Source organism: Kitasatospora sp. NPDC127060 (genome assembly GCF_042724935.1).
Lineage (GTDB): Bacteria > Actinomycetota > Actinomycetes > Streptomycetales > Streptomycetaceae > Kitasatospora.
The window spans coordinates 1-56,073 of the sequence record NZ_JBHXEG010000055.1; the positions used below are offsets into that span (position 1 = coordinate 1).

The 56,073-nt window shown below is 72.7% G+C and carries 52 protein-coding genes; 20 read left to right on the forward strand and 32 right to left on the reverse strand.

Features of this window, described 5'->3' with window-relative positions; translation table 11 throughout:
- Positions 1-35 precede the first annotated feature (35 nt).
- From ACFWIS_RS26600 to mug, 6 genes are all read left to right on the forward strand, one after another.
- Entirely contained in the window at positions 36-1,460 is a 1,425-nt protein-coding gene (locus tag ACFWIS_RS26600; RefSeq protein WP_380524012.1) for an APC family permease, read from the forward strand.
- Complete coding sequence (locus ACFWIS_RS26605) at positions 1,460-1,912, forward strand: hypothetical protein (protein ID WP_380460383.1); 453 nt, start codon at positions 1,460-1,462, stop codon at positions 1,910-1,912. The genes ACFWIS_RS26600 and ACFWIS_RS26605 overlap by 1 nt, the downstream gene beginning before the upstream one ends.
- Positions 1,913-1,921: 9 nt before the next feature.
- Positions 1,922-3,268 (forward strand): dipeptidase, encoded by a 1,347-nt coding sequence (locus ACFWIS_RS26610; RefSeq protein WP_380460385.1) that lies wholly within the window; start codon positions 1,922-1,924, stop codon positions 3,266-3,268.
- 129 nt (positions 3,269-3,397) lie between these two features.
- Positions 3,398-4,477, forward strand: a complete 1,080-nt coding sequence (locus tag ACFWIS_RS26615; protein WP_380460448.1) for an aminopeptidase P family protein — start codon at positions 3,398-3,400, stop codon at positions 4,475-4,477.
- Between the two features lie 148 nt (positions 4,478-4,625).
- Complete coding sequence (locus ACFWIS_RS26620) at positions 4,626-5,624, forward strand: phosphatase PAP2 family protein (protein ID WP_380460387.1); 999 nt, start codon at positions 4,626-4,628, stop codon at positions 5,622-5,624.
- A gap of 23 nt (positions 5,625-5,647) precedes the next feature.
- Positions 5,648-6,247, forward strand: a complete 600-nt coding sequence (gene mug, locus ACFWIS_RS26625) for a G/U mismatch-specific DNA glycosylase (protein ID WP_380460389.1) — start codon at positions 5,648-5,650, stop codon at positions 6,245-6,247.
- On the opposite strand, the gene ACFWIS_RS26630 is transcribed toward mug, so the two are convergent.
- The 13 genes from ACFWIS_RS26630 to ACFWIS_RS26690 form a co-directional block, all read right to left on the reverse strand.
- Complete coding sequence (locus ACFWIS_RS26630; protein WP_380460391.1) at positions 6,244-7,203, reverse strand: M48 family metalloprotease; 960 nt, start codon at positions 7,201-7,203, stop codon at positions 6,244-6,246. The two genes, mug and ACFWIS_RS26630, sit on opposite strands and share 4 nt — an antisense overlap.
- Before the next feature lie 3 nt (positions 7,204-7,206).
- The gene (locus ACFWIS_RS26635) at positions 7,207-7,632 is read right to left on the reverse strand and encodes a BlaI/MecI/CopY family transcriptional regulator (RefSeq protein WP_380460393.1); all 426 of its coding nucleotides are present in this window, start codon (positions 7,630-7,632) and stop codon (positions 7,207-7,209) included.
- Positions 7,633-7,849: 217 nt separating this feature from the next.
- Positions 7,850-8,713, reverse strand: coding sequence for a zinc metalloprotease HtpX (gene htpX / locus ACFWIS_RS26640; protein ID WP_380460395.1), 864 nt, complete (start codon positions 8,711-8,713; stop codon positions 7,850-7,852).
- Between the two features lie 118 nt (positions 8,714-8,831).
- On the reverse strand, positions 8,832-10,388 hold the full coding sequence (locus tag ACFWIS_RS26645) for an NADH-quinone oxidoreductase subunit N (protein WP_380460397.1): 1,557 nt from the start codon (positions 10,386-10,388) through the stop codon (positions 8,832-8,834).
- Between the two features lie 56 nt (positions 10,389-10,444).
- On the reverse strand, positions 10,445-12,001 hold the full coding sequence (locus tag ACFWIS_RS26650; RefSeq protein ID WP_380460399.1) for a NuoM family protein: 1,557 nt from the start codon (positions 11,999-12,001) through the stop codon (positions 10,445-10,447).
- Positions 12,002-12,054: 53 nt separating this feature from the next.
- Positions 12,055-14,076 (reverse strand): NADH-quinone oxidoreductase subunit L, encoded by a 2,022-nt coding sequence (locus ACFWIS_RS26655; protein WP_380460401.1) that lies wholly within the window; start codon positions 14,074-14,076, stop codon positions 12,055-12,057.
- Complete coding sequence (nuoK, locus tag ACFWIS_RS26660) at positions 14,073-14,450, reverse strand: NADH-quinone oxidoreductase subunit NuoK (RefSeq protein ID WP_380460403.1); 378 nt, start codon at positions 14,448-14,450, stop codon at positions 14,073-14,075. The genes ACFWIS_RS26655 and nuoK overlap by 4 nt, the downstream gene beginning before the upstream one ends.
- The gene (locus ACFWIS_RS26665) at positions 14,450-15,190 is read right to left on the reverse strand and encodes an NADH-quinone oxidoreductase subunit J (protein ID WP_380460405.1); all 741 of its coding nucleotides are present in this window, start codon (positions 15,188-15,190) and stop codon (positions 14,450-14,452) included. The genes nuoK and ACFWIS_RS26665 overlap by 1 nt, the downstream gene beginning before the upstream one ends.
- Entirely contained in the window at positions 15,187-15,744 is a 558-nt protein-coding gene (locus ACFWIS_RS26670; protein ID WP_380460407.1) for a NuoI/complex I 23 kDa subunit family protein, read from the reverse strand. The genes ACFWIS_RS26665 and ACFWIS_RS26670 overlap by 4 nt, the downstream gene beginning before the upstream one ends.
- Positions 15,741-16,700 (reverse strand): NADH-quinone oxidoreductase subunit NuoH, encoded by a 960-nt coding sequence (gene nuoH, locus ACFWIS_RS26675; protein WP_380460408.1) that lies wholly within the window; start codon positions 16,698-16,700, stop codon positions 15,741-15,743. Before nuoH ends, ACFWIS_RS26670 begins: the two co-directional genes overlap by 4 nt.
- Complete coding sequence (locus ACFWIS_RS26680; RefSeq protein WP_380460410.1) at positions 16,697-17,767, reverse strand: NADH-quinone oxidoreductase subunit C; 1,071 nt, start codon at positions 17,765-17,767, stop codon at positions 16,697-16,699. Before ACFWIS_RS26680 ends, nuoH begins: the two co-directional genes overlap by 4 nt.
- The gene (locus ACFWIS_RS26685; RefSeq protein WP_380460412.1) at positions 17,764-18,399 is read right to left on the reverse strand and encodes an NADH-quinone oxidoreductase subunit B; all 636 of its coding nucleotides are present in this window, start codon (positions 18,397-18,399) and stop codon (positions 17,764-17,766) included. The genes ACFWIS_RS26680 and ACFWIS_RS26685 overlap by 4 nt, the downstream gene beginning before the upstream one ends.
- Complete coding sequence (locus ACFWIS_RS26690) at positions 18,390-18,806, reverse strand: NADH-quinone oxidoreductase subunit A (protein ID WP_380460414.1); 417 nt, start codon at positions 18,804-18,806, stop codon at positions 18,390-18,392. Before ACFWIS_RS26690 ends, ACFWIS_RS26685 begins: the two co-directional genes overlap by 10 nt.
- 337 nt (positions 18,807-19,143) lie before the next feature.
- Between ACFWIS_RS26690 and ACFWIS_RS26695 the strand changes: the two genes are divergently transcribed.
- A complete protein-coding gene (locus ACFWIS_RS26695; RefSeq protein WP_380460450.1) occupies positions 19,144-20,313 on the forward strand; it encodes a sensor histidine kinase in 1,170 nt (389 codons plus the stop codon).
- Between the two features lie 148 nt (positions 20,314-20,461).
- On the opposite strand, the gene ACFWIS_RS26700 is transcribed toward ACFWIS_RS26695, so the two are convergent.
- Positions 20,462-21,607: a S1C family serine protease gene (locus ACFWIS_RS26700; RefSeq protein WP_380460452.1), complete on the reverse strand. Its 1,146-nt coding sequence runs from the start codon at positions 21,605-21,607 to the stop codon at positions 20,462-20,464.
- Between the two features lie 173 nt (positions 21,608-21,780).
- Here ACFWIS_RS26700 and galE point away from each other — a divergent pair, with 173 nt between their 5' ends.
- The gene (galE, locus tag ACFWIS_RS26705; protein ID WP_380460416.1) at positions 21,781-22,767 is read left to right on the forward strand and encodes a UDP-glucose 4-epimerase GalE; all 987 of its coding nucleotides are present in this window, start codon (positions 21,781-21,783) and stop codon (positions 22,765-22,767) included.
- A gap of 30 nt (positions 22,768-22,797) precedes the next feature.
- Here the strand turns inward: galE and ACFWIS_RS26710 are convergent, their stop codons facing one another.
- The gene (locus ACFWIS_RS26710) at positions 22,798-25,200 is read right to left on the reverse strand and encodes a PQQ-binding-like beta-propeller repeat protein (protein WP_380460418.1); all 2,403 of its coding nucleotides are present in this window, start codon (positions 25,198-25,200) and stop codon (positions 22,798-22,800) included.
- Between the two features lie 424 nt (positions 25,201-25,624).
- On the opposite strand from ACFWIS_RS26710, the gene ACFWIS_RS26715 reads away from it, so the two are divergent.
- Positions 25,625-26,272, forward strand: a complete 648-nt coding sequence (locus ACFWIS_RS26715) for a TetR family transcriptional regulator (RefSeq protein ID WP_188307623.1) — start codon at positions 25,625-25,627, stop codon at positions 26,270-26,272.
- 289 nt (positions 26,273-26,561) lie between these two features.
- Here the strand turns inward: ACFWIS_RS26715 and ACFWIS_RS26720 are convergent, their stop codons facing one another.
- From ACFWIS_RS26720 to ACFWIS_RS26745, 6 genes are all read right to left on the reverse strand, one after another.
- Positions 26,562-27,506, reverse strand: a complete 945-nt coding sequence (locus ACFWIS_RS26720) for a beta-ketoacyl-ACP synthase III (protein ID WP_380460419.1) — start codon at positions 27,504-27,506, stop codon at positions 26,562-26,564.
- Positions 27,507-27,628: 122 nt separating this feature from the next.
- On the reverse strand, positions 27,629-28,942 hold the full coding sequence (locus ACFWIS_RS26725) for a L,D-transpeptidase family protein (protein ID WP_380460421.1): 1,314 nt from the start codon (positions 28,940-28,942) through the stop codon (positions 27,629-27,631).
- 115 nt (positions 28,943-29,057) lie between these two features.
- Positions 29,058-30,221 (reverse strand): aminofutalosine synthase MqnE, encoded by a 1,164-nt coding sequence (mqnE, locus tag ACFWIS_RS26730; protein WP_188305625.1) that lies wholly within the window; start codon positions 30,219-30,221, stop codon positions 29,058-29,060.
- 122 nt (positions 30,222-30,343) lie between these two features.
- Positions 30,344-31,351: a threonine/serine dehydratase gene (locus ACFWIS_RS26735; RefSeq protein WP_380460423.1), complete on the reverse strand. Its 1,008-nt coding sequence runs from the start codon at positions 31,349-31,351 to the stop codon at positions 30,344-30,346.
- Positions 31,352-31,355: 4 nt separating this feature from the next.
- A complete protein-coding gene (locus tag ACFWIS_RS26740; RefSeq protein WP_380460425.1) occupies positions 31,356-31,814 on the reverse strand; it encodes an Lrp/AsnC family transcriptional regulator in 459 nt (152 codons plus the stop codon).
- A gap of 119 nt (positions 31,815-31,933) precedes the next feature.
- Positions 31,934-32,608, reverse strand: a complete 675-nt coding sequence (locus ACFWIS_RS26745; RefSeq protein ID WP_380460427.1) for a UbiX family flavin prenyltransferase — start codon at positions 32,606-32,608, stop codon at positions 31,934-31,936.
- 91 nt (positions 32,609-32,699) lie between these two features.
- Here ACFWIS_RS26745 and ACFWIS_RS26750 point away from each other — a divergent pair, with 91 nt between their 5' ends.
- From ACFWIS_RS26750 to ACFWIS_RS26760, 3 genes are all read left to right on the forward strand, one after another.
- On the forward strand, positions 32,700-33,446 hold the full coding sequence (locus ACFWIS_RS26750; protein ID WP_380460429.1) for a cyclase family protein: 747 nt from the start codon (positions 32,700-32,702) through the stop codon (positions 33,444-33,446).
- 98 nt (positions 33,447-33,544) lie between these two features.
- Positions 33,545-34,261 (forward strand): MOSC domain-containing protein, encoded by a 717-nt coding sequence (locus tag ACFWIS_RS26755; protein ID WP_380460431.1) that lies wholly within the window; start codon positions 33,545-33,547, stop codon positions 34,259-34,261.
- 278 nt (positions 34,262-34,539) lie between these two features.
- Positions 34,540-36,567 carry a hypothetical protein gene (locus tag ACFWIS_RS26760; protein ID WP_380524011.1) on the forward strand — a complete coding sequence of 676 codons (2,028 nt, stop codon included), beginning with the start codon at positions 34,540-34,542 and terminating at the stop codon, positions 36,565-36,567.
- A 143-nt stretch (positions 36,568-36,710) separates the two neighbouring features.
- On the opposite strand, the gene ACFWIS_RS26765 is transcribed toward ACFWIS_RS26760, so the two are convergent.
- A complete protein-coding gene (locus ACFWIS_RS26765) occupies positions 36,711-37,517 on the reverse strand; it encodes a TetR/AcrR family transcriptional regulator (protein ID WP_380460435.1) in 807 nt (268 codons plus the stop codon).
- Positions 37,518-37,614: 97 nt separating this feature from the next.
- Between ACFWIS_RS26765 and ACFWIS_RS26770 the strand changes: the two genes are divergently transcribed.
- Together ACFWIS_RS26770 and ACFWIS_RS26775 are read left to right on the forward strand one after the other, a co-directional pair.
- Positions 37,615-38,841 (forward strand): FAD-dependent oxidoreductase, encoded by a 1,227-nt coding sequence (locus ACFWIS_RS26770; protein ID WP_380460436.1) that lies wholly within the window; start codon positions 37,615-37,617, stop codon positions 38,839-38,841.
- 102 nt (positions 38,842-38,943) lie between these two features.
- Positions 38,944-39,699 carry an alpha/beta fold hydrolase gene (locus ACFWIS_RS26775; RefSeq protein WP_380460438.1) on the forward strand — a complete coding sequence of 252 codons (756 nt, stop codon included), beginning with the start codon at positions 38,944-38,946 and terminating at the stop codon, positions 39,697-39,699.
- 73 nt (positions 39,700-39,772) lie between these two features.
- Here ACFWIS_RS26775 and mqnP read toward each other — a convergent pair whose 3' ends face one another.
- Entirely contained in the window at positions 39,773-40,678 is a 906-nt protein-coding gene (gene mqnP / locus ACFWIS_RS26780; RefSeq protein WP_380460454.1) for a menaquinone biosynthesis prenyltransferase MqnP, read from the reverse strand.
- Positions 40,666-42,123 (reverse strand): menaquinone biosynthesis decarboxylase, encoded by a 1,458-nt coding sequence (locus tag ACFWIS_RS26785; protein ID WP_380460440.1) that lies wholly within the window; start codon positions 42,121-42,123, stop codon positions 40,666-40,668. Before ACFWIS_RS26785 ends, mqnP begins: the two co-directional genes overlap by 13 nt.
- A 93-nt stretch (positions 42,124-42,216) precedes the next feature.
- Here ACFWIS_RS26785 and ACFWIS_RS26790 point away from each other — a divergent pair, with 93 nt between their 5' ends.
- From ACFWIS_RS26790 to ACFWIS_RS26805, 4 genes are all read left to right on the forward strand, one after another.
- Positions 42,217-42,717, forward strand: coding sequence for a PLD nuclease N-terminal domain-containing protein (locus tag ACFWIS_RS26790; RefSeq protein ID WP_380460442.1), 501 nt, complete (start codon positions 42,217-42,219; stop codon positions 42,715-42,717).
- A 451-nt stretch (positions 42,718-43,168) separates the two neighbouring features.
- A complete protein-coding gene (locus ACFWIS_RS26795) occupies positions 43,169-44,770 on the forward strand; it encodes an acyl-CoA carboxylase subunit beta (protein WP_380460444.1) in 1,602 nt (533 codons plus the stop codon).
- Positions 44,771-44,861: 91 nt separating this feature from the next.
- Entirely contained in the window at positions 44,862-45,071 is a 210-nt protein-coding gene (locus ACFWIS_RS26800) for an acyl-CoA carboxylase epsilon subunit (protein WP_380460446.1), read from the forward strand.
- A gap of 268 nt (positions 45,072-45,339) precedes the next feature.
- Entirely contained in the window at positions 45,340-45,951 is a 612-nt protein-coding gene (locus tag ACFWIS_RS26805) for a ScbR family autoregulator-binding transcription factor (RefSeq protein ID WP_380462929.1), read from the forward strand.
- 56 nt (positions 45,952-46,007) lie between these two features.
- On the opposite strand, the gene ACFWIS_RS26810 is transcribed toward ACFWIS_RS26805, so the two are convergent.
- Positions 46,008-46,625: a ScbR family autoregulator-binding transcription factor gene (locus ACFWIS_RS26810; protein ID WP_380462927.1), complete on the reverse strand. Its 618-nt coding sequence runs from the start codon at positions 46,623-46,625 to the stop codon at positions 46,008-46,010.
- Positions 46,626-46,974: 349 nt separating this feature from the next.
- Between ACFWIS_RS26810 and ACFWIS_RS26815 the strand changes: the two genes are divergently transcribed.
- Positions 46,975-48,027 carry a ScbA/BarX family gamma-butyrolactone biosynthesis protein gene (locus tag ACFWIS_RS26815; protein WP_380462926.1) on the forward strand — a complete coding sequence of 351 codons (1,053 nt, stop codon included), beginning with the start codon at positions 46,975-46,977 and terminating at the stop codon, positions 48,025-48,027.
- 15 nt (positions 48,028-48,042) lie between these two features.
- Here ACFWIS_RS26815 and ACFWIS_RS26820 read toward each other — a convergent pair whose 3' ends face one another.
- From ACFWIS_RS26820 to hemL, 7 genes are all read right to left on the reverse strand, one after another.
- Positions 48,043-48,429, reverse strand: a complete 387-nt coding sequence (locus ACFWIS_RS26820; protein ID WP_380462925.1) for a hypothetical protein — start codon at positions 48,427-48,429, stop codon at positions 48,043-48,045.
- Between the two features lie 148 nt (positions 48,430-48,577).
- Positions 48,578-49,708 (reverse strand): c-type cytochrome biogenesis protein CcsB, encoded by a 1,131-nt coding sequence (gene ccsB, locus ACFWIS_RS26825; protein ID WP_380462923.1) that lies wholly within the window; start codon positions 49,706-49,708, stop codon positions 48,578-48,580.
- A gap of 3 nt (positions 49,709-49,711) precedes the next feature.
- The gene (locus ACFWIS_RS26830) at positions 49,712-51,508 is read right to left on the reverse strand and encodes a cytochrome c biogenesis protein ResB (RefSeq protein WP_380462921.1); all 1,797 of its coding nucleotides are present in this window, start codon (positions 51,506-51,508) and stop codon (positions 49,712-49,714) included.
- A gap of 2 nt (positions 51,509-51,510) precedes the next feature.
- Entirely contained in the window at positions 51,511-52,299 is a 789-nt protein-coding gene (locus tag ACFWIS_RS26835; protein WP_380462919.1) for a cytochrome c biogenesis CcdA family protein, read from the reverse strand.
- Positions 52,296-52,910, reverse strand: a complete 615-nt coding sequence (locus tag ACFWIS_RS26840; RefSeq protein ID WP_380462917.1) for a TlpA family protein disulfide reductase — start codon at positions 52,908-52,910, stop codon at positions 52,296-52,298. Before ACFWIS_RS26840 ends, ACFWIS_RS26835 begins: the two co-directional genes overlap by 4 nt.
- Positions 52,911-53,052: 142 nt before the next feature.
- Complete coding sequence (locus ACFWIS_RS26845; RefSeq protein WP_380462931.1) at positions 53,053-53,703, reverse strand: histidine phosphatase family protein; 651 nt, start codon at positions 53,701-53,703, stop codon at positions 53,053-53,055.
- A 52-nt stretch (positions 53,704-53,755) separates the two neighbouring features.
- The gene (gene hemL / locus ACFWIS_RS26850; RefSeq protein WP_380462915.1) at positions 53,756-55,084 is read right to left on the reverse strand and encodes a glutamate-1-semialdehyde 2,1-aminomutase; all 1,329 of its coding nucleotides are present in this window, start codon (positions 55,082-55,084) and stop codon (positions 53,756-53,758) included.
- 463 nt (positions 55,085-55,547) lie between these two features.
- Here hemL and ACFWIS_RS26855 point away from each other — a divergent pair, with 463 nt between their 5' ends.
- A complete protein-coding gene (locus ACFWIS_RS26855; protein ID WP_350507657.1) occupies positions 55,548-56,030 on the forward strand; it encodes a hypothetical protein in 483 nt (160 codons plus the stop codon).
- The last annotated feature ends 43 nt before the right edge of the window (positions 56,031-56,073 follow it).

Consider the following 56,073-nt stretch of genomic DNA (forward strand, 5'->3'; position numbering starts at 1 on the left):
GGGCGGTGGCCAGCCGGCTGGCCACCGCCCCGCGGATGTCCTGGGTCACGCTGGCCCTGATGACCACCAGCTCGGTGGCCAGCCTGCGCTCCGCCCCGACCATGGCGGTCTACGGGCTGGCCTGCGTCTTCCTCTACCTCGTCCCGGCGGTCGTGTTCCTGCTGCCGACCGCGCTGGTCTCCGCCGAGCTGGCCTCCGGCTGGGAGGGCGGCGTCTACCGCTGGGTCTCGGAGGGGCTGTCGAAGCCGATGGGCTTCCTGGCGGTCTGGTGCCAGTTCGCGATGACGATCTTCTACTACCCGTCGCTGCTGGCGTACGTGGCCTCGACCGTCGCGTACGTGGTGAACCCGCGGCTGGCCAGCAACGGCCCGTACACCGCGGTCGTGATCATGGTGCTGTACTGGACCGGCGTCTGGGTCTCCGCACGCGGCACGAAGGCGGTGGCCGGGCTCTCCTCGATGGGCCTGGTGATCGGCACCCTGATCCCCGGCACCCTGCTGGTGGTGCTCGGCTTCGTCTTCCTCGGCGAGGGCAACGCCTCCGCCGCGCCGATGGACGCCGCGCACCTGTTCCCGCAGTGGACCGGCCTGGCCAGCCTGGTGCTGATCGTCAACAACTTCCTCAGCTACTCCGGCATGGAGATGAACGCGGTCCACGTCTCCTCGCTGCGCGACCCGGCCCGGGAGTTCCCGCGGTCGATGTTCACCGCCTCCGCGATGGTGCTGGCGATCTTCATCCTGCCGGCGCTGGCGATCAGCTGGGTGGTGCCGTCCAGCGAACTGAGCCTCACCGCCGGGGTGATGCAGGCCTTCGACGCCTTCTTCCAGTACTTCGACATCGGCTGGCTCACCCCGGTCATCGCGGTGGCGCTGATCGCCGCCTCGCTCGGCGGCATGCTGACCTGGCTGGCCGGGCCCTCCAAGGGCCTGCTGATGATCTCCCGCCAGGAGGGCTACCTGCCGCCGTTCCTGCAGAAGCTCAACCGGGAGGGCGTCCAGCAGAACCTGCTGGTCACCCAGGGCGTGATCACCACCGCGATCGCCCTGCTGTACGCGCTGATCCCGAACGTCTCCAGCGCCTACTGGATCTTCTCGGTGATCACCACCCAGGTGTACCTGATCGTCTACCTGCTGATGTTCACCGCCGCGATCCGGCTGCGTCGCACCCAGCCGGACCACCCGCGCGGCTACCGGGCCCCGGCCCTGGTGCCGATCTGCGTGATCGGCCTGCTCGCCTCGGCCGCCGCGATGGGGATCGGCTTCGTGCCGTCCTCGCAGTTCGGCAGCGGCAGCGTCTGGACGTACATCGGGATCGTCGGCGGCGGCCTGCTGCTGCTCGGCCTGGTCATCCCCTACCTCTTCCTGCGGCTGCGCAAGCCGGGCTGGCGCTCGCCCGGGGCCGCGGCCGAGCTGGCCGCCCAGGAGGCCCAGGAGCTGCGCGGAACGGACGGAGGCACGTGATGACCAGGAGCGTGATGACCAGGAGTGTGATGGCCTCCCGGCACCGCTGGATCTACCTCGGCTCGATCGCCCTGCTGGTCGCGATGCTGATCACCGGCCTGCTGTCGTTCACCCAGCTGCACGCCACCGACCTGGCCGCCCGGAAGGCGGAGCAGCTCTCCGACCGGCTGAGTTCGGCCGGCTATCCGGTGCCCACCCGGGACCAGATCGTCCGCACCCTGGGCGAGGACGGCGGCGCGGTCTGCGCCGACCCGGCGAACGCGCTCAGCCAGGCGCAGTGGTCGTACGGGATGTCCAACGGCGCCGGCGGGCCCGGCCAGCGCCCGGTGCTGTCCGACCGCGAGACGGTGCGGGCCGAGGCGATCGTGCTCTCGGTGTACTGCCCGGACCGCCTCGCCGCCGTCCAGGACCGGATCGACGACCTCGACCTGCGCGACACCGTCCGCAAGTAGGAGCTTCAGATGACCGACGAACTCGCCCGCCGGATCGATGAGTTGATGCCCCGGGCGCAGGCCGACCTGGCCGAGCTGGTGGCCATCCCGTCCGTCGCCGACCCCCGGCAGTACCCGCCGGCGAAGTGCCGGGAGGCCGCCGAGTGGGTCGCCGCCGCCTTCACCGAGGCCGGTCTGCGCGACGTCCACCTGGAGGAGACCCCGGACGGCAGCCACGCCGTGGTCGGCCACCGCCCGCCGCCGCCCGGTGCCCCGACCGTGCTGCTGTACAGCCACTACGACGTCCAGCCCCCGCTCGACGACGCCGCCTGGACGTCCCCGCCGTTCCGGCTCACCGAGCGCGACGGCCGCTGGTACGGGCGCGGCGCCGCCGACTGCAAGGGCAACATCGTCATGCACCTCACCGCGCTGCGGGCGCTCGGCGAGGCCGTCCCGGTCGGCCTCAAGCTGGTGGTCGAGGGCTCCGAGGAGCAGGGCACCGGCGGCCTGGAGCGGTACGTGCCCCCGCACGCCGGGGAGTTGCACGCGGACGCCCTGCTGATCTGCGACACCGGCAACGCCGCCGTCGGCGTCCCCACCGCCACCACCTCGCTGCGCGGAGTGGTCACCGTGGTGGTCGGCGTCCGGGCCCTCACCGGCGACGTGCACTCCGGCATGTTCGGCGGCCCCGCCCCGGACGCCCTCGCCGCGCTGATCCGGATGCTGGACTCGCTGCGCGGGGCCGACGGCGGCACCCTGATCGACGGTCTCGACTGCCAGGGCAGTTGGAGCGGCGCCGGGTACGACGAGAGCCGGTTCCGCACCGACGCCGGCGTGCCGGACGGCGTCCGGCTGACCGGTTCCGGCACCGTCGCCGACCGGCTCTGGGCCCGCCCCGCGGTCACCGTCCTCGGTATCGACTGCCCGCCCGTGGTCGGCTCCGCCGCCGCCGTCCCGGCCACCGCCCGGGCCCGGGTGAGCCTGCGGGTGCCGCCCGGCACCGACGCCCGAGCGGCCCAGGACGCCCTGGTCGCCCACCTGGAGGCCGCCGCGCCCTGGGGCGTACGGGTCGAGGTGGAACGGGAGAGCGCCGGCGCGCCGTTCCGGGCCGACACCGGCGGGCCCGCGTACGCCGCGCTCGACAAGGCGATGCAGGAGGTCTACGGCAAGCCGATGTCCTTCCTCGGCCAGGGCGGCTCGATCCCGCTCTGCAACGTCCTGGCCACCACCTTCCCCGAGGCGGAGATCGTGCTGATGGGCGTCGAGGAGCCGCGCTGCCTGATCCACGCGCCGAACGAGAGCGTCGACCCGGAGGAGATCCGGCGGATGGCCCACGTGGAGGCGCTGTTCCTCCGGCACTTCGCCAACAGCCGCTGACCGTGGCGTGGTTGCGAGAAGTCGGCGACCATCGAAGAACCGCAGTCCGTCCGGCCCAGTCCGGTGAAGCCGGCCCCAGGAGGAGCGACCGTGCCCCGTCCGTTCACCACCGAGGACCACACCGCCCGGATGGCCCGGGCCACCGCCGAGGCGACCGCGGCCGGGCTGGCCGGCCTGGTGGTCGCCCCCGGCCCCGACCTGACCTACCTGTGCGGCTACCAGCCCACCGCGATCACCGAGCGGCTCACCGCCCTCGTCCTCACCGCCGGGCGCCGGCCCGCGCTGGTCGTCCCCAAGCTGGAGCGCCCGGACGCCGAGAAGGCGCTCGGCGCCCCGGCCGTCGACCTGCTCGACTGGTCCGACGGCGAGGACCCGTACGCCACCGCCGGTCCGCTGTTCGAGCCGGCCGGCCGGTACGGCGTCTCCGACAACGCCTGGGCGATGCACCTGCTCGGCTTCCAGTCCGCACTGCCCGGCACCGCCTTCACCTCGCTCACCGAGACCCTGCCGATGCTGCGGGCGGTCAAGGACCCGGAGGAGCTGGAGCGGCTGGCCGCGGCCGGCGGCGCCGCGGACGCCGCCTACCGGGGCATCCTGGAGGTCCCCTTCGCCGGCCGCCGGGAGACCGACGTGGCGGCCGACCTCGGCGCACTGCTCATCCAGTACGGGCACAGCCAGGTCGACTTCACCGTCGTCGGCTCCGGCCCCAACGGCGCCAACCCGCACCACGAGGCCGGGGACCGGACCATCCGCAGCGGCGACACCGTGGTGCTGGACTTCGGCGGCCTCAAGGACGGCTACGGCTCCGACACCACCCGCACCGTGCACGTCGGCCCGGACGTCCCGGACGAGGTGCGGAGGGTGCACGACCTGGTCCGGCTCGCCCAGCAGACCGCCTTCGAGGCGGTCCGGCCCGGGGTGAGCTGCCAGGAGATCGATCGGATCGCCCGACGGGTGATCACGGACGGCGGCTACGGCGAGTACTTCATCCACCGCACCGGCCACGGCATCGGGATCACCACCCACGAGCCGCCGTACCTGGTCGAGGGCGAGGAGCGGCCGCTGGTGCCCGGGATGTGCTTCTCGATCGAGCCCGGTGTCTACCTGCCCGGCCGGTTCGGGGTGCGGATCGAGGACATCGTCACGGTGACGGCGAACGGCGGACGGCGCTTCAACAACACTCCGCATGAGCTCGGCACCGTGTCCTGAACCGGCCGACGAGGCCGACTCGACGAACCGTTCGTCCGAGTTTCGGGACCTTCGTCCGCCGAGATTTGACCCGCAAGTGCGATTTTCTTACGAGCCGGTCATAGTTCACCCAGAGTCCTCCAAGCTTGCGTTGCTAGTTTCGGTGAGCATGACGAAGCTGCTGAGCCCGGCCCCGCCGCCCCCGGTGCGGGCCGGACGACTGCGTCCCGTGACCGACCGCGACCGCCGAACCGGCCTGTCGAGACTGCGGCTGCTGGCCTGGCCGGCCTACCTCACCGCCTTCGTCTGGTTCCTGGCCACCCAGGGCATGGCCTTCGCCAACGACGTGGTGTTCCTCTGGCTGATCGGCGCCCTGCTCACCGCCGCCGTCCACAGCGGCCACGGCTCCCGCGGCTTCCTGCTGGTGCTGCGCGACTGGATCCCGGTGATGGCCGTGGTCTGGGCCTACTCCCTGCTGCGCGGCTACGGCGCCCACACCCCCTGGGCCCCGCACTGGCTGCCCCAACTGCGCTTCGACGAGGTGCTCGGCTTCGGCGAGACCTGGACCGTACGGATCCAGCACGCCCTCTACACCCCCGGCTCACCGCACTGGTACGACTACGCCGCGACGGCCGTCTACCTCTCCCACTTCCTGGTCGTCTTCGTCCTGCTCGCCGTCCTCTGGCGGCGCGCCCACCAGCGCTTCCGGCAACTGCTCGCCTGCTACTTCACGCTGACCTTCGCCGGCTTCGCCACCTACCTCCTCTACCCGGCCGACCCGCCGTGGCTGGTCGCCCAGCAGGGCAACCTGCCGCAGCTGCACCGGGTGGTCTGGGAGACCATCTCCACCATGGGGCTGCCGCAGGCCGACTCGCTGCTGGAGAACGGCAGCCAGTTCGCCAACGACGTCGCCGCGATGCCCTCGCTGCACTCCGCCTACCCGGCGATGCTGCTGTTCCTCTTCTGGCCCACCGCCCGGCCCTGGCTGCGCGCCCTGCTGGTCGCCTATCCGCTCGCGATGGCGTTCACCCTGGTCTACGGCGCCGAGCACTTCATCGTGGACGTCTTCGTCGGCTGGACGTACGCCGCCGTGGTCGTCTTCGGCCTGCGTTGGCTGCGCGACCGCCGCACGGCGCCGATCGCGGCCACGGCAGACTTGGCCCGGTGAAGCCGACGCCGACACCGCCACCGATGACACAGCCGAAGCCGACCAAGCCGACCAAGCCGGTGAAACCCACCCCCGAGCAGCTCCGGGCCGCCCAGGACACCACCATCCCGGACATCACCGGGCCCGGACTGCGGGTGCTGTTCTGCGGCATCAACCCGGGCCTGTGGTCCGGCGCCACCGGGCACCACTTCGCCCGCCCCGGCAACCGCTTCTGGCCCGCCCTGCACCGCTCAGGGTTCACCGAACGCCAGTACCGCCCCGACGAACAGGGCGAACTGCCCGCCCTCGGCCTCGGCATCACCAACGTCGCCCCGCGCACCACCGCCAAGGCGGACGAACTCACCGCCGAGGAGTTGCGCGCGGGCGGCGCGGCGCTGCGCGAGCGGGTGCTGCGGCTGCGGCCCCGGGTGCTCGCGGTGCTCGGCATCGGCGCCTACCGGACGGCCTTCGGCCGGCGGCAGGCCGCGATCGGGCGCCAGCCGGAGGGGATCGGCGACACCGAGGTGTGGGTCCTGCCCAACCCGAGCGGCCTCAACGCCCACTACACCCTGGACGCGCTGGCCGCGGAGTTCCGCCGGCTCCGGGAGAGCCTCGACGGCCACGACGGCCAGGGCCAGCCCTAGAGCGGCGTGACGGCCTTGAGCACCACCAGCAGCGCCACCGCCGCGTTCAGCGCGCACAGCGCCGAGGCCGCCGTGCCGACCGCGGCGACCATCGCCGCCAGGCCCGCCGGGGTCTTGGCCGGCGGCCAGTTGCGGGCCGTCGGCACCGGGCCGAGCAGCGCGGCCACCCGGCGCGGCACCGGGCCGGGCTGGGCGGCGGCCGGGGCCGCGAAGGCCGCGAAACCGGGCGCCGGGGCGGCGTGCGAGACCAGGGCCGCCCGGGCCACCGCCCGGGCGGTGATCCGCCGGTCCCCCACCGCCTGGGCCGACTCCTCGTCCGCCCACCGCTCCGCGCTGAACGCCACCGCCGCCTGCAGCGGCCGCAGGAACGGGTTGACGCAGGCGGCGAGCTGAGTGGTCAGCAGGTAGCGGTGGTGGCGGTGGCGCAGGTGCGCGCGCTCGTGCGCGAGCAGCGCCTCCCGCTCGTCCTCGGCCAGCCCGGCCAGCATCCCGGTGGAGACCACCACCCGCCCGGGCGAGCCGGGCAGCGCGTAGGCGTACGGGCTGCGGTCCGGCAGTACCGCGAGGTCACCGGCCTCGGCCGGCCCTTCGGGCAGCCCGACCAGCGCCCGCCGGGCCCGGGAGCGGACCCGAAGGTGCCGCACGACCGTCCGGGAGCAGGCGAAGCCGACCAGCACCAGGAGCCACATCGCGGCCGTGCCGACCGTCTCGTGGTACGGCAGCGCGTGCCGCACCTCCGGGTCGGACCAGCTGTCCGGCAGCGGGTTGCCGGGGATCTGCGCGGTGCCCACCACGCCGATCAGCCCGAGGCAGAGCACACTGCACACCGCCATCACGGCGCTGATCACGGTCATCAGCCGGGCGGCGCCGCGCGGGTGCAGGTGCTGCTCGGTCAGCCGGGCGATCGGCACCGCGGTCAGCGGCAGGATGAGCGGGAGGAAGACGAAGAAGCCCACGGGTCAGCTCTCACGGTCGTCCGCTGCCGGATCCGCGGACGCGGCGTCCAACAGCGCCCGCAGCAGTTCCTCGTCGTGCGGCAGCAGCGCGGTGACGAAGCTGGCGAGTACGGCGTCCCGGTCCGCCTCGCCGTCGAGCATCCGTCGCATCCGCAGCGCGGCCAGCCCGGCGGCGTCGGCCGAGGCCTGCCACAGGTAGGAGCGGCCGGCGCGGCTCCGGGAGACGGCGTTCTTGGCGTGCAGCCGGGACAGGATGGTCATCACCGTGGTGTACGCCAGATCGCCCTCCAGGCGTTCCTGGACCCACCCCGCGCTCGCCGGGCCGGGCGCCAGCTGGAGCACCGCCAGCACCTGTGCCTCCAGCTCGCCCTGGCCGCGCCGCCGGGTCGGCGCGTCCCCGGACGCCGGGGCGTGCCTCTCGTCTGCCATGACGGCCCACTCCCTCCGGATGCCGCACCCCGGACCGACGCGGGGCGCGGGGTCATCCTAACGAGCGGAGGGCTCCTCCGGACGGCTCAACGCGGGGGTTCGGGCCCGCACTACGCGCGGGCCCGCCGGGTGACCGCGATGCAGCCCAGCACCACCGCCGCCGTCAGCGGTGCGACCACCGGCGGGCCCTCGCCCAGCAGCAGCACCGACCGGTCCGCTACTGCCGGTACCCGGCCATTCGCTCCAGCCGGGCGATCCGCTCCGCCATCGGCGGGTGGGTGGAGAACAGCCGCGCGCCCGCCTCGCCCGGGCGGAACGGGCTGGCGATCATCAGGTGGCTGGCCGTCTGCAGCTGGGGCTCCGGCGGGAGCGGCAGCTGGCGGGTGCCGGCGTCGAGCTTGCGCAGGGCGCCGGCGAGGGCGAGCGGGTCGCCGGTGATCCGGGCGCCGTCGGCGTCGGCCTGGTACTCGCGGGAGCGGCTGACCGCCAGCTGGATCAGCCCGGCGGCGATCGGCCCGAGGATCATGATCGCGAGCATTCCGAACAGCCCCGGGCCGTCGTCGTCCTCGTTGCGGCCGAACGGGACCAGCCAGGCGAAGTTCACCAGGAACATCACCACCGAGGCCAGCGCCCCGGCGACGGAGGAGATCAGGATGTCCCGGTTGTAGACGTGGCTGAGCTCGTGCCCGAGCACGCCGCGCAACTCGCGCTCGTCCAGGATCCGCAGGATGCCCTCGGTGCAGCAGACCGCCGCGTTGCGCGGGTTGCGGCCGGTGGCGAAGGCGTTCGGGGCCGGGGTCGGGGAGATGTAGAGCCGGGGCATCGGCTGGCGGGCCGAGGTGGAGAGCTCGCGCACGATCCGGTACAGCCCCGGCGCCTCGAACTCGCTGACCGGCCGGGCCCGCATGGCCCGCAGCGCGATCTTGTCGCTGTTCCAGTAGGCGTAGGCGTTCGTCCCGAGGGCGACCAGCAGGGCGATCACGAAGCCGGTCCGGCCGAAGAAACCGCCGATCACCAGGATCAGCGCCGAGAGGCCACCGAGCAGGACGGCGGTCCTCAGTCCGTTGTGCCGGCTGTGCACGTCAGGCCCTCCAGTGGTGCGGTGGGGAAGCCCTTTCTGCCTCGTCCCTCTTGCCCGCTCAACGGGCGGGGCCCGGGACCTTGTTCCCTTGTGACCGACGCGACACCCGGTCGGCGGCTCAGAACAGCGAGCCGCCGGCCACCTGGAGGACCAGCTGCGGGGCGACCGAGAGCACCACCGCGACCGAGGCGGTGAGCCCCAGCGTGGCGGTCAGGCCGACCGGCAGCCGCCGGTCGGCGCCGCCCTCGGCCCCCTCCTCGGCCTCGGCGTCGGCCGGGGCCGGGGCGAACAGCCGCGCCGTCCACAGCAGGTAGTAGGAGAGGGCGACGACCACGTTGACGGCCATCACCACGGCCAGCCAGCCCAGCCCGGCGTCCACCGCCGCGCGGAACACCACGACCTTGCCGAACAGGCCGATCACGCCCGGCGGCAGCCCGGCCAGGCAGAGCAGGAAGAAGGCCAGCGCGAGCGCCGTCCAGCGGTTGCGGGCGAACAGGCCGCGGAAGTCGTCCACCCTGGTCCCGGCCCGGCGGCCGACGGCGGCGACCACCCCGAAGGCGCCTAGGTTGACCACCCCGTAGATCAGCGCGTACGCGGCGGTCGCGCCGAGCGGGTCGGCGCCGGTGGGCGCGTAGCCGGCCGCGGCCAGCGGCACCAGCAGGTACCCGGCCTGGCCGACCGAGGACCAGGCCAGCAGCCGCACCGCGCTGTACCGGGTGTCGAAGCGCTGCCGCAGCGCGCCGACGTTGCCGACGGTCATGGTGACGGCGGCCAGCACGGCCAGCACCAGGCCCCAGGTGTGGGCGTAGGGGCGGAACGCGATGGTGGTGGCCAGCGCGAGCCCGGACAGGCCGGCCGCCTTGCCGACCACCGAGAGGTAGCCGGCCACCGGCAGCGGGGCGCCGGTGTAGGTGTCGGGCACCCAGAAGTGGAACGGGACGGCGGCGACCTTGAAGGCGAAGCCGACCAGGGTCAGCACGGCCCCGGCCTCGGCCAGCGGCTTCAGCTGGCCGGGCGCGTGCTCCAGGCCCTGGGCGACGGCGCCGAGGTGCAGGCTGCCGCTGGCCGCGTAGACGAAGCCGATGCCCAGCAGCATCACGGCGGTCGCGGTCACCGAGGAGACGAAGAACTTGAGCGCGGCCTCCGCGCCCCGCCCGTCCCGGCGCAGCGCGACCAGGGCGAAGGCGGGCAGCGAGGCGACCTCCAGGGCGATCACCATGGTGGCGAGGTCGCGGGAGGCGGGCAGCAGGGCGGCGCCGGTGGCGCTGGAGAGCAGCAGGAACCAGTACTCGCCGCGGGGCAGCTTCTGGTCCTCGACGGTGTGCATCGACAGCAGTGCCGCGATCAGCGCGCCGCCGAGGGCGAGCAGCTGGAACACCAGGGCGAAGTGGTCGGCGACGTACGAACAGCCTCCGCTGTCAGTGGCCCCTGCTACGTTCCGGAGGCAGAAGGTCGCCCGGGGTGATCCCCCGGTGAGGGGGAGGAGTGCGATGAGGGCGAGGGCGAGTCCGGCCACGGCGAGGCGGCCGAGCCACCGCTTGTGCCGCTCGGGCAGGAACAGGTCGGTGACCAGCACGGCGAGGGCGGCCACCGCGACGATCAGCGGGGGCGCGATCGCCACCCAGTCCACGGACTGGATCAGGCTGCCCGGGTTGGCTACGGCGAGGGAGGTCACAGTGTGCTGCCCCGTGGAGTGAGGTCCGAGTGCGGCGGTGTGGGCTGCGAGCACGGTCAGCCACCCCCGAGGAGGTGCTTGACGGCGGGGTCGGAGAGCCCGAGCAGGAGGGCCGGCCAGAGGCCGGCCACCAGCGTGAGCGCGGCCAGGGGCGTCCAGCTGACGGCCTCGTACGGGCGCAGGTCGGGCACCTCGCCCACCGGCGCGGGCTGCGCGGGGTCACCCATGCAGACGCGCTTGACCACGATCAGCAGGTAGCCGGCGGTGAGGAGGGTGCCGAGGCCGGCCAGGACCATGTAGGTGACGAAGGCGGGGCGCGACAGGCCGGCGGCCGGGTCGAAGGCGCCGAACATGGCGAGCAGCTCACCCCAGAAGCCGGCCAGCCCGGGCAGCCCGAGGCTGGCGACGGCGGCGAAGGCGAGCAGCGCGCCGATCCGGGGCGCCCGGCCGTACAGGGCCGCGCCGGTGGCACCGGAGAGGGTGTCGAGGTCCGCCGTGCCGTAGCGGTCCTTGACGGCCCCGACCAGGAAGAACAGCAGGCCGGTGATCAGACCGTGGGCGATGTTGGCGAACAACGCGCCGTTGACGCCCACCGGGGTGAGGGAGGCGATGCCGAGCAGCACGAAGCCCATGTGGCCGACGGAGGAGTACGCGATCAGGCGCTTGAGGTCGCCCTTGGATCCGGGGCGGGCCAGCGCCAGACAGGCCAGCGAGCCGTAGACGATGCCGACGGCGGCGAAGGCGCCCAGGTAGGGGGCGAGCGTCGCGGTGCCGTCCGGCACGACCGGCAGGAGGACGCGGACCAGACCGTAGGTGCCCATCTTCAGCAGCACACCGGCGAGCAGCACCGAGCCGACCGTCGGAGCGGCGGTGTGCGCGTCGGGGAGCCAGCTGTGCAGCGGCCAGGCGGGGGCCTTGACCGCGAGCCCGACCATGATCGCCAGCGCGGCGATCACCTGGGTGGTGTGGCTCAGGCCGTGACCGTGCCCGGCGGCCAGCGCCTGCATGTCGAAGGTGCCGGCCTTGCTGCCGATCAGCAGGAAGCCGAGCAGCATCACGGCCGAGCCGAGCAGCGTGTAGAGGATGAACCGGTTGGCGGCCGGGGTCTTCGCGCCGCTCCCCCAGCGGGCGATCAGGAAGTACATCGGGATCAGCACGATCTCGAAGGCCAGGAAGAAGAGCAGGAGGTCCAGCACCGCGAAGGTGGCGAGCATGCCGACTTCGAGGAGGAGGAACAGCCCGACGAAGGCCTGCGGCGAGGGGACGTGCTCCCCGTCCGGCAGCCGTTTCTCCGAGTACAGCGCGCAGAGGAAGGTGAGCAGCGCGGTCAGCACGATCAGCGGCAGCGAGACGCCGTCCACGCCGAGGTGGAGGCGCACGTGCAGGGCCGGGATCCAGTCCGCGTCGGTGGTGGCCTGCATCCGGGCCGGCGAGCCGTGGTCGAAGCCGGCCGCGAGGGCGACGGAGAGCAGCAGCACCGCGCCGGTGACCACGGAGTTCAGCCGCAGCGCCCGCCGGCCGGCGGCGGCCCGGTCCGGGCCGAACACCGGCGCCAGGGTGAGCGCGGCGCCGAGCAGTGGCAGCACCAGGAGGGCGATGAGGACCGCATTCATCGGGGGCTCCTAGCGGCGGTGGAGAGGACGGGGGCGGAGGAGAACGGCACCGGCTACACCGCCACCAGGACGGCCAGCAGGACGACGCCGGCGAGCAGCGCGCTGAGGTAGGTCTGCACGTTGCCGGTCTGCGCGAGCCGGACGGCCCGGCCGAGCAGGTTGGCGCCGATCCCGCTGCCCTGGACGTAGCCCTCGACGACCTCGCGGTCGAGGAAGCGGACCAGCCGGGCGGCGGCGGTCACCGGGCGGACGAACAGCACGTGGTACAGCCGGTCGACGCCGAAGCCGTGCCGGGCCGGGCCGAACAGCGGGCCCAGCAGGGTGCGCCCGGGGTCGGCGACGATCACCTCGGCGGCCGGGGCGGGGTGGCCGGTGGTCACCCGCGCGGTGGCCGAGCGCCAGGCGCCGTACGCGGCGAGCACACCGACCACGGCGAGCCCGGTGCCGGTGACAGCGGTGACGCCGGTGGGGCGCAGCGAGCCGCCGTCCAGCAGGGCGGGCAGCCAGTCCGAGCGCAGCCCGGCGACGCCGAAGCCCATGGTCGGGACGGCGAGCAGCCAGAGCGGCCAGCGCATCGCGGGCGGCTCGGCGGTGGCCGGGTCGGCCTCGTCCGGCTCCGGCGAGTACGGCGCGTCGGCCTCGTGGTCGGCGGCCACCACGCCCCGGTCGGTGGCGGGCAGCACCGCGGGTGCCGCCGCTGCCGCCCCGGGCGGGCTGTGGAAGGCCACCAGGAACAACCGGGTCGCGTACGCGCCGGTGAGCAGCGCGGTGAGCGCGGCCGAGATCAGCACGATCCAGCCGGCCGCCTGCGGCACCGCCGAGGCGGGGCCGAGGCCGTTGGTCAGTGCCTCGCCCTTGGCGGCGTGCTCGGCGGCGGTCAGCACCGCCTCCTTGCTGAAGAAGCCGGAGAACGGCGGCAGCCCGGTCAGCGCGACCAGCGCGATGCCCATCGTCCAGTAGGCGTCCGGCACCCGCTTGCGCAGCCCCGGGATCCGGGACATCGCGGAGATCGAGTTGGTGTGCGCGGCGTGGATCACCACGCCGGCGGCCAGGAACAGCAGCGCCTTGAACGCGCCGTGGCTGACCAGGTGGAACACCGAGGCCTCGCGGTCGCCGCTGGCCAGCGCGCCGGCCATGTAGCCGAGCTGGCCGACGGTGGAGTAGGCGAGCACCCGTTTGAGGTCGTCCTGGGCGAGCGCGCAGAGCGCCGAGCCGATCATCGTCACGGCGGCCATCACCGCGAGCACCACCAGCGCCGCGCCCGACTGGAGGAACACCGGCATCAGCCGGGCCACCAGGTAGATGCCGGCAGCGACCATGGTGGCCGCGTGGATCAGCGCGGAGACCGGCGTCGGACCGGCCATCGCGTCCGGGAGCCAGGTGTGCAGCGGGAACTGCGCGCTCTTGCCGGCCACTCCGGCGAGCAGCAGCAGCGCGATCAGCGTCGGGTGGCCGAGCTTTCCGTCCCCCGCGGCCGCCAGGACGTCCGGGATCCGGAAGCTGCCGGCGTCCGCGCCGAGCAGGAAGATCCCGAACAGGAACGGCACGTCACCGAGCTTGGTGACCAGGAAGGCCTTGAGCGAGGCCGAGCGGGCGTCGGCGGTCTCCCAGTGGTGGCCGATCAGGAAGTACGAGCAGACGCCCATGACCTCCCAGCCGACCAGCAGCACGATCAGGTCGCCCGAGTAGACGACCAGGAACATCGCCGCGGTGAACAGCGAGACCAGCGCCGCGTACGAGGGGTAGCGCGGATCCGTCCTCAGGTAGGCGGTCGAGTAGACCTGGACGCAGGTGGCGACCAGGCCGACCAGCACGGAGATCAGTGAGGTGAAGCCGTCCAGGTGGACGGCCAGCGCGATGTCCGGGCCGCCGGTCGGGGTGAGCCTGGTGGCGGCGTCCAGGGTCTGGCCGGTGCCGAGCTGGAGGGCGACCACCAGGGCGAGCACGGCCGAGACGGCGACCGGGACGATCGCCAGCGGCCGGGCCAGTCCGGGCGCCTTCTTGCCGACGGCCAGGGTCGCGGCGGCACCGAGCGCGGGCAGCGCGGGGACGAGGGCGGGCAGGGCGAGGTTCATGCGGTGGCCCGGCCCTTCAGTGCCTCGGCTGCGACCGGCTGCTCCTCGGCGGGGGTGTACGGCTCCGCCGGGTCGCCGAGCGCGGTGGCCCGGTCGATGTCCGCGGTGCCCCGGGCCCGGAACAGCAGCAGGACGATGGCGAGCCCCAGCCCGATCTCGGCGGCGGCGACGGTGATGGTGAACAGGGTGAGCGCCTGCCCGGCGTGCAGCGAGTCGCGCAGCCAGGCGTCGAAGGCGACCAGGTTGAGGTTGACGGCGTTGAGCATCAGCTCGACGGACATCAGCACCAGGACGGCGTTGCGCCGGGCGAGCACGCCGTACACGCCGACGCTGAACAGCAGCGCGGCGAGGACGACGGGGTAGGCGAGGTGCATCAGCTCTCCTCCTCGGGCGCGGACGCCTCAAGCGCGGACGCCTCAGGCACGGACGCCTCCGCGACGGCCGCTGCGGGCGCGGTCGCGGCGCGCGGCGCGGTCGCGGCCACGGTCCCGTTCGACCCGACCGGCCGGCCGGCCCGCACCTTGCCCGCCCGGGGCCTCGGCACCCGGCGCCCGGACCCGCGCGACAGCACGATCGCGCCGACCAGCGCCGCCAGCAGCAGCACGGACAGCGCCTCGAAGGGCAGCACCCAGTGCCGGAACAGGCTGGCCCCGGTGACGGCGGCCGAGCCGCCGCCCGCCCCGAGGTCGATCCAGGAGGTCCGGAAGGCGTCGACCACCAGCGTCACCAGCGTCCCGGCCGCGGCCAGCGCCACGACCAGGGCCACCCAGCGGTTCTTGGAGTCGGCGTCCGGCGAGCGCCCGATCGGCGCCTTGGTGAGCATCAGCCCGAACAGCACCAGGACGACCACCGAGCCCAGGTAGATCAGCACCTGCACCCAGGCGATGAACTCGGCCGTGAGCAGCAGGAACTCCACCGCCAGGCCGCCGAGCGCGACCACCAGCCAGAGCGCCGCGTGCACCAGCTGCTTGGTGGTCACCGAGACGACCGCCGAGCCGAGCACCGCGACGCCGACCAGCAGGAAGACGATCTCCTGGCCGGTCGGGGACAGGAACGAACGGGCGGCCGGCTCCAGGGAACCGGTCGCCGCGAGAAGTGTGGCGCCACCGATCACGCGTCGTCACCCTTCTCCTCGGAAGCCGCCGCGGCGGTCGCGGCCAGCTTGTCCGCGGCCTTGCGCGCGGTGGCGATCTCCTTGGGCTCCTCGGCCGCCGGATCCAGCGCCGGGGGCGCCGGGACGGTCCACATCCACTCGCGGAGCTTCTCCCGCTCGTGGGTCAGCTCGTGGATGTCGGTCTCCGCGTACTCGAACTCCGGCGACCAGAACAGCGCGTCGAAGGGGCACACCTCGATGCAGATCCCGCAGTACATGCAGAGCGAGAAGTCGATGGCGAACCGGTCCAGCACGTTGCGGGTGCGGGCCCGGGCGTTCGGGTCGGCGGCCGGCAGCGTCTCCTTGTGGGAGTCGATGTAGATGCACCAGTCCGGGCACTCGCGCGCGCAGAGCATGCAGACCGTGCAGTTCTCCTCCAGCAGCGCGATGACGCCGCGCGAACGCGGCGGCAGCACCGGCTGCACGTCGGGGTACTGCGCGGTGACGCTCTTCTTCGTCATCGTCCGCAGCGTCACGGCCAGGCCCTTGGCGAGGCCGGCTCCGGGAAAACTCATGCGATCGCCACCTTGATGATGCCGGTCAGGGCCAGCTGGACGAGCGCGAGCGGGATCAGCACGATCCACGCGAAGCGCATCAGCTGGTCCTCGCGCAGGCGCGGGTAGGTGACCCGCAGCCAGATGACCACGAAGGCCAGTGCGAAGGTCTTGAGGATCATCCACAGCCAGCCGAGCTGGTCGGACATCGGTCCGTGCCAGCCGCCGAGGAACAGCACCGCCGTCAGCGCCGACACCACCAGGATGCCCACGTACTCGGACAGCAGGAACAGCGCGAAGCGCAGACCGGTGTACTCGGTGTACGCGCCGAAGATGATCTCCGAGTCGGCGACCGGCATGTCGAACGGCGGCCGCTGGAGCTCGGCCAGACCGGCCGTGAAGAACACGAAGGCGCCGATGATCTGCCAGGGCAGCCAGTACCACTGCCAGGCGTCCACGATCCCGGGCAGCGACAGGGTGCCGGCGGCCATCGCCACCGAGGCCGCCGCGAGCACCATCGGCAACTCGTACGACATCAGCTGCGCGGCCGTGCGCAGCCCGCCGAGCAGCGAGAACTTGTTCGCCGAGGCCCAGCCGGCCATCAGCTTGCCGATCACCCCGACGCCCATCACGGCCAGCACGAAGAACAGCCCGGCGTCGATCGCCTGGCCGACGAAGCCGTCCGGGCCGACCGGGATCGCCAGCAGCACGAACAGGTACGGCAGCAGCGAGACGGCGGGCGCCAGCTGGAAGACCCGGCGGTCCGCCCCGGCCGGGACGATGTCCTCCTTCTGCGCGAACTTCACGCCGTCGGCGACGAGCTGCGCCCAGCCGTGGAAGCCGCCCGCGTACATCGGGCCGAGCCGGCCCTGCATGTGCGCCATGACCTTGTGCTCGGTCTGGCCGATGACCAGCGGGAAGACCAGGAAGACGACCAGGGTGGCGACGCAGCGGAGCACCGTGTCGAGCAGGTTCACGCGCCGTCTCCGTCCTGGTCGGCCGCTCCGGCCGACTTCTCGTCCTTCTTCTCACCCGGCTCGTGCTCACCCGGCTCGCCCGACGGCTTCCCGTCGTGGGCGGGCACCGGGTTGTGCCAGGGCGCGTCGGAGGACCGGGGCCGGGCCGGAGCCGCGGGTTCGGCCGTCGCCTCGGTGGCGCCGGCGCCGGCGTCCGCGTCGGCCGTCTGGCTGACCGACCCGTCGGACACCGAGCGGGTCCGCCGCGGCCGGTCAGCCCGCACCGGCGGAGCACCCTCGGCACCCGGAGCCTCAGAAGCGGCAGGAGCCTCGGCCGGAGCCTGGCTCGCCGACCCCTCGGCCACCGAGCGGGTCCGCCGCGGCCGGTCAGCCCGCACCGGCGGAGCACCCTCGGCAGCCGGAGCACCTGCGGCAGCGGCCGCGGCGGCGCCCGCCGCCCGGGGCGTACGCGCCGCACCGGCCGCCCGCGCACCGCGCGCGGGCCGCTCGGCGACCGGCGGCAGGGTGCCCTTGAGCGGGCCCCACTCGTTCGGGTCCGGCACACCGGGCGGCTGCATCTTGCGCCGGGCGGGCCCGTCGCCGTGGTCCGACTCGCCCGGCTCCTTGGCGCCCGGCCAGGCCTTGGCGACCCGCGCCGCGAGCACGAACTCCTTGCGCAGCGGGTGCCCCTCGAAGCCGTCCGGCAGCAGCAGGGTGGCCAGGTACGGGTGCCCGGGGAAGTCGATGCCGAACATCTCGTGGGTCTCGCGCTCGTGCCAGGCGGCCCCGGCGTACACCGTGACGGCGCTCGGCAGCGCGGCCTTCTCGCGCGGCACCCGGGTGCGCACGGCGAGGTGCCGTACGCCCGGCGCCTCGGCGGCGGCCAGGTGGGCGACCACGGAGAAGCCCTCGGCGAGCTCGTCGACGGCGCTCAGCCAGTCGAAGAAGCCCAGGCCAAGGACGTCCCGGGCGTTGGTGAGGGCCTCGATCCAGTTCTCGGCTGGCACGTCGACGGTGATCAGCCCGTACGCCTCGGCGCCGGTCGCCCACTCCCCGACCGACGCCGCGTACTGCTCCGCCGTGGTCACGACACTCCTCCATCGGTGGAAGGCCCCGCCACCAGCGGCCGGCGCAGCGCCGCCGCGGGCGCGGCGTAGCGGCCGGGCAGCGACTCGGCGGCGATCTTCTCCTGCAGCTTGAGGATGCCCTGGAGCAGCGCCTCCGGCCGCGGCGGGCAGCCGGGCACGTAGACGTCGACCGGGATGATCTGGTCCACGCCCTTGGTCACGGAGTAGGAGTCCCAGTACGGGCCGCCGGAGTTGGAGCAGGCGCCGAAGGAGATGACGTACTTCGGCTCGGGCATCTGCTCGTAGAGGCGCTTGACGGCGGGCGCCATCTTGTCGGTGACCGTCCCGGAGACGATCATCAGGTCCGCCTGGCGGGGGCCGGGCGCGAACGGGATGACGCCCATCCGGATGAAGTCGTGCTTGGCCATGGACGCGGCGATGAACTCGATCGCGCAGCAGGCCAGGCCGAAGTTGAAGCACCAGAGGCTGTAGCGGCGGCCCCAGTTGAGCACGACCTTGACCGGGTCGGGCGCGAGCCGGGCCAGCGGGCCGAGGCCGCGGTGCTCGACGGCGCCGGGGTGGGCGGGGTCGGGCAGGCCGAGCGGGACGGGGCCGCCCTGGGGGCCGTGCGAGTGGGTGGGTGTCACGTCCATTCCAGAACGCCCTTCTTCCAGGCGTAGAGCAGTCCGACCGCGAGGAAGCCGATGAAGAGGAACATCTCGACCAGCGTTCCGGCGCCGTACCCGGCGGTGGCGAAGACCGTCGCCCACGGGAACAGGTAGATCGCGTCGACCGCGAAGATCACGTACAGGAAGGCGTACACGTAGTAGCGGACCTGGGTGTGCGCCCAGTCCTCGCCCACCGGATCGACCCCGCACTCGTAGGTCAGGAGCTTCTCCGGCGAAAACACCACCGGCCGCAGCAGGCGGTTGGCGGTGAACGCCACGGTCACGAAGAGCACCCCGATGACGGCCAGCAGGCCCATCGCGGCGTACGCGTCGAAGTAGCCGCTGCCGACCGCCGGGTCGGCAGCGACGGCAGCCGCCTGCTGCCCCTCCATGCCTTCGCCTCCACCTCGGCCGCGGCCCCGCCCTCGGGTCGGTTCCACGGCGTTCGCTCACACGGTCTTAACCATGGCCAATGCGTGAGTCTAAGGGGACGGCCCGACTCCCCCCGAAACCCGCCCGCTCCGCAAGACGTCCGGTGGACACTCGAACGAACCCCGCGGGCCCGGCCGGGGGTGGGGATAACCCCCGGTTGGGAAGATGTATCACCCCCATGGCACATCGCCGCCCCGGTTCGGGATGCTGGGTCCCGCCAGCTCGAACGAGGGGACCGATGATCCGATGAAGCTGCACCGCCGCGCCGTCGACGCCATCAAGGAGCAGGACGCTCGGATGGAGCGCCCGCCGCTGTACGGCGCGCGGATGTGGCGCCAGGTCGGACACCTGATGCTGAACCTCCCGCTGGGCATCGCCGGCTTCGTGCTGTCGGTCACCGCGCTGTCGGTCGGCCTCGGCCTGTCGGTGACGGTGATCGGCCTGCCGGTGCTGGCCGCCGGCCTGTCCGGCTCCCGCGCCCTGGGCGCGCTGGGCCGCAGCCGGGCCCGCACGGCGTACGGCTCCCGGATCCACGAGCCGGAGCCGGTGACGCCGCGCCGCCCGGGCATGGTCGGGTACACCATCGCCCACCTCACCGACCTGCTGAACTGGCGCTCGGCGCTCTACAACGTGCTGATGCTGCCCTGGGGCATCCTGAGCTTCACCCTCGCCCTGGTCTCGGTGATCGTGCTGTGGCCGGTGCTGCCCGTGGTGGTGAGGGCGATGGCGGCGGTCGACCGGATCCTGATCGAGTCGCTGCTCTTCCCCGGCGCGCTGGCCGAACGGGTGCGCGAGCTGGAGGACGACCGCGGCACCGTGGTCGACACCGCCGCCGCCGACCTGCGCCGGATCGAGCGCGACCTGCACGACGGCGCCCAGGCCCGGCTGGTCGCGCTGGCGATGGACCTCGGCATGGCCAAGGAGCGGCTGCGCGAGGTGGAGAGCCAGGAGGACATGGCGGCCGCCACCCGGATGGTCGACAACGCGCACGGCGAGGTGAAGCTGGCCCTCCAGGAGCTGCGCGACCTGGCCCGCGGCATCCACCCGGCGGTGCTCACCGACCGCGGCCTGGACGCGGCGCTGTCCGCGGTCGCGGCCCGCTGCACCGTCCCGGGCGGGGTCAAGGTGAACGTCGACCTGGCCGGGCCGGACGGCGAACCGGAGCGCCCGGACTCGGCGGTCGAGGGCATCGCCTACTTCACCGTCAGCGAGCTGCTGACCAACGTCTCCAAGCACGCGGGCGCCGGCACCGCCTCGGTCGACGTCTGGCGCTCGGACAACCAGCTGATGGTGCTGGTCCAGGACGACGGCAAGGGCGGGGCCGCCCCCTACCCGGGCAGCGGGCTGGGCGGACTGGCCGAGCGGATCCGGGCGGTGGACGGGGTGTTCCTGGTGGAGAGCCCGGCGGGCGGCCCGACCACCGTCACCGTCGAGCTGCCCTGGCGCACCCGCGCCGCCCGGCGCTGACGCCGGCCTCCCCCGCGAACGCGAAAGGGCGCCGGGTCCTCGTCGAGGCAGCGAACGAGGACCCGGCGCCGGTCCGGTGCGGCGGCCGCCCCGCGGAACCCTTGCGCGGTGTACGGGCCGGCCGGCGCACCGGGGCTCCCGGGAGGGGCTAGGAGCTGCTCTCCAGCGTGCCGAGGGTGACGTCGGCGGTCTTGCTGGTGCCGTCCCTGGTGTAGGTGACGGTGACCTTGCTGCCCGGGGTGAGCGAGGCGAGCGCGGTGGTCAGAGCGTTCAGCGAGTCGACCGCGGTGTCGCCGATCTTGGTGATGACGTCACCGGCCTGGAGCCCCGCCGAGGCGGCCGGGCCGCCCTGGCTGACCGCCACGATGACCGCGCCGGCCGGCTGGAACTGCTGGTTGAAGCTGGTCCGGGCGGTGATGCCGAGCGCGGCCCGGCCGGAGTTGGTGACCTTGCCCTGCTTGATCAACTGGTCGGTGATGCTGGTGATGGTGGACGCCGGGATCGCGAAGCCGATGCCGGGGGCGGCCGCACCGTTGGTCTGCGGCTCGGTCGCGGCGAGGGTGTTGATGCCGATCACCTGGCTGTCCAGGTTGACCAGCGCGCCGCCGCTGTTGCCCGGGTTGATCGCGGCCGAGGTCTGCACCATGTTGCCGATGGTGGCGCCCGGCGAGCCGCCGCCGCGGGGCTCGGAGACGGTCCGCCCGGTCGCCGAGACGATGCCCTGGGTGACGCTGCTGGAGAGCCCGAGAGGACTGCCCATGGCGAGGGTGATCTGACCGAGCTGCACCTTGCCGGAGTCGCCGAAGGAGGCCGGCTTGAGGCCGCTCGGCGGGCTGCCGAGCTTGATCACCGCGAGGTCGGAGTCCGGGTAGCTGGCGACCAGGGCGGCGTCCAGCGACTTGGTGGAGTTGGCCAGCGTGACGGCGAAGGTGGTCGCGGTGCCGACCACGTGGGCGTTGGTGACGATGTCGCCCTTGTCGTCGTAGACGATCCCGGAGCCGAGGCTGTCGCTGGTGGTGATCTGGACCACCGAGGGCAGCACGTCGGCGATCACCTTCTGGTAGGCGTCCTGGAGCTGGTTCGCCCCGTCCGGCTGGGCGCCGGGGGCGGCGGAGGCCTGCTTGGTGCCGGCGGAGGAGCCGGACGGCGAGGAGGCCGCGGCGGAGGAAGAGGAGGACGAGCTGCTGCATCCGGCCAGCGCCAGCGCGAGCGCCGTCGCCGCCGCGACCGCGCCCGGCACGAAGAACCGCCGCTGCGCCGCCTTGGGGCCGGTCGGCCCTGGGCCGGCCGGCAGCGGGCGGCTGTGTTCCTTCGTTCGGCTCACCAGGCTGCCTCCGATTCGTCACCACGCCGAAGGCGCGGGCATGAGAGCACGGGAATCTTTGTCAGCATTTCACCGATTTGTCCGTTTTGCTGGCGCGACTCGCCCGCGGCCGGCGACCGAAACCGAACGCCTAGGATTGCCGCATGACTTGGTTGATCACCGGCGGTGCCGGATACATCGGCGGGCACGTCGTCCGCCAGCTGCTCGACGCCGGTGAGCGCGTCGCCATCCTCGACGACCTCAGCACCGGCGACGCCTCCCGGGTGCCGGCCGGCGTCCCGCTGATCGAGGGCTCCACCCTGGACCGCGCCGTCCTGGACGCCGCGATCCGCGAGCACGGCATCGAGGGCATCCTGCACTTCGCCGCCAAGAAGCAGGTCGGCGAGTCGGTCGAGCAGCCGTTCCTGTACTACCGGGAGAACGTGATCGGCCTGCAGACGGTCCTGGAGGCCGCGGCCGAGGGCGGCGTCAAGCGCTTCCTGTTCTCGTCCTCCGCCGCCGTCTACGGCATGCCGGACGTCGACCTGGTCACCGAGTCCACCCCCTGCGCCCCGATGAGCCCGTACGGCGAGACCAAGCTGGCCGGCGAGTGGCTGGTCGCCGCGGCCGGCAAGGCCCACGGGATGTCCACGGTCGCCCTGCGCTACTTCAACGTGGCCGGCGCCGCCTCGCCCGAGCTCTCCGACACCGGGGTGTTCAACCTGATCCCGATGGTCTTCGAGCGGCTGACCGCCGGCGAGGCCCCGCGGGTCTTCGGCGACGACTACGCGACCCCGGACGGCAGCTGCGTCCGCGACTACATCCACGTCTCCGACATCGCCTCGGCCCACGTGGCCGCCGCCAAGCGGCTGGCCGCCGACCCGGCCGGCGAGACCTCGCTGGTGCTCAACATCGGCCGCGGCGAGGGCGTCAGCGTCAAGGAGATGATCGACGTCATCGGCAAGGTCACCGGCTACGACACGACCGCCGACGTGACCGCCCGCCGCCCCGGCGACCCGGCCCGGGTGGTGGCCGCCGCCGACCTGATCCACCGCGAGCTGGGCTGGAGCGCCTCCCACGACGTGGCGGACATGGTCTCCTCCGCGTGGGAGGGCTGGTGCAGCCGCCACCCCGGGGCCCGCAAGGCCTGAGCTGACGCCTCCCGGCGGTGTCCGCCCCGCTCAGCGGGCGGGCACCGCCGTGCCGTAGTAGGCGTCCAGCGCGTACACGCAGCGGTCCTTGGAGCCGACGAAGACCCGTCCGCCGACCGCCACCGGGGAGCCGGTGAGCTCGCCCTTGGTGCCGAGCTCCCAGCGCAGCTGACCGGTCGCCAGGTCCAGGGTGTGCAGCGAGTGGTCCCGACTGCCCAGGTGCACCAGGCCGTCGGCCACCGCCGGGGAGCCGACGATCTCGCCGCGCGCCGGGTAGCGCCAGCGCTCCCGGCCGGTCGCCGCCTCGAAGGCGTACAGCACCTCGCCGCTGCCCACCAGCACCATGCCGTCCCCGACCACCACCGGCTCGGCGCCCTGGCGGCCGCCGGTGACCCCGCGCCAGCGGTCCAGGCCGGTGGCCGCGTCCAGCGCGTAGACGGTGCCCAGGTAGTCGGCCACGTAGACCGCGTCGCCGTCCAGCGCCGGCGGGGTGAACAGCACCACCGGGGCGTCGAAGCGCCAGCGCTCCGCCCCGCTGGCCGCGTCCAGCGCGTACACCCGGGTGCCGGCCGTCACGTACAGCACGCCGCCGCGCTCGACCGGGTGTGAGGGGACGTCCTCGCCGACCTGGAAGGACCAGCGCAGGCCGGCGCCGCGCGGGTCCACGCAGCGCAGCCGTCCGGCGCCGTAGTAGTAGGCCGAGCCACCGACCAGGACCGGGCCGGACTGGGGGTTCTCGTAGTCCTGCTGGGCGTCGTCGGCGCGCCACAGCTCGGCGCCGGTGGCGGCCGCGCGCAGCTGGACGCCGCCGCCGCGCACACCGCAGCAGAGCACGCCGTCGGCGGCGGAGAGCGAGTACACCCAGCCGTCCAGCGAGGTGCGCCAGCGCTCGGTGCCGTCCGCGACGTCCACGGTGTAGAGGTGGGGGCCGTCCGCGGCGTGCATCCGGCCGGCGTCCACGGCGAGCGCCCAGGCGACGTCCCGGGTCTTGTAACGGCGCTCGCCGGAGGCGACGTCCAGCGCGTGCACCTCGAAGCTGGAGACGAAGAGCGTTCCGTCGGCGACCACCGGGGTGCCCCAGACGTCGTTGGACATCCGGAACCGCCAGGGGCGCCAGCGGGCGGCCGGGGCCGGGGAGGACGTCGGGGCCGGGTTCGGCGGCGGGGTCGGGGCCGCCCGGCGGACCCAGTCGGTGGTGGCCGGGGCGGTGCCCGGGCCGGGCTGCTCGTGCTCGGCCCGGGGCCCCGGGCCTATCCGCACCGAGGCACCGGAGAGCTGCACCTCGACGGCCACCGCACCGGTGGGCGCGCGGTGCTTGTTCTTGGAGGGGATCTTCGCCGTCGGGATCCCGTCGTCCGGGCCCCCGGGGCGCGAGCCGGCGTGCACCGGCCCGGTGGGCGGCGCGTGCCCGGCCCCCGGGTAGGTGCGCGGGTCGTCCGCGCCGGGGGGCTGCGGCAGCACCTGCGGCTGCGGCGGCGGGCCCTGGGGCCGTGCCGGCTGCGGCGGCTCGACCGGGCCGGCGTACGGGCGGGGCGCGCTCGGACGGCGGCCGCGCTTGCGCTCGATCAGCTCCAGCGCGTGGCCGGGCAGCCAGTCACCGACCTCGCCGCCGGCGTCGTCCCGGGAGAACAGGTGCGGGGCCAGCTCGGCCTGGATCTGCGCGGGAGTGGGCCGACGCTCGGGCGCCTGCTGCATGCAGGCCCGGACCAGGTCCATCAGCTCGGGCGCCATGCCGGTGAGGTCCGGCTCCTCGCGCAGCAGCTGGAACACCGTCTCCACCGGGTTGGAGCCGCGGAACGGCGGGTGCCCGGTGGCACAGAAGACCATCAGCGAGCCGAGCGAGAAGACGTCGCTGGCGCCCCGGACGGTACGGCTGTCCCGGGCCTGCTCCGGGGACATGTAGGCGGGGGTGCCGACCGCGACGTTGGTCATGGTCAGCCGGGTGCTGGAGACCCCGGCCGCGATGCCGAAGTCGATCACCTTGGGGCCGTCCTCGACCACCAGGACGTTGGAGGGCTTGAGGTCGCGGTGGACCAGCCCCGCCGCGTGGATGGACTGCAGCGCCTCGGCGATGCCGGCCACCAGCCAGCGGGTGGCGTCCACCGGCAGCGGGCCGCACTCCTCGACCAGGTCCTCCAGCGAGGGCGCCGGGATGTACGCGGTGGCCAGCCAGGGCACCCGGGCGTCGGCGTCGGCGTCCACCACGGCTGCGGTGTAGAAGCCGCCGACCGTCTTGGCCGCCGCGATCTCACGGGCGAACCGGACCCGGAACAGCTCGTCCTCGGCCAGCTCCCCCCGGACGGTCTTGATGGCCACCCGGCGCCCGGAGGCGGAGCGCGCCAAGTAGACCAGCCCCATCCCACCCGCGCCGAGCCGCCCCAGCACCTCGAAGGGCCCGATCCGCCTCGGATCGTGCGCCGTCAGCTGGTCCACTCCGCAGCCACCTCCCCGTTGTCCGGCACCCGCCGCGTGGTGCCGGACCCGATTCTCCAATGCCGCCCGGCGCATCTCCAACCTCCCCCACCGGGAGACGCCACCGCCCCGGGCCGCCGGTCCGTCGGTCAGCCATGACGGAACGGCCGGATTCTGACGTCCGCTCCGGCTGCGGCTTGCGTTCCGGCCCCAGACCGTCGACGTGACGGCCGGTACATCCGGTCACACTCTGTCACTCGATCACCCTTCAGCGGACTCGCCGTCACGCTCTGGGGTCAAAAGCACACGGGGGGGCTTCAACAGCGCCTTCGAGGCCCGGTGAATATCCGTCCGAAGTGGTTCGGACCGCTATACCAACCCCCCGTGCGGAGTAATAGTCGCATCACCGAATCGCGCCAAGATCGTGCCACGGTAAGCTGACGGCATGACAGGACAAGTTCGCACCGTCGACGGTCGCGTCGCCGGGCGACGCGGACAGGAGACGCGGCAGAAGCTGCTCGACTGCCTCCGCGAGATGCTCAGCACGTCGCCCTATCGGGACGTCAAGGTCATCGACGTCGCCCGTATGGCGGGTACCTCCCCCGCGACCTTCTACCAGTACTTCCCGGATGTCGAGGGCGCAGTCCTCGAAATCGCCGAGGAAATGGCCAAGGACTCCGACACCCTCAAAGAGCTGGTGGCCGGAAAGTCCTGGGCAGGGAAGTCCGGACCGACCACTTCGGAAGAACTGGTCGACGGATTCCTCGCCTTCTGGCGCAAGAACGACGCCATTCTCCGAGTGGTCACGCTCGGTGCCGCGGAAGGGGACAAGCGGTTCTTCAAGATCCGCATGACCGTCCTCAACTCGGTCGCCAAGCCACTCGCGGAGGCCGTCAAGGAACTCCAGGCGAAGGGTCAGGCCGACAAGTCGCTCGACCCGAACGCCGTCGCCGGGGCCCTGGTCTCGCTGCTCGCCTCGGCGGCCGAGCACCAGAAGGCCTTCACCTCCTGGGGCGTCAAGGTCAAGGACCTCAAGCCCAACCTCGCTCCCCTGGTGTACCTGGGCGTCACCGGCAAGAAGGCGCCCAAGTAGGACCATCCGTACGATCCACCATCCGCTCCGCGCGCAGCCCCGGCCTCCTGTCCGGGGAACGACGGACGGCGGCCGTGTCCTCGGGGGAGGTCCGCCGACGTACCGCACGCGCGCCAGACATGCCGGTGGGCGGGCACCCCTCACACAGGGTGCCCGCCCACCGGCATGTGCTGCTATTCGCCCGCTCGCCTCCGGAGCGTTCGGACCCGGTGCCGACGGTCGGCGCTCCCCTTGGCGCGGGGCGGCCCCTTCGGCTCGGGGCTGGCTGCTTCGGCGAGGGGCGGGCGGATCAGGGGCAGCGGACGACCTGGCCGGCGTAGGCCAGGCCGCCGCCGAAGCCGAAGAGCAGGACCGGGTCGCCCGGGGCGAGCTGGCCGCGCTCGACCAGCTTGGAGAAGGCGAGCGGGATCGAGGCGGCCGAGGTGTTGCCGGAGTCGACCACGTCCCGGGCCACCACCGCGTCGCCGAGACCCAGCTTGGCGGCGATCGCGTCGATGATCCGCAGATTGGCCTGGTGCGGGACGAAGCCCTTCAGCTCGGCCGGGTCGATCCCGGCGCGCTCGCAGGCCTGCCGCGCCAGCGGGGCGAGCTGGGTGGTGGCCCAGCGGAACACCGACTGGCCCTGCTGGCTGATCACCGGGTCCCAGCCGGTGATCACCACGGCGTCGCCCCGTTCCGGCTCGGAGCCCCAGACCACCGGGCCGATGCCCGGTTCGGCACCCTCCTCCTGGGCCTCGACCACCGCGGCGCCCGCGCCGTCGCCGAAGATCACGCAGGTGGAGCGGTCGGTCCAGTCGAGGGTGTCGGACATCCGCTCGGCGCCGATCACCAGGGCACGCCGCGCCGCGCCGGCCCGGATCGCGTGGTCGGCGGTGGCCAGCGCGTACGAGAAGCCGGAGCAGACCGTGTTGATGTCGTACGCGGCGGGCGAGGGGACGCCCAGCCGGGCGGCCACCGCGGCGGCGGTGTTGGGGCTGCGCTCGATCGCGGTGCAGGTGGCGACCACGACCAGGTCGATCTCCGCCGCCGTCCGGCCGCTGTTGGCCAGGGCCTTCTGGGCGGCCTCGGTGGCGAGGTCGACCAGGGTCTCGCCCTCGGCGATGTGCCGGGTGCGGATGCCCACCCGACTGCGGATCCACTCGTCATCGGTGTCGACGAGTGCCGCCAGGTCGTCGTTCGAGAGGACCTTGGGGGGCTGGTAGTGCCCGAGTGCCACAATGCGCGAACCGCTCATGCTGCCATGGAACCGGGTTACCCGCTGGTCAGTCGGGCATGACCGGCTACAGGATCCGCACCGGTGATCTGTAGGGGCTCCACAAGGCCCTTGGGGCGCCTGGGGCCGGGCGTACGTCGAGGTCAGGCTGCCAGCGAGGCGGCGTCGCCCATCACGATCACCGGGTGGGCCGCCGGGTCCAGGGTGCGGATCAGCTGGGCCATCTTGTCCTCGGGTATCGACACGCAGCCGTGGGTCGGGCCGTCGTGGTCGACGTGCAGCCAGATGCCGCCGCCCTTCTTGCTGCCCATCGGACGGCGCATGTCGAGCGGGGAGCTGCCGGCGACCCGGTTGTAGTTGATCGCGACCACGTAGTCGAAGGAGCCGGCCAGCTGGTCGCCGAAGAAGCCCGTCCCGGAGACCACGAAGCTCGCGTCCTTGTCGTACGGGAGCTTGCTGCCGGGGTTGGCGTTGCGGCCGCCCGCGTCGGTGAGGTCGAAGACGCCGATCGGGCTGCGCAGGTCGCCCTCGTTGTGGTCGGTGGTCCAGCCGTTCTTGCCGTTGTGGCCCTGCCAGGTCTCACCGGCCAGCCAGCGGCCCTCGGGGGTGCGGGTCCACAGGGTGACGCTGTTCTTGTCGGTGTCCTTGCCCTGGCCGGTGGCGACCACGACCTGGTTGGTGTTGGCGGGGATCTTCGCGGTGAAGGCGGCGCCGAGGCCGGGTATCGCGGCCAGCGAGCCGTCCGGGCGGGTCTCGCCGCGGCCGGCCGCCGGGGCCGCTGACTGCCGGTCGGCGGCGGCCTGGACGGCGGCGGGGGCGGGCGGCGCGGGGTGGTCGGGCTTGCTGACGCCGTCCGGCCCGGGGCCGTCGGCGGCGGCCGCGACGGACTTGGCGCCGTCCTGGCCGACGGTGTACCAGCCGGCGGCGGCCGCGACCAGCAGCGCGGTGCCGGCCATCACGGCCTTGCCGTGGCGCTTCTGCTTCGCCTTGCGCCGGTGCCCCCGGGCGGCGGCCCGACCGCCCGGCGCGGGGGCCGCGGCGGGGGTCACCGAGGCGAGCGGGACGACCGGGGCGAGCTCCTCGTACCCCGGCTGCTCACACCCCGGCTGCTCGTACACGGGCTGCTCGTACGCGGGCTGCTCGTACACCGGCTCCTCGTACGCGGGCTGCCCGTACACCGGCTGCTGCGTCGGCTGCTCGTACACCGGCTGCTGGTGGGTCCGGTCCTGGTAGGCCTGGGCCGGCTCGGCCCCGTACGGCTGGAACGGCTGGTGGTACGCCTCGTAGTAGCCGTCGGCCGGCTGCCGGTACTCGCCGTAGCCGTCCTGCGGGACGGGCTGCGGGTAGGGCTCGTAGGCGTTGTACGGCGCCTCGTGCGACTGCTGCGGCACCCCGTACACCGGCTCCTGCATCGGCTCGTACGGCGGGTACTCGGTGGCGCGATGAGAACCGGACATGCCGTCGATCCTGCCAAACGCCCTACCCGTTGGTAAACCCGGGTCACGTGCGGGAGCCGTGAAGACGCCGCCGCCCGGATCGCGGGGGCGGTCCGGGCGGCGGGAAGTTCGCAGGTCAGAGGCGCATCGCCTGCGGGGTCTCGCGGCGCGTCAGGTCCGGGCCGTCGTACTCGCGGATGACCTCGTAGCGGGTGTTGCGCTCCATCGGGCGGAAGCCGGCGTCCCGGATCAGGCCGAGCAGGTCCTCGCGGCCCAGCTTGTTCGGGGTCCCGAAGTTGTCCGCGTCGTGGGTGATCTTGTACTCGACCACCGAGCCGTCCATGTCGTCCGCGCCGTGGCTGAGCGCCAGCTGGGCGGTGGTGACGCCGTGCATCACCCAGAAGACCTTGACGTGCGGGACGTTGTCGAAGAGCAGCCGGGAGACCGCGAAGGTCTTCAGCGCCTCGGCGCCGGTGGCCATCTCGGTACGGGCCATGAGCTTGTTGCGCACGACGCCGTCCTTGGAGTCGTGGAAGTCGTGCTGGTAGCGCAGCGGGATGAAGACCTGGAAGCCACCGGTCTCGTCCTGCAGCTCGCGCAGCCGCAGCACGTGGTCGACCCGGTGGCGGGGCTCCTCGATGTGGCCGTACAGCATGGTGCAGGGCGTCTTGAGGCCCTTGGCGTGCGCCAGGCGGTGGATCCTCGACCAGTCCTCCCAGTGGGTGTCGTGGTCGACGATGTGCTGGCGGACCTCCCAGTCGAAGATCTCCGCGCCGCCGCCGGTCAGCGACTCCAGGCCGGCGTCGATCAGCTCGTCCAGGATCTCGTCGGCGGACAGGCCGCTGATCTTCTCGAACCAGTGGATCTCGGTGGCGGTGAAGGCCTTCAGCGAGACGTTCGGCAGCGCGGCCTTCAGCTCCCGCAGCGAGCGCGGGTAGTAGCGCCACGGCAGGGTGGGGTGCAGGCCGTTGACGATGTGCAGCTCGGTGAGGGACTCGCTCTCCATCGCCTTGGCGAGGCGGACGGCCTCCTCGATGCGCATCGTGTAGGCGTCCTTCTCGCCCGGCTTGCGCTGGAACGAGCAGTACGCGCAGGACGCGCTGCACACATTGGTCATGTTGAGGTGGCGGTTGACGTTGAAGTGGACGACGTCGCCGTTCTTCCGCGTCCGCACGTGGTGGGCCAGCCCGCCCAGCCAGGCCAGGTCGTCGCTCTCGTAGAGCGCGATCCCGTCCTCGCGGGTCAGCCGCTCACCCGCGTAGACCTTCGCCTCCAGCTCGCGCTTGAGCCCTGCGTCCATGCGGTGACCCGCCTCCTCCGACATTCGAATCCTTGCCGGAAGGAGCCTACGTCACCCGCCCACTCGCCTCCGGACCGCTCTGACCCGGTGCCGACGCTCCTCGCTCCGGCGCTCCTCCGTCGCTAGTCGCTAGTCGCTTTCGGCGCCGGCGCGGCCTTCGGCCCGGGGCGGGCGGACAGCAGCTCCGCGAGCAGGACCGGGTCGATGTTGCCGCCGCTGACCACGGCGGCCACCGTGCGGCCACCGGTCTCGGCGGCGCGGTGGAAGTAGGCGGCCGGGGCGACCGCGCCGGAGGGCTCGGCGACCAGCCGCCCGCGGCGGGCCAGCAGGGCGACGGTGGCGCGGATCTCGTCCTCGGTGACGGTGACGATGTCGTCCACGTAGGTGGTGAGGTGCTCGTACGGCAGCACGCCGACCGAGGGGGTGCGCAGCCCGTCCGCGATCGTCCGGTAGGTGTCGGCGACCGGCCACTCCACCCGGCGTCCGGAGCGCAGGCTCGCCTGCGCGTCGGCGGCCAGCTCCGGCTCCACGCCGATCACCCGGACCTCCGGGCGGGTGAGCTTGAGCGCGGCCGCCGTCCCGCTGATCAGGCCGCCGCCGCTGACCGGCACCAGGACGGTGTCCAGCCCGGCCGGGGCGTCCTCGGCGATCTCCAGGCCGACGGTGCCCTGGCCCGCGATGATGAACGGATCGTCATACGGCGGCACCCAGACGAAGCCGTGCCGCTCTGCCAGCTCGCCCGGCAGGGTGTCCCGCTCCCCCGGCGGGACGAGGATCACCTCGGCGCCGAACGAGCGGGTGGCCTCCACCTTCACCGCCGGCGAGGTGTCCGGCATCACGATCACGGCCTTGATGCCCAGCAGCTGGGCCGCGTAGGCGACCGCCTGCGCGTGGTTGCCGCTGGACTGGGCGACCACGCCGCGGGCGCGCTCGTCCGCGGTGAGCGAGGCCAACCGGTTGTACGCGCCGCGGGTCTTGAAGGCCCCGGTCGGCTGGAGGTTCTCCGGCTTCAGCCAGAGCCGCCGCTCGCCCTCGGACGCCCAGGGGGCGGGGACCAGCGGGGTGCGCACGACCACTCCCGCGATCCGCTGCCGGGCCGCGCGCAGCTCCTCCAGGCCGACCAGTGCCATCTCGTCACTCTCCTACGAAGGGGAGTTCGCTCACCCGGTTCTCCCACTTGGTGGAGAGTACGACGGTGGTACGGGTACGGGCCACACCCTTCGTACCCGAGATCCGCTTCACCACCGACTCCAGACCGGCCACGTCGGCCACCCGGACCTTGAGCATGTAGGAGTCGTCACCCGCGATGAACCAGCAGTCCTCGACCTCGTTGAGGTCCTTCAGCCGGAACGCGACGTCCTCGTGGTCGGCCGCGTCGGTGAGCTGAAGGCCGATCAGGGCCGTGACGCCGAAACCGAGCGAGGCCGGGTTGACCGTCGCGCGGTAGCCGGTGATCACACCGGCCTGCTCCAGGCGGTTGATGCGGTCCGTGACGCTCGGGCCGGAGAGTCCGACCAGCCGGCCCAACTCGGCGTAGGACGCACGGCCGTTCTCCCGGAGCGCCTGGATGAGCTGTCTGTCCACCGTGTCCATATACCGTCCGCGTCCTTCCGAACCTCGCCAGACCCACAGATCATTATCCGGATTCCAAGGCGCCATGCGCTGACCGACCCGGATATCGCAGAGAAGATACTCTCCCGCCCTCGGTCTCCTTACTCCCCCTCAGCCCGAGCGGCCTCCGCGTCGCCCGGTTTGCGGGCCGCCGCGCCCAACTCGCCCTCCCAGCGCAGGTACAGGGAGTGCGGCACGTCGACCGCGTCCAGCACCCGGCCGGCCACGAAATCCACGAGTTCGCGCACGGTGGAGCCGCCGGCGTAGAAACCGGGCGAGGCGGGCAGCACGACGGCGCCCTGCGCATCGAGCTCCAGCAGGTGCTTCAACGTCACCCCGTTGAGTGGAGTCTCGCGCACGCAGACGACGAGCGGACGGCGCTCCTTGAGGGTGACGCTGGCCACCCGCTGCAGCAGGTCCTTGCTCAGGCCGAGCGCGATCCCGGCCACCGCGCCGGTGGTCGCGGGCACCACCAGCATGCCCTTCGCGGGGTACGAGCCGCTGGACGGGCCGGCCGCGAAGTCCCCGGCGGACCAGTAGCGGACGTCGTCCAGGCCCTCCGCCGACCCCAGCCACCGCGCGAGATCGGTGCGCCAGTGGGCGTCCCGGAAGGAGATGCCGGTCTCGTCCAGGATGGTGAGCCGGGCGGCCCGGCTGACGATCAGGTCCACCGCCTCACCGGCGGCGAGCAGCGCCCGGATCACCGAGGCCGCGTACGGCGTCCCCGACGCTCCCGAGACCCCGACCACCCACGGCTGACGCTTCGCAGTTCCCATGGGTCAATTCTGTCCCGGCCCCACCTGCGGATTCGCCCCGGGCACGGCACGACCGGGTCCGGGAGGGCGCACCCCCTGGGAGGATGGGCGCATGGCAGCGACCCTCGTCGACCTCACCCATCAGGTGACCACCGCGATGCCGGTCTACCCCGGCGATCCGGCCGTCCTGCTGGAGCCCGCGCTCACCACCGCCACCGCCGGGGTGAACGTGCTGGCCCTGCACCTCGGCTCGCAGTCCGGAACGCACGTGGACGCGCCGTACCACGTGGACGTCACCTGGCCGACTCTGGACGGGCTGCCGCTGGAGCGGTTCACCGGCCCGGCCGTGGTCGCCGACCTGCGCGGACTGGAGCCCCGGACGGCCGTCACCCCCGAACTGCTGGCGCCCGCGCTGGAGCGCTGCGGCGAGGGCACCGTCCTGCTGCTGGCCACCGGCTGGGCCCGGCACTGGGGCACCGACGCCTACCTGGCCCACCCCAGCCTGACCGCGGCCGCCGCCGAGGCGGTCGTGGCCGCCGGGGTGCGCACGGTCGGCGTGGACGCGCTGAGCGTGGACCCCACCCCCGACCCGGGGCCGGAGGACCCGGCGGTGGCCGCGCTGCTCGCCGACCTCACCGACGAGCACGACGGGCCCGACCCGGCCGAGGAGTCGACGCTGGCCGCCCACCGGGTGCTGCTGGGGGCGAGCGGCGGCGGGGTGATCGCCGAGAACCTGACCGACCTGCGGGCACTGCTGGCGGCCCAGGAGGCCGGTCGGCCGGTGGAGGTCTCACTGTTCCCGCTGCGGCTGGTGGCGGCGGACGGGGCTCCGGTGCGGGCGGTGGCCCGGCTGGGCTGACCGGCCGGGGGCGAGCCGGGGCGGGGCCGGGGCCGGGGACTCCACAGGCCCGCACTTGGTCTAGACCAACTCCGGTGGCGCCACTAGGCTGTCCGGCCATGGCTGAGATCATCGGAGTGGTCGAGCGACTCTGGCGCTACCCCGTGAAGTCCACCGGCGGCGAGCGGCTCGGCTCCGTCGACGTGGACCTCCGCGGCCTGGCCGGCGACCGCCTCTACGCCGTCCGCGACGCCTCCGGAAGACTCGGCTCCGGCAAGAGCACCCGCCGCTTTCGCCGGATGGACGGCCTGCTCCGGCTCTCCGCCCGCCTCGGCCACCGGATCGACGGCCCCGAGCTGTTCGACCCGCTCGGCCGCCCCGTCGACCACCCCACCGCCTTCCTGCGCGCCTACCTCCAGCGCGACGACGTCGAACTCGCCCGCGAGGACGCCGTCCCGCACGTCGACCGGCTGCCGGTCAGCGTGCTCACCACCGCCACCCTGGACTGGGTCCGCGAGACCGTCCCCTTCGCCGTGGTCGACGAACGCCGCTTCCGCCCCAACATCGTGCTGCGCACCCCGCCCGGCACCCCGCCCTTCGTCGAGGACACCTGGCTCGGCCGCCGGGCCCACGGCGAGACGACGGACAGCGCCCGGCTCGCCTTCGTCACCTGCAGCGAACGCTGCGCGATGTCCGGCGCCCCCCAGCCGGGGCTGCCGCACGCACCCGAGATCCTCAAGGCGATCGTGCACGCCCACGACGGCCGCCTCGACGCCCTCGCCGAGGTCGCCGCCCCGGGACGGCTACGGCTGGGCGACCGGCTGGTGCTGGACTGAGGCGCCCCGCCTTCGGATCGGAGCACCCCGCCTTCGCATGGAAAACCGCAGGTCAGGGACTTCTCAAAAGTTTCCGGAAAAAACTTCGAACCGAGCTGCAACCCCTTCGGGCCCGACGCGTCTATGTGAGTGAGCGGCGGGGGGGAACCCGCCGGAGCGGACCGCAGGCCACACCGGGAGCACCACCCCGGACCTCGGGTCCGACCACTACCGCGCTGATCCGCCAGCGGCACGTCGCCGCCGGTGCAACACCCTGGGGGGTATTTAGAATGTCTGTTGTGCGTGCACGTCGTTCCCGCTCCGCCGTCCTCACCGCCGCCACTCTCGGCGTGCTGCTCGCCACCGGCGCCGTGGTGGCCTCCCCGGCCGCCTATGCCGCCGACGCCCCGGCCGCCGCCACCGCCACCGCCACCGCCACCGCCACCGCCGAGCCGACCGCCAAGGCCACCGCCGACAAGCCGTCGCTGCGGGTCGACGCGCCGACGACGGTCGGCCGCGGCGGCCAGCCGGTCGAGTTCACCGAGACCATCACCAACCCCGGCACCACCGAGGGCTCGTACCGGCTGCGGATCGGCACCAGCGGCGCGGGCCCCGTCTCGACGAACGCCATCAAGGTCGACTACCGCGACGCGGACGGCACCTGGAAGCCCGTCACCGGCACCGCCCCCGGCCTGACCGTCGCCGCCGGTGCCACCAAGACCGTCCAGCTGCGGCTCACCACCGAGCTCGCCACCTACTGGTCCAACGTGGACTCGACCGTCACGCTCAGCTCCGCCGTCCTCGACGCGGCCAACGGCGCCGTCCTCGCCGAGAGCACCGACCAGGTCGCCGCCAAGGCCATCAGCCTGCAGGTCAAGAACGCGCCGACCACCGCCGTCGTCGGCGGCGCGCCGGTCGAGTTCGACGTCGTCATCGGCAACGCCAGCGCCTCCGGCTACACCAACGTCTCCAAGATCGTGGAGACCGACCAGCACAGCACCCTCCAGGTCCAGAAGGCCGACGGCAGCTGGCAGAACCTCACCCCCGTCGCCCTTCCCCACGCGTCGGGCCGGGTCGACTACTTCCTCGCGGACGACCAGGACATGGCGCCCCACGAGACCTTCACCAGGCACGTCCGCCTGGCCTACACCGCCGACGCCCCGGTCGGCGTGAACTTCATCCACCCGTGGGCCGTGCTCCACCAGGGCGGCGGCGAGTACACCGTCGGCCCCCAGTTCATCCAGGTCAACCTCACCTCCGGCCCGACCCTGTCGGTGCGGGAGCCGGCGTCGGTCGGCAACGGCGGCAAGCCGGTCGAGTTCAGCGAGACCGTCACCAACCCGGGCGGCACCGACGCCTCGTTCACGCTGAAGCTGGACGCCAGCAACCCGGGCGCCCGCTCGAAGGACCGCATCACCCTGGAGTACCGCGACGCCGACGGCACCTGGAAGCCCGTCACGCTGAACTTCAGCCAGGTCGACAAGACCTTCGACTTCGCCGGTGAGATCCCGGGCGTGACCGTCGCCGCCGGTGCCACCAAGACCGTCCAGCTGCGCCTGGCCACCCCGGTCAACAACGACTGGGCCGCCGCCGGCGGGACCATCAAGCTCCACTCCGCACTCGTGGACGCCGGGCACACCGTCGTCTCCGAGACCACCAAGGACGTCGCGCTGAAGGCCCTCGACGTGCAGGTCAAGAACGCGCCGACGACCGCCGTCATCGGTGGCGCACCGGTCGAGTTCGACGTCACCGTGAACAACTCCAGCGCGTCGGACTACGACAACCTCTCCCCCGTGCTGCTGGCCGACCAGCACAGCACCCTCCAGGTGCAGAAGGCCGACGGCGGCTGGGAGGACGTCACCGGCACCCCGAGCCCCCAGTCGGGCGGCCCGGTGAAGTACCACCTCACCGCGGACAAGAACCTGGCGGCCAACGCCTCCGTCACCAAGCACGTCCGGCTGGCCTTCACCACCGGCGCCACCGTCGGCAAGACCCCGGTCAACGCGGGCGTCATCCTCGCCGAGGGCGGCCCGGCCATGGACGCGTACGTCGGCCCGCAGGGCTTCCAGGTCGATCTGACCACCGCGGCGGGCGGCGCCGCCGTCAAGGCTGGGTTCTCCACCACCGACTCCGGCACCACCGGCACCACCAGCACCACCAGCACCACCGGCACCACTGACGGCACCATCGACACCGCCCAGCCGGTGGGCGGCTCGCTCGCCCACACCGGTTCGGAGGGCGTGCTGCCGGGCCTGGCGGCCGCCGCCGGCCTGCTCGTCAGCGGCATCGGCGCGGTGCTCTTCGCGCGCCGCCGCCGCAGCGCCTGACCCCTTCGCTCCGCTGAGCACCCGAGCCCCGGCTCCCGACACCGTCAGGGAGCCGGGGCTCGGCGCGTCCTGGCCGCGGACCCGGCAGAAGGGGTGTCAGGCCGGGTCCGGGCAGTCGAGGACCAGGCACTGCACCTTGCCGATCACGAGTCATCTCCGGGGCCCTCGGGGCCGGGGCCGGGCAGGGTGACGGCCCGGAGGTAGGCCTCGGCGAACAGGTCCAGCACGTCCTCCAGCGGTGGCAGTGCGGCGCCGAAGGCGGGCTCCAGCACCGGTCTCATCAGCACGTGGTTGACCAGCGGGCCGAGCAGCAGCTGGACCAGCACCGGGAGCGGCAGCGGCCGCAGCCGGCCCGCCTGGACGTGCGGCATCAGCAGACTGGCGAGGCCGTCGAACATCCGCGGCAGGTGGGCCGCCATCATCCGGGCGGCGGGGCCGTCCGGGCGGCCGAACAGGTCGGCGAAGACCGCCGGGACGACCCGCGGCTCGTTGTCGAAGGCCGCTGCGAAGGTGTGGTGGATCGCCCGGACGGTGTCCTCCAGGCTCCCCGGTGGGTCCGCGGCGAGCGCTTCCAGGTCCGGCAGCGGGCCGTACTGGAGGAAGACGGCGGCGAACAGGCCGTCCCGCCCCTCGAAGACGGTGTGCAGGCTGGGCAGTGAGCACCCGGCCCGGTCGGCCACGGCGTCCAGGGTCACCCCGGCCAGTCCGCGCTCGGCGACCAGTCGGGCCGCCGCCTCGATCGCCCGCTCGCGCACCGGCGGCCGTCCGCCCGGGTCGACGCCGGTGCGCCGGACGGCCTCGTCCAGCGGGGCGCGGGAGCCGCCGAGCCGGCGCAGCAGGGTGCTGCGCGAGATGCCGGCCGCCGAGGCGATCGCCGTCAGTGGGACGTCCGCGACGTCCTGCCCCCGTTCCTTCGCCGCCGCGAGGGCGGCGGCCACCAGATCGTCCATGTGAGACATCGTACTACTTGACACCTGAGACGGTTCCAGAGACGCTCTATAGGCAAGTTCCAAGCACGAGCGGCGAAGGAACGAAGGGGAGAGAGCCATGAGCGTGATCGTCTCCGGGGGCGGACCGGCCGGAATGATGCTGGGCCTGATGCTGGCCCGCGCGGGGGTCAAGGTGACCGTGCTGGAGAAGCACGGCGACTTCCTGCGCGACTTCCGCGGTGACACCGTCCACGCGTCCACCGTGCGGCTGATGGACGAGCTCGGCCTCGGCCGCAAGTTCGCCGCCCTGCCGCAGAGCCGGCTCGGCAACCTGGTCGTGCCGGTACCCGGCGTCGGCGACGTCACCCTGAGCGCCTACGACCGGCTGCCCGCGCCGTACAACTACATCGCGATGATGCCGCAGTGGGACCTGCTCAACTTCCTGGTCGAGGAGGCCCGGCGGGAACCCACCTTCAGCGTGCGGATGAACACCGAGGCGACCGGGCTGCTCCGCGAGGGCGGCCGGGTGGTCGGGGTCCGCTACCGCACCCGGGACGGCGAGGAGGGCGAGCTGCGCGCCGCGCTCACCGTCGCCGCCGACGGCCGGCACTCCACCCTGCGCCGGGAGGCCGGACTGGTGCCGGAGGAGTACCCGGTGCCCTTCGACGTCTGGTGGTTCCGGCTCCCCCGGCACGCCCACGAGCAGGCCTCCCCGCCCAGCCTGGTCCCCGGCTTCGGCGACGGCGAGCTGGCGCTCAGCATCACCCGCGACCAGTACTTCCAGATCGCCTACTTCACCGCCAAGGGCGCCGACGCCCGGCTGCGGGCCGAGGGCGTCGAGGGCTTCCGCGCCCGGATCGCCGGGATCCTGCCGCAGTACGCCGACCGGGTCGACCAGTTGACGGCCATGGACGACGTCCACCTGCTCGACGTCAAGCTCAACCGGCTCGACCGCTGGTACGTCGACGGCTTACTGCTGATCGGCGACGCCGCCCACGCGATGTCCCCGGCCGGCGGGGTCGGCATCAACCTCGCCATCCAGGACGCCGTCGCCGCCGCCACCCTGCTCGCCGAACCGCTGCGCCGCGGCCGGCCGACCGTCGCCGCCCTGGCCCGGGTGCAGCGGCGCCGCTGGTGGCCGACCGTGGTCATGCAGCGGTTCCAGCGGGTCCTGCACGGCGTGATGTTCACTCCGGTGCTGACCGGCCGCCGCTCCGGGCCGCCCACCGCCCTCGCCACCCTGTCCCGCCGGGTGCCCGCCGTCCGGCTCGGCATCTCCCGGCTGATCGCCCACGGCCCCCGCCCGGAGCACGCCCCGGCCTTCGCCCGGCGTCCGGCGGGCTGAACCGGCGCGGACCGCGGTACCACCCGGCACCGCGCCGCGCCGCGAAGGCCGGTACCCGGACCGGCCGTTCGGACGGGTGGTTTCCGGGGAACGACCCCCGGCATGACGATCCCTCACCGCGTGACCGGCACCGGCGACCACCGCGTCCTCGTCCTGCACGACTGGTTCGGCACCAGCGCGGGCTGGGGCCCCTTCCTCGACTACCTCGACGGCCGGACCTTCAGCTACGCCTTCCTCGACTACCGCGGCTACGGCGAACGCAAGGACGTGACCGGCGCGTACACCCTCGCCGAGATCGCCGCCGACGCGCTCGCCCTCGCCGACCAGCTCGGCTGGGACCGCTTCTCCGTGGTCGGCCACTCGATGGGCGGCAAGGCGGCCCAGCAGCTCCTGGCCGAGGCCCCGCTGCGGGTGCGCAAGCTGGTCGGCCTGGCGCCGGTGCCCGCCGGGGCGTACCCGCTGGACGAGGCCGGCGAGGCGCTGTTCTACGGCGCCGCCGGGGACCGGGAGAAGCGGTACGCGATCCTCGACCTGGTCACCGGGCAGCGGGCCGGCCGGATCTGGCTGGACCGGATGGTCGACCAGTCCCTGCGGCTGTCCACCGCCGAGGCCTTCGACGGTTACGTCCGGGACTGGACGACCGCCGACCTGGAGCGCCGGATCAGCGGGAACCCCGTCCCGGTCAAGGTCATCGTCGGCGCCCACGACCTCGCCCTGACCGCCGAGGTGATGCGGGGGAGCTGGCTGGAGCACTACCCCAACGCCGAGCTGGAGGAGATCGACGGCAGCGGGCACTACCCGATGTACGAGACGCCCGTGGCACTGGCCTCGTCGCTGGAGGCCTTCCTGCACGACTGACCCGCACCGGGGGCGCCGTGGAGCACCCGCCGTCGTTCCGGTGGGCCCCTGGGACTCACCGGAACGGCGGCGGTCAGACTCCGAGGCCGCGGATGACCAGGTCGACCAGGGCGAAGAAGAACAGCGAGACCCCGACGAAGCTGTTCGTCTGGAAGAACGCCCGATTGAGCTTCGACAGGTCGTTCGGCTTCACGATGGTGTGCTCGTAGACGAAGGCACCCGCCACGACGACCAGGCCGGTCCAGAACGCCGGGCCGGCGTCGGTGATCACCGCGAACCAGCCGAGCAGCAGCGTCGTCAGCAGGTGGCAGACCCGGGCGCCCCAGATGGCGGCCGGCACTCCGAACCGGGCCGGCGGCGAACCGACCCCGTGCTCCCGGTCGGACTCGACGTCCTGGCAGGCGTAGATCAGGTCGAAACCGCCGATCCAGATGCCGACCGCGACGCCGAGGACCACGGCCTCCCAGGACCAGCTGCCGGTCACCGCGAGCCAGGCGCCCACCGGGCCCATCGCCTGGGCCAGGCCCAGGATCGCCTGCGGGAAGTTGGTGAACCGCTTGCCGTACGGGTAGACGACCATCGGCACCACGGCCACCGGCGCGAGGGCCAGGCAGAGCGGGTTGAGCATCGCGGCCGCGCCGAGGAACACCACCAGGGCGACCGCCGAGCCGACGTACGCCGTCCTCAACGAGACGGCGCCGGTGACGAGTTCGCGGCCGGCGGTGCGCGGGTTCCGGGCGTCGATCTCGCGGTCGATGATCCGGTTGGCGGCCATCGCGAAGGTGCGCAGGCCGACCATGCAGACGGTGACGACGAACAACTGGCCCCAGTGCACCCGCTTGTCCGCCAGGAACATGGCGGTCAGCGCGGCGATGTAGGCGAAGGGCAGGGCGAAGACCGAGTGCTCGATCATCACCAGGCGCAGGAACGCCCTGGTGCGCCCCGGGGTCTCGACCGCGGCCGTGCTCACAGCCCGTATTCCTTCCAACGACGGGACACCAGCGCGGCGGTCGCCGGGTCCGAGGACACCATCTCCGGCCAGCCGCCGTCCCGGGTGTAGCCCTCCTCGGGGAGCTTGCGGGTGGCGTCGATGCCCGCCTTGCCGCCCCAGAACTGTTGGTAGGAGGCGTGGTCGAGGTGGTCGACCGGGCCTTCGACCACGGTGAGGTCGCGGCTGTAGTCGACGTTCCCGAAGGCCCGCCAGGCGACTTCCTGGTAGTCGTGGACGTCGCAGTCGGAGTCCACCACGATGATCAGTTTGGTGAGCGACATCATGTGGGCGCCCCAGATCGCGTGCATCGTCTTCTGGGCGTGCTTGGGGTACTTCTTGTCGATCGAGACGATCACGCAGTTGTGGAAGCCGCCGGCCTCGGGCAGGTCGTAGTCGACGATGTCCGGGATGATGATCTTCAGCAGCGGCAGGAAGAACCGCTCGGTGAACTTGCCCAGCGGGCCGTCCTCCGTCGGCGGGCGGCCGACCACGATGGACTGCAGGATCGGACGGCGGCGCATCGTCACGCAGTCGATCGTCAGCGCCGGGAACGGCTCCTGCGGGGTGTAGAAGCCGGTGTGGTCGCCGAACGGGCCTTCGGGGAGCATCTCACCGGGCTCCAGCCAGCCCTCCAGGACCACCTCGGCGTCGGCCGGGACCTGCAGCGGGACGGTCTTGCAGTCGACCATCCGGACCCGCTCGCCCGCGACGAAGCCGGCGAACAGGTACTCGTCGATGTCGCCGGGCAGCGGCGCGGTGGCCGCGTAGGTGACGGCCGGCGGGCAGCCGAAGGCGATCGCGACCGGGAGGCGCTCGCCGCGCTTGGCCGCGACGGCGTAGTGATTGCGGCTGTCCTTGTGGATCTGCCAGTGCATCCCGATGGTGCGGCGGTCGTGCCGCTGGAGCCGGTACAGGCCGAGGTTGCGGACGCCGGTGTCCGGGTCCTTGGTGTGGGTCAGACCCAGGTTGAAGAAGGAGCCGCCGTCCAGCGGCCAGGTGAACAGCGCGGGCAGCTCGTCCAGGTTGACGTCGTCACCGGTGAGCACGACCTCCTGGACGGGGGCGTCGCCGGCCTTCACGTGCCGGGGCGGGACGTGCGCCATCGAGGCGAGCTTGCCGAAGGCGTCCCGGAACCCGGTGAAGCCCTGCGGCAGTTCGGGCTTGAGCAGACCGGCGATCTTCTCCGAGATGTCCTCCGGGCCCTTGAGGCCGAGCGACTTGGCGAGCCGCCGCTCGGTGCCGAAGACGTTCATCGCGAGCGGCATCGACGAGCCCTTGACGTTCTCGAACAGCAGCGCCGGGCCCTTGGCCTTCTGCACCCGATCGACGATCTCGCCGATCTCCAGGTGGGGGTCCACCTCCGCCTTGATGCGCTTGAGGTCGCCCTCGCGGTCGAGGGCCCGGAGAAACGAGCGGAGATCGTCGTATGCCATGCCTGTCAGTATCCGCCACCCGATAGCCTGGCTTGCGTCAAGGGCCCCGGCAGGCGCCCGCCGCCACCGCCCTCGCTGGGGGAGATCACAGCCGTGCTGAGGATTCTTCTGACCATCGTCCTTCCGCTCGCGCTGTGGGTCTGGGCGTTCATCGACTGCCTGGTCACGCCCGAGGGCGAGGTGAAGCACCTGCCGAAGCCGATCTGGCTGATCGTCGTGCTGCTCTTCCCGCCGCTCGGCCCGATCGCCTGGCTGGTGGCCGGCAGGCAGCGCGGCTTCCTGCGGGCCGGCGCCCCGGACGGGCTCCCGGGGCGGCAGGCCGCCGACGGCCGGCCGGGGTTCGGCGCCCCGCGCGGCGGGCGGCAGGTGGCGCCGGACGACGATCCGGAGTTCCTGGCCTCGCTGGGGAACGAGTCGCCGGGGAACGAGTCGCCGGAGGCAGAGTCGGCGGGGAAGTCGCCCGGGAAGGGCGAGTCGTTGCAGAAGGGCGACAAGGACCACGAGGACATGCTCCGGCGGTGGGAGGCCGATCTGCGCCGCCGGGAGCAGGAGCTGCGCCGCGGCGACGAGCCCGAGGACGGGCGAAAGAGCTGATCGGAGCGGTTCGGCCGCTCCCCCGGACAGCCCACCCGGGCAACCTCGGGTGGACTGTGGCCTTTTTGGCGCTTCCCTACGACTGCGAACCCACTGGCACGAATCGGGTCCTTCCCGGCACTGGGATTGAGCGGAGCTTGAGCCGTACCCTAGACGGCCGCCCTACAGTGCTGCGAGACGGTCCTGACCTGCGCTTTTCTTCATGCTCAGATCATCAGACCATCATCTGCCCGACAACTCCCAGTATTCGAACGGACACCGAGCGCACCGCCTTCGAGCCGACCGCTTCTGTACAGGCCTGACAGCTAAACGAACTCGACCTTGTACGGAATCGACGCCGAAACCAGCGCACGGCCCCTCGTACAGTCATAAGTGAAGAAGTTGATTCGCAGCTGGGGGCACAGCAGACGTTGGCTGTCGGACAGTTCCCTCACCCTTGGAGTGGTTCGAGATGACGGTTGTGCATGAGGCGCCGGTCGGCGGCGAGGTCCCCGAGGTCCCGGTCGACGCCAAGGGGCGGGTCGCCGAGCTCCACGAGCTCCGCGAGAAGGTGCGTCGCGGCCCGAGCGAGAAGGCCACGGAGGCCCAGCACGCGAAGGGCAAGCTGACCGCCCGCGAGCGCATCGACCTGCTGCTGGACGAGGGCTCCTTCCGCGAGGTCGAGCCGCTGCGCCGGCACCGCGCCCAGGGCTTCGGCCTGGAGGCCAAGAAGCCGCACACCGACGGCGTGATCGTCGGCTGGGGCACCGTGCACGGGCGCACCGTCTTCACCTACGCGCACGACTTCCGGATCTTCGGCGGCGCGCTGGGCGAGGCCCACGCGCAGAAGATCCACAAGATCATGGACATGGCCATCGCGGCCGGCGCCCCGTTGGTCTCGCTGAACGACGGCGCCGGCGCCCGCATCCAGGAGGGCGTCACCGCCCTGGCCGGCTACGGCGGCATCTTCCAGCGCAACACCAAGGCCTCCGGCGTCATCCCGCAGATCTCGGTGATGCTCGGCCCGTGCGCCGGCGGCGCCGCGTACTCCCCCGCGCTGACCGACTTCGTCTTCATGGTCCGCGAGACCTCGCAGATGTTCATCACCGGCCCGGACGTGGTCCAGGCCGTCACCGGCGAGAAGATCAGCCAGAACGGCCTGGGCGGCGCCGACGTGCACGCCGGCGTCTCGGGCGTCTCGCACTTCGTCTACGACGACGAGCAGTCCTGCATCGAGGAGGTCCGCTACCTCCTGTCGCTGCTGCCGCAGAACAACCGCGAGATGCCGCCGTCCGTGGTCAGCGAGGACCCGGTCGAGCGCCGCAACGACAGCCTGCTGGACCTGGTGCCCGCCGACGGCAACCGCCCGTACGACATGCGCAAGGTCATCGAGGAGATCGTCGACCACGGCGAGTACCTGGAGGTCCACGAGCGCTGGGCCACCAACGTGCTGTGCGTGCTGGCGCGGGTCGACGGCCACGTCACCGGCATCATCGCCAACCAGCCGCAGTCGCTGGCCGGCGTGCTGGACATCAACGCCAGCGAGAAGGCCGCGCGCTTCGTCCAGATGTGCGACGCCTTCAACATCCCGCTGGTCACCCTGCTGGACGTGCCGGGCTTCCTGCCCGGCGTCGACCAGGAGCACGGCGGCATCATCCGGCACGGCGCCAAGCTGCTGTACGCGTACTGCAACGCCACCGTGCCGCGCATCTCGCTGATCCTGCGCAAGGCCTACGGCGGCGCCTACATCGTGATGGACTCCCGCTCCATCGGTGCGGACCTGTCCTACGCCTGGCCCACCAACGAGATCGCGGTGATGGGTGCCGAGGGCGCCGCCAACGTCATCTTCCGCCGCGAGATCAACGGCGCCGAGGACCCGGACGCCATGCGCGCCCAGAAGATCAAGGAATACAAGAACGAGCTGATGCACCCGTACTACGCGGCCGAGCGCGGCCTCGTGGACGACGTCATCGACCCGGCCGAAACCCGCCAGGTGATCGCCTCCGCCCTGGCGATGCTCCGTACCAAGCACGCCGACCTGCCCAGCCGCAAGCACGGCAACCCGCCGATGTAGCGGCGCGGTTCGCCACAGCGGACCGCACCGGGCACCACCAGGCACCACCAGCGCCACCACACACCACAGCAACCGGGGGAGAAACCAGGACATGACCGCTTCCGCCGAACCCCTCGTCCGCATCGTCCGCGGCAGCCTCTCCGACGAGGAACTCGCCGCCCTCACCGCCGTTCTGGCGGCTCGCGCCGCCATCGCGCAGCAGGTCGCCGCCACCGCACAGATCGAGCCGATCGCCAGCTGGCAGCGCCTGGAGCGCCGCCCGGCGTACTACTCGCCGGTCAGCTGGCAGCAGGCCGCCTGACGGCTCCGGGCCACCGAGCCCGAGAGACAGGCCCCGACGGCCGGTCACCCCCTCCGGGTGACCGGCCGTCGGGCTGTCCGGGGGCCCGGCGGGGCTTCCCGGAGCGTTCCCGGAGCGCTCCCGGGGGCCGGCAGCCGCCGTTCGTGGCCGACCGACCGGGGCCGGAGCGGCTCGGTAGGATACCTACCGGACGGTTTCGCGCCCGTCGCCCCGTCGGCCCCCTAGGATCGACGGCTGCCGAGGTAGAGAACTTTCCAGGGAGGCTGCGATGGCCAGGCAGGCCCGCGCGCTGGCGACCCGCCAGGCGGTACTCCTCGCGGCGGCCGAGGTGTTCGACGAGCGGGGCTACGCCGCCGCCACGATGTCCGAGATCCTGGACCGGGCCGGCGTCACCAAGGGCGCGCTGTACTTCCACTTCCACTCCAAGGAGGAGCTGGCGCTCGCCGTGATCGAGGGCCAGGGCGCCTGGATCGCCTCCTGGGAGCCCTCCTCGGACAGCCCGGTGCAGACCTTGATCGACCTCGGGTACGCGTTCGCCCGCGCGCTCCAGGAGGACCCGCTGGTGCGCGGCAGCATCCGGCTGACGATCGAGCACGGCAGCTTCACCCAGCCGCAGATCGCCGCCTACCAGGGCTGGATGGACCTCGTCCGGGCGCTGCTGGAGCGCGCCCGGGAGGCCGGGGACCTCCACCCGGGGGTCGACCTGGCCGCTGCCTCCGGGGTGATCACCGGTGCGGTGACCGGGATCCAGCTAAGCTCCCAGGTGCTGGCCGAGCGGCGGGACCTGATCCAGCGGATGGCCGACCTCTGGACGCTGATCCTCCCGGGGCTGGTCCAGCCGCACGCGCTCGCCCGGCTGAGCGTCGCCGAGCGGGGCTGAGCGTCGCCGAGCGGGGCTGAGCGTCGCCGAGCGGGGCTGAGCCCGCCCCCCGGAGTTCAGACCCGGTAGCCGGCGCAGTCCGCCGGCCGCACCAGGGCCGGCAGCGCGGCCGTCCAGAGCCGCCGGACGGCCTCCGGCGCCGGACGGCCGGGCTCGTCGGCGGCCAGCAGCACCTGGCCGGCCGCCGCCGCGGTGAGCAGTTCGGCGCAGGCCCGCCGGTCCGCCCCCGGGCGCAGTTCGCCGGCCTGCTCGGCACGGTCCAGCAGGCGGTGGACGACGGCGGCGAGGCTGCGCCAGGCGGTGTCCGGCCCGCCGGGGCCGCCGTCCGGGCGCGGGCCCTGGCGGCCGAGCCGGACGCCGGCCCGCACCACCACGTCCTCGCGCAGCAGCCGGGCCAGCTCGTACGAGAAGTCGATCAGCCCCTGGACGGCCCGGCCCTCGGAGCGCAGGACGCGCAGGGCGGCCGAGCCGATCTCCCGCCCGGCGGCGGCCCGCACCCCGTCGGCCAGGGCCTGCTTGGAGACGAAGTGGAAGTACAGCGCGCCCTTGCTCACCCCGGCCCGGCGACTGATGTCGACCAGGCTCGCGGCCTCGAATCCGACCCCCGCGAAGGTGTCCGCGGCGGCGAGCAACACGGCCTGCCTGGTTCGCCCCGCGCGTTCCTGCTTGACCACTGACCCCTCCGGACTCCGCCGGACGCGCTCCCCGCCCCACCCGGCCGTTGTCGGCGCGCCCTCGATCGGAGACGGCGCCTCGCATGCGGACGACACCGGCCGAAACCGCATGGTTGGTATCTAATCTAGCGCCTGTGTCGACCCCGCCGTCCAGCGGGGACCTCCCCCCGCCCAAGGTCTGCCCTCCCCGTTTCGGGCATCACCGCAGACCAGGGGCCAGGTAGCGTGGTCGGCCCGGGTCTTTACGGCGGGGACACCCCGGCCGCCGAAGACAAACCGGGTGGTATGTATGTTTTGCTGGGGCGTCCGTAGCGGACGCTCGACCGACACCCTGGAGCTGGGGCCAGTCATGCCATTGATCGTAGAGCCGGACTCGCTCGGCCCGTACGCCCACCCCGGCCCCCGTTCCGGCCCCCGCCCCGGCTACGACTTCCACGACCGGACCGTCTCCCGGCACCTGGTGCACCGCGCCGCCGTCTCCGAGGTCTTCCTCACCGGCTGGCAGGCCACCGGCCCGTACGACTTCCTGCTCGGCGCCCAGTGGCCCCGGCTGCACGGCTTCTACCGGCTCCCCGGGGACCGCTACCACGACCCGGTGCTGATGGCCGAGACCGTCCGGCAGGCCGGGCTGCTGATCGGCCACGCCGGCTTCGGGGTGCCGCGCGACCACCACTTCGTCATGGAGGACCTCGGCTACGCGCTCGGCGAGGCCGGCCTGCCGGGCCTCGCCGTCACCGCCGGCCCGGCCGCGCTGATGCTCACCGTCGGCTGCCAGGACGTCCGGATGCGGCACGGCCGACTGGCCTCGCTGCGGGTGCACGCCGAGATCACCCGGGACGGCCTGCGGATCGGCCACGGCTCCGGCCAGCTGCGGGTGATCACCCCCGCCTCGTACCAGCGGCTGCGCGGCCCCGGCCGGCACGCCGTCGCCCCGCCGCTGCCGCCGGAACCCGCCGCGCCCGAACTCGTCGGCCGGGCGCAGCCCGCGGACGTGGTGCTCAGCCCGACCCTGCGACCGGACACCTGGCTGCTGCGCGCCGACGCCGGACACCCGGTCCTGTTCGACCACGAGCTGGACCACGTGCCCGGGATGCTGGTGCTGGAGGCGGCCCGCCAGGCCGCCCAGCGGCTGCACCACCCCGAGCCGGTGGCGCCGGTCGAGCTGGTGACCTCCTTCGACCGCTACATCGAGCTGGACCGGCCCTGCTACGTGCGGGCCGTCCGGGAGCGGACACCGGACGGCCGCCGCACCCCCGTCCTGGTCCGACTGCTCCAGGACGGGCGGACGGCGGCCGAGTGCCGGCTGCTCACCGAGCCGGTGGACGGTCCGCGGGTGCCGGTCCGACGGGACGCCTTCGAGGGCCGCCCCGCCGTGCCCGGACTGCTGCCGCTGGCGGGCTGAGCCCGCGCGTCCGCGTCAGGCGGCCACCAGGGTGGCCGGTCGCCCGGCGTGCATCACGCTGAGGTTGGCCGCCAGCCGGACCGGGTCCTGGGCCAGCCAGAGCCGCAGCGCCGCGCCCAGCGCCGCACTGGCCGACTCGATCCGGACGTCGGTGATCTGGGCGATCCGGGCCGCGCCGGGCGCCAGCAGGTCGGCCAGCGCGGTCGGCAGCCAGACCGTCAGCGCGCACGGCGCCGGCGTCCCGAGGGCGCCCAGCAGCCGGTAGGCGTCCCCCGGCGCGCTGAGCGTGGGGATGATGTCCAGCAGAGCGTCGGCCACCACTTCGGACACGTCGCTCCGGTGCCCCTGGGCGAGCCGACGGAGCAGCAGTTGCTCGGCGGCGGTGATTCGGACGGTCAGCATGACCTCTTCGCACTCCATTGCGCGATTTCCTCCTCGTTCCTCCCCGTACCGGCACGGACGGCCGGCACGCACTACCCCTGTTGCACCCGGGAGACAGGCCCCGCCCGACCTTCTGCGGAAAGTCGGGCCGACGGGTGGGTGCCCCCGGTCAGATCCCCGCGTACGAGTGCTTGCCGGTGACGAAGATGTTCACGCCGTAGTAGTTGAAGAGCCAGCAGGCGAAGGCGGCCAGCGCCAGGTAGGCGGCCTTGCGCCCCTTCCAGCCGGCCGTCGCGCGGGCGTGCAGGTAGCAGGCGTAGGCGACCCAGGTGATGAACGACCAGGTCTCCTTCGGGTCCCACTCCCAGTACTTGCCCCAGGCGGACTCGGCCCAGATCGCGCCCGCGATGATGGTGAACGTCCACAGCGGGAAGACCAGGGCGTTGATCCGGTACGACAGCTTGTCGAAGGTGGCCGCGGCGGGCAGCCGGCGCCAGATCGAGGCCGAGGTGCCCAGCGGACCGGTGGTCAGGCCGGCCGCCGTGCGCTTGTCGAAGGAGTCCTTGCCCAGGTACAGCAGCGTGGCGATGAACGCCGCGTAGAAGGCGCCGCCGCAGAAGATCGCGGTGGAGACGTGGATCGCCAGCCAGTACGAGTGCAGCGCCGGGACGAGCTGCTCGGAGTCGGTGTACAGCACCTGGGTGGCGATGCCGAGCGTCAGCAGCACCGCGACGGTGACCGGCAGGCCGAGCCAGCGCACGTTCTTCCGCGCGGCGAGCAGGACCACGTACGCGGCCGTCATCGCGAAGGCGAAGGCGCAGGAGAACTCGTACATGTTGCCCCACGGCCAGCGGGACACCGAGAGGCCGCGGGCGACGATGCCGCCGCCGTGCAGCAGCAGCGCCAGGACGGTGAGCGAGATCGCGATGCGGCCGGCCAGGTCGGCCTTCTCGCTGGTGCCGGCCGCGCCCGGGCCGTCCACGTCCTCCTCGCCGCGGCCGCCGGTGACCACCGTCGCGCCCTCGCCCGCCAGGACGGTGCGGGTGAGCGTGGTGGTGCCGCCCTTCGCCCCGGCCACGGTGACGGTGACCTTCTTGGCGGCCTTGGGCTCCGCGGCGGCGACGGTCTCGGCCAGGTTGCCCGACTGCTCCTTGGAGCGGACGGCGACCGCGCCCTTGCTGCCGAACGTCCACTCGAACATGTGGGCGAACATGGCGATCGTGTAGACCGCCATCGCCGAATAGATCAGCTTGTTGGAGAGGTCGGCCAGCTGTGGGTCGACTCCCGAGGCGAGGTGCACCGTCTACTCCTTGGAGTTCTGGTCGGCAGGGGCTGTGGGGTCTTCTGCTGCGGGATCGTCGGCGGCGGGGTCTTCGGGTGCGGGCTCCCCCTCCGCCGTCGGCGGAGGCGCCGGGGAGTCCTCCCCGTCCTCCTCGTCCGTCTCGTCCGTCTCGTCCGTCTCCGACGCCGGGGCGTCGTCCTGGAGGTCCACCGCGAGTTCGGCCAGCTCCTCGGCGATCTTCGCCGACTCGCTGCGGGCCAGGCCGGCCAGCTCCACCTGGGTGCCGCCGCCCGGCAGGGCCACCGCCCGCACCCAGATCCGGCGGCGCTGGATGAACAGCGAGCCGATCAGGCCGAGGATCGCCAGGACGGCGCCGGTGAGCGCGATCTCGTTGCCGGGGCGGTGCGAGACGTTGAAGCTCGCCCACTGCTTGTAGCCCTCGAAGGTGACGCTGCCGTAGCCGTCCGGGAGGTCCCAGGCCTGGCCCGGCTTGAGCAGGGCCTTAGCCGGCTGGTCGTCCTGCTTCAGCTGGGTGAGCTTGGCGGTGTTCAGCTGGTAGATGTTCTGCGGCAGGCCGGAGTCGGTGCCGAGGTCGCCGGAGAAGGCGTTCAGCACCAGTTCGGGGGCGGCGTCGCCGGGGAACAGCGAGATCGGGCCGGTGCCGGCGAAGCTCAGCGGGGCGGTCGGCAGGAAGAAGCCGGAGAAGCCCAGCTGGGTCCTGTTGCCGTCCGGGCCGACGCCGTAGTCGGAGACCTTCACCACGCCGGTCGAGGTCAGGTTGGCGTCCTGCGGCAGGAACGGCACGACGTCGTGGTAGACCACCTCGCCCTTGCCGTTCTTCACGGTGATGACCGGGGCGTAGCCGTGGCCGATCAGGAAGACCTTGCTGCCGCCGATCTCCAGCGGGTGGTTGACCTCGATCGTGCCCTTCTTCAGCTTCGAGTCGTCGCTGCCCTCGTAGTACTCCACGTTCGCGGTGAACTGCCGGGCGGCGCCCATCTGGTCACCGGTGTTCTGGAACTTGGAGGTGAAGTCGTCGAGCTTCAGGTAGAAGGGGTCCAGGTCCTGGTTGCCGTAGAACCGGGTGCCGGTGAAGTCGTCGAGCTGGGTGATGGTGTTGGAGTAGCCCTGGCCCTCGACCATCAGCTTGCCGCCGGTACCGGAGGCCAGGCTGGCCCAGGCGAAGCCGCCGAGCAGCGCGAACAGCGACAGGTGGAACAGCAGGTTGCCGACCTCGCGCAGGTACCCCTTCTCGCCGGCCACCGAGTCGCCGGCCAGGTTGGCCCGGAAGCCGCGCTTGCGCAGCAGCCGGTGGGCGGCGGCGTTCACCTGCTCCGGGTCCGCCCCGGTGCGCCAGGCCGCGTACACCGGCATCCGGGTCAGGTTGCGCGGCGCGGCCGGCGGCTGGGATCGCAGCACGCCGACGAACTGCCAGGTGCGCGGGATGATGCAGCCGGCCAGCGAGACGAACAGCAGGATGTAGATCGCGGAGAACCAGACCGAGCTGTAGACGTCGAACAGCTGGAGCTTCTCGTAGATCGGCGCGACCGCGGTGTGCTGCGCCTTCCAGGTCTGCACCTTGAACTGGTTCTGGCCGTTCTGCGGGATCAGCGAGCCCGGGATGGCGGCCAGCGACAGCAGGAACAGCAGGATCAGCGCGACCCGCATCGAGGTCAGCTGACGCCACATCCAGCGGGCCCAGCCGAGCACCCCTATGCCGGTCGGTCCGTCGGACTCGACCGGCGCGGTGCTGAGCCGTTCGGCGGCGGTGTCGTCCGGCGCCGGGGGCAGCTCGGTATCGGTCGTGGTCTTGCTCACGGTCAGATTCCGATCTGGGAGTCGGCGGTCCAGGACTGCAGTTCGCTCATCCAGTCGTCCCAGGTCCCGGTGACGAGCAGCAGACCGACCGCGACGAGCATGCCGCCACCGATCCGCATCACGAGCGGGTAGTGCCGCTTGACCCACCCGAAGGCGCCCAGCGCCCGGCGGAAGGCCAGCGCGGCCACGATGAACGGTACGCCGAGGCCCAGGCAGTAGAAGACCATCAGCAGGGCGCCGCGTGCCGCGTCGGCCTGGTCCAGCGACAGGCCCTGGACGGCGGCCATGGTCGGGCCGATGCAGGGCGTCCAGCCGACGCCGAACACCATGCCCAGCAGCGGCGCGCCGACCAGGCCGACGGCCGGGCGGCGGTGCGAGCGCACCTCGCGCATGCTCAGCCCGGGGACGAGGCCCATGAAGGCCAGGCCCATCAGCACGGTCACCGAGCCGAGCACGATCGAGATGACCCGCTTGTGCTCCTGCAGGGTGTTGCCGAACTGGCCGAACAGCGCCCCGCCGGAGACGAAGACCACGGTGAAACCGAGGATGAACAGGGTCGCCCCGAGCAGCATCCGGCCGCGCCTGGCGCCGCGGGCGTCCGCGAGGTCGGCGGCGGAGAAGCCCGTCACGTACGAGAGGTAGCCGGGCACCAGCGGCAGCACGCAGGGCGAGAAGAACGACACCAGTCCGGCCGCGAGCGCGATCGGCGCCGCGGCCAACAGCGCCCCGCTCTGCACGGTGGTGAAGGTGTCGGCCAGCGGGAGTCCGGCGAGGTGCTGTGCCCCACTCACTGCTGCTGCTCCGCGACCACCGGCTGGACGATCGACTCCAGCGCCTCCTGGGTCGTCCCGCCGACGGCGCGGGCGGCCAGCTTGCCGTCGCGGTCGACCACCAGGGTGGTCGGGATGGACTGCGGGTTGAGGCTGTTCCTGGGGAACTTGAGCAGCTGGGTGCCGGCCGGGTCGAAGATGCTCGGGAAGGAGACGCCCTGCTCCTGCTCGAAGCGGACGGCGTTGGTCTTGTCGGTGTCCCGGGTGTTGATGCCGAGGAACTGGACGCCCTTGTCCTTGTACTCGTCCGCGACGGCCTGGAGGTTCTTCGCCTCGGCCCGGCACGGCCCGCACCAGGAGCCCCAGACGTTCAGCACCACGACCTTGCCGCGGTAGTCGGAGAGCTTGACCTGGTTGCCCTCCAGGGTCTCCCCGGTGATGTCCGGCGCGTCCCCGCGCTTGCCGGCGTCCGCCTTCGCCAGGTTGGTCCCCTTGACGGTGACGAAACCGACCTGTCCTTCGCCGCTGCCGGACGAGCCCGAGGAGGAACAGCCGGTGAGGACGAGCGCAGCTGCGGCGACTGTGGCGGCGGCTGCGGCGACACGGGGACGGGGGCGCGTCATGGCAGACATGTGAAAAGTTTCGCATGGAGTTCCGAGCGGGTTCGCCGGGGTCCTACCTTGCGCGCCACACCCCGCCTGACCTGCGAAGACTTCGGGCCACCCGGCACTCGCCAGGTGACCCGAAGTCATACTTACGCACCGCTTACGGGCGTCAGGCGCCGAAGCTCTTACCGACCGGCTTGTCGCCCTTTCGGCCCTTGCCGACCAGGTGTGCGGGCAGCAGGTCGCGGGCCGGCTCGCGGTAGCCGACCGAGACGATCTTGTCGCCCTCGAAGGTGAAACTGGTCAGCGAGGCCAGCGAGCACTGCCGGTTGCGCGGGTCGTGCCAGAGCCGGCGGCGCTCCACGAAGGAGCGCAGGATCCAGATCGGCAGCTGATGGCTGACGCAGACCGCCTCGTGCCCGCGGGCGGCGTCCCGGGCGGCGCCGAGCGCGCCCATCATCCGCACCACCTGGTCGAGGTACGGCTCGCCCCAGGACGGCTTGAACGGGTTGGTGAGGTACTTCCAGTAGCCCGGGTTGCGCAGCGAACCGTCGCCGACGCCGAAGGTCTTGCCCTCGAAGACGTTCTCCGCCTCGATCAGCCGCTCGTCCGCCGCGACGTCCAGGCCGTGGGCCTTGGCGATCGGCGCGGCGGTCTCCTGGGCCCGCTCCAGCGGGGAGGCCACCACGTGGGTGACGTCCCGCCCGGCGAGGTCCTCGGCGACCCGGTCGGCCATCCGCCGGCCCAGCTCGGACAGGTGGTAGTCCGGCAGCCGCCCGTACAGGACGCCCTCCGGGTTGTGCACCTCACCGTGGCGCATCACGTGGACGACGGTGATCTCTTTCGCGCTCACTTCTCGACTACTCCTGAATTCAGGCCGTTGCGGCGGCAGCGGCGCGGGCGGCGGCCGGGAGGGCCGCGGCGACCCGCTCGATCGCCCGGGCGTCGTGGGTCGCCGAGACGAACCAGGACTCGAAGGCGGACGGCGGCAGGTAGACGCCCTCGGCCAGCATCGCGTGGAAGAAGGCGGTGAAACGGTACGCCTCCTGGGTCCTGGCCTCGTCGTAGTTGGTGACGGCGGCGTCGGTGAAGAACACCGAGAACATGTTCCCGGCGGTCTGCAGCCGGTGCGCCACGCCCTCCTTGGTGAGCGCCTCGGAGACCAGGCCGGAGATCTCGGCGGAGACCCGGTCCACCGTCGCGTACACCTCGTCGGTGCAGCCGCGCAGCTGGGCCAGGCCGGCCGCGGTGGCGACCGGGTTCCCGGACAGCGTGCCGGCCTGGTAGACCGGGCCGGCCGGGGCCAGGTGGGCCATCACGTCGGCGCGCCCGCCGAAGGCCGCGGCCGGGAAGCCTCCGCCCATGACCTTGCCGAAGGTCAGCAGGTCCGGCGCCCAGCCCTCGTTCGCCGCCTCCAGGCCGTACCAGCCGGCCTTGGAGACGCGGAAGCCGGTCATCACCTCGTCGGAGATGAACAGCGCGCCGTTGTCCCGGCAGAGCCGGGCCAGGCCGGCGTTGAAGCCGGGCAGCGGCGGGACGACGCCCATGTTGCCGGGCGAGGCCTCGGTGATCACGCAGGCGATCTCGCCGGGGTGGGCGGCGAAGGCCTGCTCGACGGCGGCCAGGTCGTTGTACGGCAGCACGATGGTGTCGCCGGCCTGGGCGCCGGTGACGCCCGGGGTGTCGGGCAGGCCGAAGGTGGCGACGCCGGAACCGGCGGCGGCCAGCAGCGCGTCCACGTGACCGTGGTAGCAGCCGGCGAACTTGACCACCTTCGCCCGGCCGGTGAAGCCGCGGGCGAGCCGGATCGCGGACATGGTGGCCTCGGTGCCGGAGGAGACCAGGCGGACCTGCTCGACCGGGGCGACCCGGGCGACGATCTCCTCGGCCAGCTCGACCTCGCCCTCACCGGGCGTGCCGAAGGACGTACCGCGGGAGACCGCCTGCTGGACGGCGTCGATCACGGCGGGGTTCGCGTGGCCGAGGATCATCGGCCCCCACGAGCACACCAGGTCGACGTATTCACGGCCGTCGGCGTCGGTGAGGTAGGGGCCGGCGCCGGACACCATGAAGCGGGGCGTGCCGCCGACCGCGCGGAAGGCGCGCACCGGGGAGTTGACGCCGCCGGGCGTGACCACGGAGGCGCGATCGAACAGCGACTGGGACTGGGGGGCTTCGTAGGGGTAGCTCACGGGAGACATGGTCTCAAATCGTGTCCTTGAGCTCTGCATGTCCGGCCCGATCATCTGGAACGATGATCCGGGCACCGTTGTCTGTACGGTTGTCCATGACGGTCGTCCGTGGCGGTGGTCTACGGGCGGGGCCGCTGGTTGTTCCGTAACGCGGACCAGTCAGACTGTGTGCACAGAGTGCGCGAGCGCTCCGGTTGTGTGCAGGGGTGTGGAGAGGACTGCCGCGTACCGCGGATGGGTACGGCGGCGCATGACGGGTAAGGAGCACGTCCGGCGGGACGCCGGGCGTGCGGGGGTCTGTCGATTCCGGCGAATTCCGGTGAGGATGGTCCGAGTGTCCGAGGCGCAGGACGGCTTCGACGAGGCCGCGGGTGGCCCCCGCAAGCCCGCCGAAACCGCACGCGGGGGTACGGGAGCGGGTACGGGTCGTGGTCGCCGAGGCGGCGAGAGGCGGGGTGAGGGACGCGTGGGGGTGACGTACAAGTACTTCGGCGCACCCGACCGCGCGACCGCCGCCAGAGTCCCCACCGCCCTCGGCCCGGGCGGACTCGGCCTGGACGCCGGTGAACTCGGCGCGCTGGGGCGGCTCGGCGACCTGATGGAGACCAGCGGCTCCCCCACCGGCCACCTCTCCACCAAGATCAAGCCGGAGACCATGAGCGCCATGGTCCTCACCGGCATCCAGGGCGTCCCGCTGCACCAGGTGCCACCGCTGGAACTCGTGGTGCTCCACCCCGACTACGCCGTCGTCCAACTCCCGCACAACGTGGTCGAACCGCTCCGCAAGGCGGACGAGACCGAGCTCGGCGCCGCCGCCTTCATCTGGTCCACCGTGCCGGACCGGCGCGGGCCCCGCGACGCCTTCGTGATCTACAGCATGCTGCACGAGTGGCAGGACTTCGCCAACCGGCTGCACGACGCCGGGCACCAGCTGTACTGCCTGGTCTGGCCCTGACGCCTCCGCACCCGGCCCGGTGAACGCGGCCAGGAGTGGGGCG

Excerpts from the sequence above, each read along its gene's own strand:
- hemL (WP_380462915.1), bottom strand. The coding sequence starts at position 55,084 with ATGTCTCCCGTGAGCTACCCCTACGAAGCCCCCCAGTCCCAGTCGCTG.
- ACFWIS_RS26740 (WP_380460425.1), bottom strand. The coding sequence starts at position 31,814 with ATGGACACGGTGGACAGACAGCTCATCCAGGCGCTCCGGGAGAACGGC.
- ACFWIS_RS26670 (WP_380460407.1), bottom strand. The coding sequence starts at position 15,744 with ATGAGTTTTCCCGGAGCCGGCCTCGCCAAGGGCCTGGCCGTGACGCTG.
- ACFWIS_RS26615 (WP_380460448.1), top strand. The coding sequence starts at position 3,398 with ATGGCCCGGGCCACCGCCGAGGCGACCGCGGCCGGGCTGGCCGGCCTG.
- ACFWIS_RS26620 (WP_380460387.1), top strand. The coding sequence starts at position 4,626 with ATGACGAAGCTGCTGAGCCCGGCCCCGCCGCCCCCGGTGCGGGCCGGA.
- ACFWIS_RS26800 (WP_380460446.1), top strand. The coding sequence starts at position 44,862 with ATGACCGCTTCCGCCGAACCCCTCGTCCGCATCGTCCGCGGCAGCCTC.
- ACFWIS_RS26785 (WP_380460440.1), bottom strand. The coding sequence starts at position 42,123 with ATGGCATACGACGATCTCCGCTCGTTTCTCCGGGCCCTCGACCGCGAG.
- ACFWIS_RS26635 (WP_380460393.1), bottom strand. The coding sequence starts at position 7,632 with ATGGCAGACGAGAGGCACGCCCCGGCGTCCGGGGACGCGCCGACCCGG.
- ACFWIS_RS26755 (WP_380460431.1), top strand. The coding sequence starts at position 33,545 with ATGGCTGAGATCATCGGAGTGGTCGAGCGACTCTGGCGCTACCCCGTG.
- ACFWIS_RS26820 (WP_380462925.1), bottom strand. The coding sequence starts at position 48,429 with ATGCTGACCGTCCGAATCACCGCCGCCGAGCAACTGCTGCTCCGTCGG.
- ACFWIS_RS26750 (WP_380460429.1), top strand. The coding sequence starts at position 32,700 with ATGGCAGCGACCCTCGTCGACCTCACCCATCAGGTGACCACCGCGATG.
- nuoK (WP_380460403.1), bottom strand. The coding sequence starts at position 14,450 with ATGCACCTCGCCTACCCCGTCGTCCTCGCCGCGCTGCTGTTCAGCGTC.
- ACFWIS_RS26845 (WP_380462931.1), bottom strand. The coding sequence starts at position 53,703 with ATGCGCCACGGTGAGGTGCACAACCCGGAGGGCGTCCTGTACGGGCGG.
- ACFWIS_RS26690 (WP_380460414.1), bottom strand. The coding sequence starts at position 18,806 with ATGGAGGGGCAGCAGGCGGCTGCCGTCGCTGCCGACCCGGCGGTCGGC.
- ACFWIS_RS26655 (WP_380460401.1), bottom strand. The coding sequence starts at position 14,076 with ATGAACCTCGCCCTGCCCGCCCTCGTCCCCGCGCTGCCCGCGCTCGGT.
- mug (WP_380460389.1), top strand. The coding sequence starts at position 5,648 with ATGACACAGCCGAAGCCGACCAAGCCGACCAAGCCGGTGAAACCCACC.
- ACFWIS_RS26600 (WP_380524012.1), top strand. The coding sequence starts at position 36 with ATGTCCTGGGTCACGCTGGCCCTGATGACCACCAGCTCGGTGGCCAGC.
- ACFWIS_RS26610 (WP_380460385.1), top strand. The coding sequence starts at position 1,922 with ATGACCGACGAACTCGCCCGCCGGATCGATGAGTTGATGCCCCGGGCG.
- ACFWIS_RS26735 (WP_380460423.1), bottom strand. The coding sequence starts at position 31,351 with ATGGCACTGGTCGGCCTGGAGGAGCTGCGCGCGGCCCGGCAGCGGATC.
- ACFWIS_RS26795 (WP_380460444.1), top strand. The coding sequence starts at position 43,169 with ATGACGGTTGTGCATGAGGCGCCGGTCGGCGGCGAGGTCCCCGAGGTC.
- ACFWIS_RS26605 (WP_380460383.1), top strand. The coding sequence starts at position 1,460 with ATGACCAGGAGCGTGATGACCAGGAGTGTGATGGCCTCCCGGCACCGC.
- ACFWIS_RS26650 (WP_380460399.1), bottom strand. The coding sequence starts at position 12,001 with ATGAATGCGGTCCTCATCGCCCTCCTGGTGCTGCCACTGCTCGGCGCC.
- ACFWIS_RS26815 (WP_380462926.1), top strand. The coding sequence starts at position 46,975 with ATGCCATTGATCGTAGAGCCGGACTCGCTCGGCCCGTACGCCCACCCC.
- ACFWIS_RS26805 (WP_380462929.1), top strand. The coding sequence starts at position 45,340 with ATGGCCAGGCAGGCCCGCGCGCTGGCGACCCGCCAGGCGGTACTCCTC.
- galE (WP_380460416.1), top strand. The coding sequence starts at position 21,781 with ATGACTTGGTTGATCACCGGCGGTGCCGGATACATCGGCGGGCACGTC.
- ACFWIS_RS26715 (WP_188307623.1), top strand. The coding sequence starts at position 25,625 with ATGACAGGACAAGTTCGCACCGTCGACGGTCGCGTCGCCGGGCGACGC.
- ACFWIS_RS26765 (WP_380460435.1), bottom strand. The coding sequence starts at position 37,517 with ATGGACGATCTGGTGGCCGCCGCCCTCGCGGCGGCGAAGGAACGGGGG.
- ACFWIS_RS26685 (WP_380460412.1), bottom strand. The coding sequence starts at position 18,399 with ATGGACGTGACACCCACCCACTCGCACGGCCCCCAGGGCGGCCCCGTC.
- mqnE (WP_188305625.1), bottom strand. The coding sequence starts at position 30,221 with ATGGACGCAGGGCTCAAGCGCGAGCTGGAGGCGAAGGTCTACGCGGGT.
- ACFWIS_RS26745 (WP_380460427.1), bottom strand. The coding sequence starts at position 32,608 with ATGGGAACTGCGAAGCGTCAGCCGTGGGTGGTCGGGGTCTCGGGAGCG.
- ACFWIS_RS26720 (WP_380460419.1), bottom strand. The coding sequence starts at position 27,506 with ATGAGCGGTTCGCGCATTGTGGCACTCGGGCACTACCAGCCCCCCAAG.
- ACFWIS_RS26840 (WP_380462917.1), bottom strand. The coding sequence starts at position 52,910 with ATGTCTGCCATGACGCGCCCCCGTCCCCGTGTCGCCGCAGCCGCCGCC.
- ACFWIS_RS26775 (WP_380460438.1), top strand. The coding sequence starts at position 38,944 with ATGACGATCCCTCACCGCGTGACCGGCACCGGCGACCACCGCGTCCTC.
- ACFWIS_RS26695 (WP_380460450.1), top strand. The coding sequence starts at position 19,144 with ATGGAGCGCCCGCCGCTGTACGGCGCGCGGATGTGGCGCCAGGTCGGA.
- ACFWIS_RS26770 (WP_380460436.1), top strand. The coding sequence starts at position 37,615 with ATGAGCGTGATCGTCTCCGGGGGCGGACCGGCCGGAATGATGCTGGGC.
- ACFWIS_RS26725 (WP_380460421.1), bottom strand. The coding sequence starts at position 28,942 with ATGTCCGGTTCTCATCGCGCCACCGAGTACCCGCCGTACGAGCCGATG.